Origin of the sequence: Raskinella chloraquaticus (SeqCode), from assembly GCF_021731865.1 — a bacterium.
GTDB classification, from domain to species: domain Bacteria; phylum Pseudomonadota; class Alphaproteobacteria; order Rhizobiales; family UBA4765; genus Raskinella; species Raskinella chloraquaticus.
Genome location: NZ_JAKFWN010000004.1, coordinates 57,672 through 113,616 on the forward strand (window position 1 = coordinate 57,672; position 55,945 = coordinate 113,616).

General features: G+C 62.0%; 55 protein-coding genes and 2 tRNA genes (1 of these 57 running past the window's edge). 38 read left to right on the plus strand and 19 right to left on the minus strand.

What is annotated here, in order from left to right; all coding sequences use genetic code 11:
- Positions 1-21: 21 nt before the first annotated feature.
- Positions 22-567: an SH3 domain-containing protein gene (locus ACINK1_RS01875; RefSeq protein ID WP_376801768.1), complete on the plus strand. Its 546-nt coding sequence runs from the start codon at positions 22-24 to the stop codon at positions 565-567.
- Positions 568-576: 9 nt separating this feature from the next.
- Here the strand turns inward: ACINK1_RS01875 and irrA are convergent, their stop codons facing one another.
- The gene (gene irrA, locus ACINK1_RS01880) at positions 577-1,083 is read right to left on the minus strand and encodes an iron response transcriptional regulator IrrA (protein ID WP_376801767.1); all 507 of its coding nucleotides are present in this window, start codon (positions 1,081-1,083) and stop codon (positions 577-579) included.
- A gap of 194 nt (positions 1,084-1,277) precedes the next feature.
- On the opposite strand from irrA, the gene fabA reads away from it, so the two are divergent.
- The 13 genes from fabA (at position 1,278) to ACINK1_RS01945 (ending at position 15,630) form a co-directional block, all read left to right on the plus strand.
- Positions 1,278-1,802 (plus strand): 3-hydroxyacyl-[acyl-carrier-protein] dehydratase FabA, encoded by a 525-nt coding sequence (fabA, locus tag ACINK1_RS01885; protein ID WP_376801766.1) that lies wholly within the window; start codon positions 1,278-1,280, stop codon positions 1,800-1,802.
- A gap of 46 nt (positions 1,803-1,848) precedes the next feature.
- On the plus strand, positions 1,849-3,072 hold the full coding sequence (gene fabB, locus ACINK1_RS01890; protein WP_376801765.1) for a beta-ketoacyl-ACP synthase I: 1,224 nt from the start codon (positions 1,849-1,851) through the stop codon (positions 3,070-3,072).
- A 151-nt stretch (positions 3,073-3,223) separates the two neighbouring features.
- The gene (fabI, locus tag ACINK1_RS01895) at positions 3,224-4,042 is read left to right on the plus strand and encodes an enoyl-ACP reductase FabI (protein WP_376801764.1); all 819 of its coding nucleotides are present in this window, start codon (positions 3,224-3,226) and stop codon (positions 4,040-4,042) included.
- Positions 4,039-5,367 carry a folylpolyglutamate synthase/dihydrofolate synthase family protein gene (locus ACINK1_RS01900; protein WP_376801762.1) on the plus strand — a complete coding sequence of 443 codons (1,329 nt, stop codon included), beginning with the start codon at positions 4,039-4,041 and terminating at the stop codon, positions 5,365-5,367. The genes fabI and ACINK1_RS01900 overlap by 4 nt, the downstream gene beginning before the upstream one ends.
- 237 nt (positions 5,368-5,604) lie before the next feature.
- Positions 5,605-6,963, plus strand: a complete 1,359-nt coding sequence (locus ACINK1_RS01905) for an ABC transporter substrate-binding protein (protein WP_376803770.1) — start codon at positions 5,605-5,607, stop codon at positions 6,961-6,963.
- A gap of 72 nt (positions 6,964-7,035) precedes the next feature.
- A complete protein-coding gene (locus ACINK1_RS01910; protein WP_376801814.1) occupies positions 7,036-7,920 on the plus strand; it encodes a carbohydrate ABC transporter permease in 885 nt (294 codons plus the stop codon).
- Positions 7,921-7,958: 38 nt separating this feature from the next.
- The gene (locus tag ACINK1_RS01915) at positions 7,959-8,768 is read left to right on the plus strand and encodes a carbohydrate ABC transporter permease (protein ID WP_376801813.1); all 810 of its coding nucleotides are present in this window, start codon (positions 7,959-7,961) and stop codon (positions 8,766-8,768) included.
- A 222-nt stretch (positions 8,769-8,990) separates the two neighbouring features.
- On the plus strand, positions 8,991-10,283 hold the full coding sequence (urtA, locus tag ACINK1_RS01920) for an urea ABC transporter substrate-binding protein (RefSeq protein WP_376801760.1): 1,293 nt from the start codon (positions 8,991-8,993) through the stop codon (positions 10,281-10,283).
- Between the two features lie 137 nt (positions 10,284-10,420).
- Positions 10,421-12,037: an urea ABC transporter permease subunit UrtB gene (gene urtB, locus ACINK1_RS01925; protein WP_376801758.1), complete on the plus strand. Its 1,617-nt coding sequence runs from the start codon at positions 10,421-10,423 to the stop codon at positions 12,035-12,037.
- A complete protein-coding gene (gene urtC, locus ACINK1_RS01930) occupies positions 12,037-13,191 on the plus strand; it encodes an urea ABC transporter permease subunit UrtC (RefSeq protein ID WP_376801756.1) in 1,155 nt (384 codons plus the stop codon). The genes urtB and urtC overlap by 1 nt, the downstream gene beginning before the upstream one ends.
- On the plus strand, positions 13,188-13,940 hold the full coding sequence (gene urtD / locus ACINK1_RS01935; protein WP_376801755.1) for an urea ABC transporter ATP-binding protein UrtD: 753 nt from the start codon (positions 13,188-13,190) through the stop codon (positions 13,938-13,940). The genes urtC and urtD overlap by 4 nt, the downstream gene beginning before the upstream one ends.
- A gap of 2 nt (positions 13,941-13,942) precedes the next feature.
- The gene (urtE, locus tag ACINK1_RS01940) at positions 13,943-14,638 is read left to right on the plus strand and encodes an urea ABC transporter ATP-binding subunit UrtE (protein ID WP_376801754.1); all 696 of its coding nucleotides are present in this window, start codon (positions 13,943-13,945) and stop codon (positions 14,636-14,638) included.
- A 71-nt stretch (positions 14,639-14,709) separates the two neighbouring features.
- Positions 14,710-15,630 carry a polyprenyl synthetase family protein gene (locus ACINK1_RS01945; protein ID WP_376801753.1) on the plus strand — a complete coding sequence of 307 codons (921 nt, stop codon included), beginning with the start codon at positions 14,710-14,712 and terminating at the stop codon, positions 15,628-15,630.
- 46 nt (positions 15,631-15,676) lie between these two features.
- On the opposite strand, the gene ACINK1_RS01950 is transcribed toward ACINK1_RS01945, so the two are convergent.
- From ACINK1_RS01950 to tsaD, 6 genes are all read right to left on the minus strand, one after another.
- Positions 15,677-16,909 (minus strand): CaiB/BaiF CoA-transferase family protein, encoded by a 1,233-nt coding sequence (locus ACINK1_RS01950; protein WP_376801752.1) that lies wholly within the window; start codon positions 16,907-16,909, stop codon positions 15,677-15,679.
- Between the two features lie 65 nt (positions 16,910-16,974).
- Positions 16,975-17,397 (minus strand): DUF1761 domain-containing protein, encoded by a 423-nt coding sequence (locus ACINK1_RS01955; RefSeq protein WP_376801751.1) that lies wholly within the window; start codon positions 17,395-17,397, stop codon positions 16,975-16,977.
- Positions 17,398-17,428: 31 nt separating this feature from the next.
- On the minus strand, positions 17,429-18,136 hold the full coding sequence (locus ACINK1_RS01960; RefSeq protein WP_376801750.1) for a methyltransferase: 708 nt from the start codon (positions 18,134-18,136) through the stop codon (positions 17,429-17,431).
- The gene (locus ACINK1_RS01965; protein WP_376801749.1) at positions 18,100-18,519 is read right to left on the minus strand and encodes an EVE domain-containing protein; all 420 of its coding nucleotides are present in this window, start codon (positions 18,517-18,519) and stop codon (positions 18,100-18,102) included. The genes ACINK1_RS01960 and ACINK1_RS01965 overlap by 37 nt, the downstream gene beginning before the upstream one ends.
- 9 nt (positions 18,520-18,528) lie before the next feature.
- Positions 18,529-19,536 carry an NAD(P)H-dependent glycerol-3-phosphate dehydrogenase gene (locus ACINK1_RS01970; RefSeq protein ID WP_376801748.1) on the minus strand — a complete coding sequence of 336 codons (1,008 nt, stop codon included), beginning with the start codon at positions 19,534-19,536 and terminating at the stop codon, positions 18,529-18,531.
- Positions 19,533-20,597 carry a tRNA (adenosine(37)-N6)-threonylcarbamoyltransferase complex transferase subunit TsaD gene (gene tsaD, locus ACINK1_RS01975; RefSeq protein ID WP_376801812.1) on the minus strand — a complete coding sequence of 355 codons (1,065 nt, stop codon included), beginning with the start codon at positions 20,595-20,597 and terminating at the stop codon, positions 19,533-19,535. The genes ACINK1_RS01970 and tsaD overlap by 4 nt, the downstream gene beginning before the upstream one ends.
- 79 nt (positions 20,598-20,676) lie before the next feature.
- Between tsaD and hemC the strand changes: the two genes are divergently transcribed.
- The 10 genes from hemC to ACINK1_RS02025 all read left to right on the plus strand — a co-directional run bounded on the left by hemC (position 20,677) and on the right by ACINK1_RS02025 (position 33,926).
- On the plus strand, positions 20,677-21,603 hold the full coding sequence (hemC, locus tag ACINK1_RS01980; RefSeq protein ID WP_395759958.1) for a hydroxymethylbilane synthase: 927 nt from the start codon (positions 20,677-20,679) through the stop codon (positions 21,601-21,603).
- 26 nt (positions 21,604-21,629) lie between these two features.
- Entirely contained in the window at positions 21,630-22,355 is a 726-nt protein-coding gene (locus ACINK1_RS01985) for a uroporphyrinogen-III synthase (protein WP_395759959.1), read from the plus strand.
- A 206-nt stretch (positions 22,356-22,561) separates the two neighbouring features.
- Entirely contained in the window at positions 22,562-23,524 is a 963-nt protein-coding gene (locus ACINK1_RS01990) for a COG4223 family protein (protein ID WP_395759960.1), read from the plus strand.
- Between the two features lie 6 nt (positions 23,525-23,530).
- Entirely contained in the window at positions 23,531-25,048 is a 1,518-nt protein-coding gene (locus tag ACINK1_RS01995) for a heme biosynthesis protein HemY (RefSeq protein ID WP_395759961.1), read from the plus strand.
- An 82-nt stretch (positions 25,049-25,130) separates the two neighbouring features.
- Positions 25,131-25,206: transfer RNA gene (locus ACINK1_RS02000), tRNA-Thr, on the plus strand.
- 113 nt (positions 25,207-25,319) lie between these two features.
- Positions 25,320-27,011 carry an FAD-dependent monooxygenase gene (locus tag ACINK1_RS02005; RefSeq protein WP_376801740.1) on the plus strand — a complete coding sequence of 564 codons (1,692 nt, stop codon included), beginning with the start codon at positions 25,320-25,322 and terminating at the stop codon, positions 27,009-27,011.
- Positions 27,008-27,214: a hypothetical protein gene (locus tag ACINK1_RS02010; RefSeq protein WP_376801739.1), complete on the plus strand. Its 207-nt coding sequence runs from the start codon at positions 27,008-27,010 to the stop codon at positions 27,212-27,214. Before ACINK1_RS02005 ends, ACINK1_RS02010 begins: the two co-directional genes overlap by 4 nt.
- Before the next feature lie 86 nt (positions 27,215-27,300).
- The gene (locus tag ACINK1_RS02015; protein ID WP_376801738.1) at positions 27,301-30,624 is read left to right on the plus strand and encodes a DUF2126 domain-containing protein; all 3,324 of its coding nucleotides are present in this window, start codon (positions 27,301-27,303) and stop codon (positions 30,622-30,624) included.
- Positions 30,625-30,627: 3 nt separating this feature from the next.
- Positions 30,628-33,030 carry a circularly permuted type 2 ATP-grasp protein gene (locus ACINK1_RS02020; RefSeq protein ID WP_376801737.1) on the plus strand — a complete coding sequence of 801 codons (2,403 nt, stop codon included), beginning with the start codon at positions 30,628-30,630 and terminating at the stop codon, positions 33,028-33,030.
- A gap of 8 nt (positions 33,031-33,038) precedes the next feature.
- Positions 33,039-33,926: a transglutaminase family protein gene (locus ACINK1_RS02025; protein WP_376801736.1), complete on the plus strand. Its 888-nt coding sequence runs from the start codon at positions 33,039-33,041 to the stop codon at positions 33,924-33,926.
- Positions 33,927-33,991: 65 nt separating this feature from the next.
- Here ACINK1_RS02025 and ACINK1_RS02030 read toward each other — a convergent pair.
- A tRNA-Gly gene (locus ACINK1_RS02030) sits at positions 33,992-34,066 on the minus strand.
- Positions 34,067-34,158: 92 nt separating this feature from the next.
- Positions 34,159-35,868 (minus strand): EAL domain-containing protein, encoded by a 1,710-nt coding sequence (locus ACINK1_RS02035; RefSeq protein WP_376801735.1) that lies wholly within the window; start codon positions 35,866-35,868, stop codon positions 34,159-34,161.
- A 268-nt stretch (positions 35,869-36,136) separates the two neighbouring features.
- Here ACINK1_RS02035 and ACINK1_RS02040 point away from each other — a divergent pair, with 268 nt between their 5' ends.
- Positions 36,137-36,397: a hypothetical protein gene (locus tag ACINK1_RS02040; RefSeq protein WP_376801734.1), complete on the plus strand. Its 261-nt coding sequence runs from the start codon at positions 36,137-36,139 to the stop codon at positions 36,395-36,397.
- Here the strand turns inward: ACINK1_RS02040 and ACINK1_RS02045 are convergent, their stop codons facing one another.
- Entirely contained in the window at positions 36,398-37,984 is a 1,587-nt protein-coding gene (locus tag ACINK1_RS02045) for a gamma-glutamyltransferase family protein (RefSeq protein WP_376801733.1), read from the minus strand.
- 109 nt (positions 37,985-38,093) lie between these two features.
- Here ACINK1_RS02045 and ACINK1_RS02050 point away from each other — a divergent pair, with 109 nt between their 5' ends.
- Positions 38,094-38,531: a heme-binding protein gene (locus ACINK1_RS02050; RefSeq protein ID WP_376801732.1), complete on the plus strand. Its 438-nt coding sequence runs from the start codon at positions 38,094-38,096 to the stop codon at positions 38,529-38,531.
- 6 nt (positions 38,532-38,537) lie between these two features.
- Here the strand turns inward: ACINK1_RS02050 and rpmF are convergent, their stop codons facing one another.
- Together rpmF and ACINK1_RS02060 are read right to left on the minus strand one after the other, a co-directional pair.
- Entirely contained in the window at positions 38,538-38,723 is a 186-nt protein-coding gene (gene rpmF, locus ACINK1_RS02055) for a 50S ribosomal protein L32 (protein WP_376801731.1), read from the minus strand.
- Positions 38,724-38,833: 110 nt separating this feature from the next.
- Positions 38,834-39,427 (minus strand): 2-hydroxychromene-2-carboxylate isomerase, encoded by a 594-nt coding sequence (locus ACINK1_RS02060; protein ID WP_376801730.1) that lies wholly within the window; start codon positions 39,425-39,427, stop codon positions 38,834-38,836.
- A gap of 179 nt (positions 39,428-39,606) precedes the next feature.
- On the opposite strand from ACINK1_RS02060, the gene ACINK1_RS02065 reads away from it, so the two are divergent.
- The 3 genes from ACINK1_RS02065 to typA all read left to right on the plus strand — a co-directional run bounded on the left by ACINK1_RS02065 (position 39,607) and on the right by typA (position 44,176).
- Positions 39,607-40,836 (plus strand): argininosuccinate synthase, encoded by a 1,230-nt coding sequence (locus ACINK1_RS02065; protein WP_376801729.1) that lies wholly within the window; start codon positions 39,607-39,609, stop codon positions 40,834-40,836.
- An 85-nt stretch (positions 40,837-40,921) separates the two neighbouring features.
- Entirely contained in the window at positions 40,922-42,238 is a 1,317-nt protein-coding gene (locus ACINK1_RS02070) for a TAXI family TRAP transporter solute-binding subunit (RefSeq protein ID WP_376801728.1), read from the plus strand.
- Positions 42,239-42,343: 105 nt separating this feature from the next.
- Positions 42,344-44,176 carry a translational GTPase TypA gene (gene typA / locus ACINK1_RS02075; protein WP_376801727.1) on the plus strand — a complete coding sequence of 611 codons (1,833 nt, stop codon included), beginning with the start codon at positions 42,344-42,346 and terminating at the stop codon, positions 44,174-44,176.
- A gap of 4 nt (positions 44,177-44,180) precedes the next feature.
- Here typA and ACINK1_RS02080 read toward each other — a convergent pair whose 3' ends face one another.
- Entirely contained in the window at positions 44,181-44,711 is a 531-nt protein-coding gene (locus tag ACINK1_RS02080; RefSeq protein WP_376801726.1) for a L,D-transpeptidase, read from the minus strand.
- Between the two features lie 144 nt (positions 44,712-44,855).
- Between ACINK1_RS02080 and ACINK1_RS02085 the strand changes: the two genes are divergently transcribed.
- From ACINK1_RS02085 to ppa, 3 genes are all read left to right on the plus strand, one after another.
- A complete protein-coding gene (locus ACINK1_RS02085) occupies positions 44,856-45,389 on the plus strand; it encodes a GNAT family N-acetyltransferase (protein WP_376801725.1) in 534 nt (177 codons plus the stop codon).
- Between the two features lie 132 nt (positions 45,390-45,521).
- On the plus strand, positions 45,522-45,794 hold the full coding sequence (locus ACINK1_RS02090) for a hypothetical protein (protein ID WP_376801724.1): 273 nt from the start codon (positions 45,522-45,524) through the stop codon (positions 45,792-45,794).
- Positions 45,795-45,990: 196 nt separating this feature from the next.
- On the plus strand, positions 45,991-46,530 hold the full coding sequence (gene ppa / locus ACINK1_RS02095) for an inorganic diphosphatase (protein WP_376801723.1): 540 nt from the start codon (positions 45,991-45,993) through the stop codon (positions 46,528-46,530).
- Between the two features lie 113 nt (positions 46,531-46,643).
- On the opposite strand, the gene phaR is transcribed toward ppa, so the two are convergent.
- Both phaR and ACINK1_RS02105 read right to left on the minus strand, forming a co-directional pair.
- On the minus strand, positions 46,644-47,213 hold the full coding sequence (phaR, locus tag ACINK1_RS02100; RefSeq protein ID WP_376801722.1) for a polyhydroxyalkanoate synthesis repressor PhaR: 570 nt from the start codon (positions 47,211-47,213) through the stop codon (positions 46,644-46,646).
- 34 nt (positions 47,214-47,247) lie between these two features.
- Entirely contained in the window at positions 47,248-47,397 is a 150-nt protein-coding gene (locus ACINK1_RS02105; protein WP_376801721.1) for a hypothetical protein, read from the minus strand.
- 42 nt (positions 47,398-47,439) lie between these two features.
- Here ACINK1_RS02105 and ACINK1_RS02110 point away from each other — a divergent pair, with 42 nt between their 5' ends.
- From ACINK1_RS02110 to ACINK1_RS02130, 5 genes are all read left to right on the plus strand, one after another.
- Entirely contained in the window at positions 47,440-48,888 is a 1,449-nt protein-coding gene (locus ACINK1_RS02110; RefSeq protein ID WP_376801720.1) for a DUF1800 domain-containing protein, read from the plus strand.
- 5 nt (positions 48,889-48,893) lie between these two features.
- Complete coding sequence (locus ACINK1_RS02115; protein ID WP_376801719.1) at positions 48,894-50,135, plus strand: DUF1501 domain-containing protein; 1,242 nt, start codon at positions 48,894-48,896, stop codon at positions 50,133-50,135.
- Positions 50,136-50,268: 133 nt separating this feature from the next.
- The gene (locus tag ACINK1_RS02120) at positions 50,269-51,441 is read left to right on the plus strand and encodes an acetyl-CoA C-acetyltransferase (RefSeq protein WP_376801718.1); all 1,173 of its coding nucleotides are present in this window, start codon (positions 50,269-50,271) and stop codon (positions 51,439-51,441) included.
- A gap of 60 nt (positions 51,442-51,501) precedes the next feature.
- Entirely contained in the window at positions 51,502-52,227 is a 726-nt protein-coding gene (phbB, locus tag ACINK1_RS02125) for an acetoacetyl-CoA reductase (RefSeq protein ID WP_376801717.1), read from the plus strand.
- Between the two features lie 10 nt (positions 52,228-52,237).
- Complete coding sequence (locus tag ACINK1_RS02130; RefSeq protein ID WP_376803073.1) at positions 52,238-53,119, plus strand: DMT family transporter; 882 nt, start codon at positions 52,238-52,240, stop codon at positions 53,117-53,119.
- Here ACINK1_RS02130 and ACINK1_RS02135 read toward each other — a convergent pair.
- From ACINK1_RS02135 to gloB, 3 genes are read right to left on the minus strand one after another with little or no spacing between them, the layout of a single operon-like run.
- On the minus strand, positions 53,101-53,844 hold the full coding sequence (locus ACINK1_RS02135; protein ID WP_376801715.1) for an N-acetyltransferase: 744 nt from the start codon (positions 53,842-53,844) through the stop codon (positions 53,101-53,103). The two genes, ACINK1_RS02130 and ACINK1_RS02135, sit on opposite strands and share 19 nt — an antisense overlap.
- Positions 53,837-54,271, minus strand: a complete 435-nt coding sequence (locus ACINK1_RS02140) for a cupin domain-containing protein (protein WP_376801714.1) — start codon at positions 54,269-54,271, stop codon at positions 53,837-53,839. The genes ACINK1_RS02135 and ACINK1_RS02140 overlap by 8 nt, the downstream gene beginning before the upstream one ends.
- 28 nt (positions 54,272-54,299) lie before the next feature.
- Positions 54,300-55,067: a hydroxyacylglutathione hydrolase gene (gene gloB / locus ACINK1_RS02145; RefSeq protein ID WP_376801712.1), complete on the minus strand. Its 768-nt coding sequence runs from the start codon at positions 55,065-55,067 to the stop codon at positions 54,300-54,302.
- 142 nt (positions 55,068-55,209) lie between these two features.
- Between gloB and ACINK1_RS02150 the strand changes: the two genes are divergently transcribed.
- Positions 55,210-55,584, plus strand: coding sequence for a hypothetical protein (locus ACINK1_RS02150; protein WP_376801711.1), 375 nt, complete (start codon positions 55,210-55,212; stop codon positions 55,582-55,584).
- Positions 55,585-55,654: 70 nt separating this feature from the next.
- Here the strand turns inward: ACINK1_RS02150 and ACINK1_RS02155 are convergent, their stop codons facing one another.
- Positions 55,655-55,945 carry the 3' end of a hypothetical protein gene (locus ACINK1_RS02155; protein WP_376801710.1) on the minus strand. Its footprint extends 819 nt past the window's final position, so the window shows 291 of its 1,110 coding nt (coding positions 820-1,110); the start codon falls outside the window, past its right edge; the stop codon is at positions 55,655-55,657.

Genomic DNA, 55,945 nt, shown 5'->3' on the forward strand with positions numbered 1-55,945 from the left:
GACCCGGATCAGCGGAAAGCAATGCCGTTTAAAACATCGATTTTCATCCCTCGTTTGCGCTCGATCCTGCTCGCGATCCTGGTGGTGATCGCGGGGGTCGTGACCGTGCCGGCTCTTGCCCAGCAATCGGTTGGCGCGTCATCGAAATTGCCGGTGCCACGATTTGTGTCGTTGCGCACCGACAAGGTCGAAGTCCAGCGCGGACCGAGCAAGGAACATCCCTTGGTCTGGACATTCACGCGCGCCGGCCTGCCGGTTGAAATCACTGCGGAATTCGACAATTGGCGACGTATCCGTGATGCTGATGGATCGGAAGGCTGGGTTTCGCAAGGGCGGCTGTCGAAACGGCGCACGGGGCTGGTGGCGCCGTGGGAAAAGGCGAAGACCATCGATCTGATGACGCGCCCGGGCGCAGGCGAGGTCAAGGCGCGCGTCGAATCAGGCGTCCTCGTATCCCTCAAGACTTGTGATGGCGTCTGGTGCCGCATCACGGTCAATGACGTCGACGGATACATGAAACAGGAGACGCTGTGGGGAGTTTATCCTGGCGAAAAACTTCCGGAATGACGTCAAACGTCAGCTACGCGCACCGGTGCGCCGCCGGATTTTGCGCAAGCGCACCACCACATCGACCCGGACGATCTCCATCCCCTCCGGCGGCTCCGGCAATGCCGTGATGGCAATGCTGTCCTGGGGGACATCGAGTACGCCGCCACCTTCGATGATGAAATGATGGTGATCAGCCGTATTGGTATCAAAATAGGCCCGCGCGCCATCAACCGACAATTCGCGGAGCAATCCCGCTTCGGTAAACTGGTTCAGCGTATTGTAAACCGTTGCCAGCGATACAGGGATATGCGCATTGCGAGCCTGCGCATGAAGAATTTCAGCCGATACATGGCGGTCTCCTTGCGCAAACAGCAATCTGGCAAGCGACAGACGTTGCTGGGTTGGACGCAATCCGGCGCTGCGCAGGCGGCCCGAAATATCCTGGACGCTGGGGTCGGGGCGCCATGAACGGACGTTGCGCGATGTCTCGCAACCCGCGTGAGCCATACCGTCATTGGAGCCGTCTGCCGTCATTTCCGTCCTCATAAGGCTGGAATCTTAATTTAGTGGTGATGGGCCGCGATAGCAACCGCCTGCGACGGTGTCAGCACGCGCGCGATGAAAGCGGCGGCTGGCCGCCAGGAAATACCACGTCGTCAATCCGCTTTCAGCAGCCAACCCCTTATGTTAACACACGCAGCAACAAGCACCGCTGGAAAGGCCGCTCGATGAGCGAACGTAAGACGAGTTTTGCCTATGACGACCTCATCGCCTGCGGGCGCGGGGAATTGTTCGGCGAAGGCAATGCCCAGCTGCCCTTGCCGCCGATGTTGATGTTTGACCGTATAACCGACGTCTCCGAAACCGGTGGCGCCAATGCCAAGGGCATGATCCGCGCCGAGCTCGATATCCATCCCGATTTGTGGTTTTTTCCCTGTCATTTCAAGGGCGATCCGGTGATGCCAGGCTGCCTTGGACTGGATGCCCTGTGGCAGCTGACAGGCTTCTTTCTCGGCTGGCTCGGGGCTGCCGGACGCGGTCGCGCGCTGGGGCTGGGAGAACTCAAATTTTCCGGCCAGGTGCTTCCGACCATGACGCTTGTGGAATACGGTGTTGAGTTCAAGCGTGTCATGCGCTCGAAGCTGGTCCTCGGTATAGCCGATGGCTGGCTCAAGGCCGATGGCCAGATCATTTATCGGGCAAGCGACATGAAGGTGGGCCTGTTCCGCGACGAAGCCGCCCAGCCGGTCTGAGCGGCGGACACGCATTCGGATTTATTGCGGTAGAGAGAGGGAAGTCATGCGGCGCGTCGTCGTCACCGGGATGGGTATCGTCTCTTCCATCGGCAATTCCACCCAGGAAGTGCTGGCAAGCCTGCGCGAGGCCAAATCGGGCATCGCATTCGATGCCGAGCAGGCGAAGATGGGATTTCGCAGCCAGGTGAGCGGCCGCCCGACACTGAATGCCGAGGAAATGGTGGACCGTCGCGCCATGCGCTTTCATGGCGGCGGCACGGCGTGGAACCATGTGGCCATGGATCAGGCCATCCGTGATGCCGGGCTTGAGACAAGCGATATCAGCCATGAGCGCACCGGCATCATCATGGGCTCAGGCGGCCCCTCGACCCATGCGCTTGTTGAGGCTGTCGACACCGCGCGTGCCAAGGGGGTGAAGCGCATCGGTCCCTTCGCCGTGCCCAAGGCGATGTCATCCACCGCATCAGCGACGCTGGCGACCTGGTTCAAGATCAAGGGTGTGAATTATTCCATCTCGTCAGCCTGCGCGACCTCCAATCACTGCATCGGCAACGCGGCCGAAATGATCCAGTACGGCAAGCAGGACGTGATGTTTGCCGGCGGCTGCGAGGAGCTTGACTGGTCGCTCTCCGCGCTTTTCGATGCCATGGGCGCCATGTCGTCGAAATATAATGATCGCGCCTCGACCGCCAGCCGCGCCTACGACGTCAACCGTGACGGCTTTGTGATCGCGGGCGGCGCCGGCGTCGTCGTGCTGGAAGAGCTTGAACACGCCAGGGCGCGCGGCGCCCGCATCTATGGCGAGATCGCCGGCTATGGCACGACATCCGATGGCTATGACATGGTGGCACCTTCAGGCGAGGGCGCGGTGCGCTGCATGCGCCAGGCGCTTGCCGGTTTTGGCGGCAGGGTTGACTATATCAACCCGCACGGCACCTCGACGCCGGTGGGCGATCTGAAGGAAATCGAAGCCATCCGCGAAGTGTTTGGCTCTGGAGACAAATCGCCACCAATCTCGGCCACCAAATCGCTGACCGGCCATTCGCTGGGGGCGACCGGTGTGCAGGAGGCGATCTATTCGCTCCTCATGCTCAACAATGATTTCATCTGCGAGAGCGCCCATATCGACGAGCTTGATCCGGCGGTGGCCGACATGCCGATCGTCAGAAAGCGGATCGACAATGCCGGCCTTGGTGTCGTCATGTCGAACAGCTTCGGCTTTGGCGGCACCAATGCCACGCTGCTGTTGAAGCGGTTGGAGGCGTGAGAACGCTTCCAGGTGATGGGGTGCGATGATGTGCATGCTTTAGGAATGGGTGCTTGGCTGGAGCGATCCGGTCGATTTCGAAATTGTTCCGGTGACGGCACCTGCCGAAACCACCCGGGCTGCGGGCCGGCTGAGTGAAGGGCAGCTATCTATGACATCGCCTCTTCTGCACAATAAGCGCGGCCTGATCATGGGCGTTGCCAATAACCATTCGATCGCCTGGGGTATCGCAAAGGCCTGCGCGGCGCAGGGTGCCGAGCTTGCCTTCACCTATCAGGGCGAGGCGCTGGGAAAACGCGTTGTACCGCTCGCCGGAAGCGTCGGCTCCGATCTCGTCTTGCCCTGCGATGTCGAGAATATCGCCTCTGTTGATTCCATGTTTTCAACGCTGCGCCAACGCTGGGACAAGATCGATTTTCTCGTTCACGCCATCGCCTTTTCCGACAAGAACGAACTTAAAGGCCGCTACGCCGATACCACGCGCGATAATTTCATCCGCACCCTCGTCATCTCCTGCTTTTCATTCACCGAGATCGCCCGGCGCGCCGAGGCGATGATGGCACCGGGCGGCGCCATGCTGACGCTTACCTATGGCGGCGCCACGCGGGTATCGCCCAATTATAACGTCATGGGCGTGGCCAAGGCAGCCCTTGAGGCGTCCGTGCGCTATCTGGCAGCGGATTTCGGCCCACGCGGTATTCGCGTCAACGCGCTGTCGGCAGGGCCCGTGCGCACGCTCGCCGGCGCCGGCATAGCTGACGCCCGCTTCATGTATAATTTCCAGGGCCGCCATGCCCCGCTGCGCCGCCCCGTGACGCTGGACGAAGTCGGCGGCGCCGGGCTTTATCTCCTCTCGCCGCTTGCCGGCGGCGTCACCGGCGAAATCCACTTTGTCGATTCAGGCTACAACATCGTTTCCATGCCCCGCCCCGACGAATTGAAGGCCGGCATGGATGAAGATGCGGGATGAGCAACCACACCGCGCCTGAACGCTCCGGCGGCTCGCTGGACGCCGTCTTGCAAAGCCTGCTGGGTCTTCACCCGAAATCAATCGACCTGTCGCTGGAGCGCATTGATCGCCTGCTCGTAAAGCTCGGCTCGCCCCATGAGCGCGTGGCGCCCACCATCCATATCGCCGGCACCAACGGCAAGGGCTCGACCAGCGCCTTCTGCCGCGCCATTCTCGAAGCCGCAGGGCAGACGGTTCATGTCTATACCTCGCCCCATCTCTGCCGCTTCAACGAGCGCATCCGCCTTGCCGGCGCACTGGTGAGCGATGAGGCTCTCATCGCCGCTCTTGCCCGTTGCGAAGAGGTGAATGCAGGGGCGCCCATCACCTTCTTCGAGATTACGACGGCGGCGGCCTTTCTCCTCTTCTCGCAAACGCCCGCCGATGCGCTGATCCTCGAGGTCGGCCTTGGTGGCCGGCTTGACACCACCAACGTCATCACCTCGCCGGCCGTGAGCGTGATCACCCCCATCGGCCTTGATCATCAAGCCTATCTTGGCGACACGCTGGCGCTGATTGCCGCTGAGAAGGCCGGCATCCTCAAACGCGGCCGCCCTGCCATCATCGCCCAGCAGGAGGATGAGGCGCTTGCCGTCATCGAACGGGCAGCCGCGCGGCTTTCCGCCCCCTTGCGCATATCGGGCCAGCAGTGGACCTCGGCGGAGGAGAGCGGGCGCCTCGTGCTCCATCACGAAGATGGCCTTCTCGACCTGCCGGCGCCGCGCCTTGTCGGTCGCCATCAGTTCGAGAACGCTGGCGCCGCCCTGATGGCGGTGCGGGCATTCATGCCCACTATCGCACACACGGCGCTCGAACAAGGATTGGCCGGTGTCGACTGGCCGGCGCGCCTGCAACGCCTGAGCGCCGGACCCTTGCTGGCGCATCTGCCGGAGGGGGCGGAGCTGTGGCTTGATGGCGGTCACAATCCCCATGCCGGGCGGGCGCTGGCAACCGCTCTTGCCGATCTTGAGGAGCGGGTGCCAAAGCCGCTTCTGCTCATTTGCGGCATGCTGTCGACGAAGGATGCGGCGGGATTTTTCGTGCCCTTTTCGGGGCTTGCCCGCAAGGTACTGACGCTGACCATTCCTGATGAGGCGCTGGCGATGTCCGCTCATGATCTCGCCGCCGCCGCCCGCTTGGCCGGCCTTGATGCCAGCCCCTGCGACACGCTCGACCAGGCGCTTCAGGCCACAGCCGGCAGTGCAGACGGACCACGTATCCTCGTCTGCGGCTCGCTCTATCTGGCCGGAAAAGTTCTGACGCGTAACGCCATGGCGCCCCGCTAGTCCGAAAACGCGGGTCAATACATGTCAAAAGGGCGGAATCGGCCAGGCCGGGTTGATGCCCTGCGCGCAACCGCCCCATCACAAGGGCGCAACATCAATTGGTGCGCCCAAGGCTTGGTTGACTCCTCCCTTCCGCAAGGCGAACATCCGCTCAGGAACTGTCCGGGGCGCCATCACTCAAGGCGCAACCACAAGGACAGACGACGAGGGGAGGATACAGCATTGTCATCACATCGCATGATTGCACTTGGACTAGCATCCATCCTGTCGCTGGCGCCGGCACTGGCGCAAGCCCAGGAAACCATCACCGTTTGGTTCACCAAAGGGTTTTATAAATCCGAGGATGACGCTCTGTTCGCAGCTGTCGACAAATTTCAGAAGAAAACCGGCATCAAGGTCGATATCTCTCTTTATTCGACCGAGGATTGCGTCACCAAATCGGTAGGCGCGGTGGAAGCGGGAACGCCGCCTGATCTTGGCTTCTGCACCACCTATGATTTCCGCACCACCGGTAAATGGGCCTATGAGGGCAGGCTCGAAGATCTCTCGGATATCGTCAATCCGATGAAATCGGCTTTCGTGCCGGACGCCCTTGCCACCACCTGGCTCTATAACGACAAGCTCAAGAAAAAATCCTATTTCGCCATGCCGATCCAGCGCCAGACCATCCATATCAATTACTGGCGCGACATGCTGACCGATGCCGGCTTCAAGGAAAGCGATATTCCGACCGACTGGAGCGGCTATTGGAATTTCTGGTGCGACAAGGTCCAGCCGGCGCTGCGCGCCAAGGGTCAGCGCATCTATGCCATCGGCCATCCGCTCGGCATCGAGGCCTCCGACACCTTCTATTCCTTCCTCATGGTCGCATCCGCCTATAACGCGCAAGTCGTGGATGAGGATGGCAAAATCGTCCTCGATCAACCCAAGAACCGCGCTGCCATGATCGAAGCGCTCACATTCTATACCTCGATCAATGCCAAATCCTGCACGCCACCCTCCTCGCTGTCGTGGAAGGATCCTGACAATAACAACGCCTTCCACACCAAGCAGACGGTGATGACGCATAACGCCACCATCTCGATTGCAGCGAAATGGCTGGATGATTCGAATAATGCGGCACTGACGCCCGAGCAGCGGGCGAACGCCAAGGAGAATTACGAGAAGAAGATCGCCACCACCAAATGGCCGAACCGCCCCGATGGCAGCGTCATCCCCAATCTCGCGGCAACCAAGACGGCCGTTGTCTTCGCTGACGCCAGGAACAAGGCGAAGGGCAAGGAATTCCTCGCCTTCCTCATGCAGGAGGAAAATCTGCGGCCCTTCGTCGAAGGCTCGCTCGGGCGCTGGTATCCGGTGACGGTTGAGAGCACCAAATCACCGTTCTGGAACGCGGGCGATCCGCATCGCGCCGTGGTCCACCGCCAGTTCTCGGAAGGAACCGTGCCGTTTCAGTTCGTCTATAATTTCCGCTTCACCCAGGTGAACGCCGAAAACGCCTGGGCACGCGCCATGCAGCGCGTCATGCAGGACAAGGTCTCGCCAGATGTCGCGGTTGACGAGATGATCAAGCGCATCAAGGAAATCGCTGGCTGATTCAATTCCGTCGGGCCGCCATCGCCGGCGGCCCGACGATCATGCGACCCTTCGAAGGGACAGCCGATGACGATCGCCGCCCTCTCCTCGCCCTCGCTTGCCCGCCCCACACCGTGGATGGCCGACACGCGCGCCATCTGGGCGCTGGCGATGGTCTTTCCCTTTATTCTGGTTTTCGCGGTCTTCGTTGTTTATCCCGTCCTTTACGGCTTTTATCTCGGTTTGAAACCACAGGCCTATATAGAGCTTTTTCGTGATCCCGTTTTCTTTACCGCCTTGAAGAACACGGCGATCTTCCTGCTTGTCGGCGTCAATCTCAAATTCCTGCTGGCGCTCGGACTGTCAGGATTTTTTGTCGTCCAGCGCCCGATGGTCAAATTTGTGCTGCTGCTGTTTCTTCTGCCATGGGCGATGCCATCGATCCCGACGATCCTCAGCCTTCGTCTCTTTCTCCATCCTGAATGGGGCATTCTCAACGCCCAGATTTTCCAGTGGACAGGGCAGGACGGGCCGCCCTGGCTGACCGACAAGCATTTTGCCTTTGCCGCCGCCATCTTCACCCATATCTGGAAATCGCTGCCGTTCTGGACGCTGATCCTCATCACCGGCAGGCTCGCCATTCCCCACGAACTCTACGAGGCGGCAGCGGTCGACGGCGCCTCGCGGCTCCAACAGTTCCGCCACATCACCTGGCCCTCGCTGGCTGGCCTCTACATCACCTCGACCTTTCTCTCGATGATCTGGACGCTGGGTGATTTCAACAGCGTCTATCTCCTCACCGGTGGCGGGCCGGCCGACCAGACGCATGTGCTGGCAACGCTCGGCGTGCGCTATCTGCGCATCGACAAGCTCGATCTCGGGATTGCCTCGATTATTGTGGCGATGCCCTTTGTCCTGCCGCTCATCATCATCATGGTGCGCCGCCTGGCGCAGAGCGATGCCGAGGCCAAATCGTGAAAGACGCAGACGGCAGATCAGTCTTTGGAGATTGGTGGCTGTGGCTTCTGGCGCTGCCGATCCTCGTGTGGACGCTGCTGCCGATCTATAATCTGCTGGTGATCGCGCTGTCGAACGAGAAGGAGTATCTGTCCGGTCGTCTGTGGCCAAGCGAGCCGACGCTGCAGAATTTCAAGATCGCTCTGACGCAGCAGCATTATTATCTGCGCGATTTCTGGCGCCAGCTTGGCAACAGCTTTTTCATTGCCGCATCAACCGGCATCATCACGCTCTTCATTGCCACATCGGCTGCCTTCGCGATTTCGCGCCTGCGCCTTGCCGGAGGGCGCTATGTCATGCTGATGGCACTCGCAACCTATCTCATTCCTGCCGCCTTCCTGGCGGTGCCGATGTACAAAGGCATGGGTAATCTGGGTCTCCTCGACACCCACCTCGCTCTGATCCTTGCCATGGTGGCGCTGGCATCGCCCTATGCCATCTGGGTGCTGAAGCAGGCGGCCGACAAGCTGCCACGCGAGCTGGACGAAGCAGCGCTCGTCGACGGAGCGACACCGCTGCAGATTTTCCGGCTGATCTTCGTTCCGCTGATGGCGCCGTCGCTTGTCGCCATCGGTGTCTACGCCCTGTTGCTGGCATGGAATGAATATCTTTATGCCTTCCTGCTGCTATCGGCGGAAAAAGACGTGCCGCTGGCTGTGGCACTCGGCCTGTTCCTCGGCGCTGACGACAGCCCGTGGAATCTGATGATGGCAACCGGCCTGATCTACGCCCTGCCGCCTGTTGCCATCTATTACCTCTTCCGCCGTTATATGGTCGCCGGGCTGACATCCGGCGCCGTGAAGAGTTGATGTCTTGTTTTCCAAGCGTGATTAAAAGATAGGCTGACAGCTTTTGTCGGCCTAAATAGTGATCACTTCCGATTGTATGCACCTGATTGGCGGCTAATTTGCCGCTGTTGGCCGTTGAACCATCCCGAATCCGCCAGCCCTGACCTTGGCACGTCCCTTGCTCGCTAGAGCCGCGCGAACCTGAAAAGGGGTTCGAGCGAGTTCCGTGAGCAGGAGATATGAATGGCATTCACTCGGCGTAGTATATTGGGGGCTGCCGCTGGCGGCGCGACGGTGTTGGCGAGCGGTATCCGCCCGGCTTCGGCACAAGCCGGCCCGGTCAAGATCGGTATTCTTCATTCGCTCTCGGGCACTCTGGCGATCTCGGAGACGACGTTGAAGGACGTCATGCTCATGCTGATCGAGGAGCAGAACAAGAAGGGCGGCGTTCTGGGCCGCAAACTTGAAGCAGTCGTGGTCGATCCGGCGTCGAACTGGCCGCTTTTTGCGGAGAAAGCCCGCGAACTGATCTCCAAGGAAAAGGTCGCTGCGACCTTCGGCTGCTGGACCTCGGTCAGCCGCAAATCGGTGCTGCCGGTGTTCAAGGAGCTGAATTCGGTCCTCTTCTATCCGGTCCAGTATGAAGGCGAGGAGAGCGAGCGCAACGTCTTCTACACGGGCGCTGCCCCAAACCAGCAGGCGATCCCCGCGGTAGATTACCTGATGTCGAAGGATGGTGGCGAAGCCAAGCGCTGGGTGCTGGCTGGTACCGACTACGTTTATCCGCGCACCACCAACAAGATTCTCGAGGCCTATCTGCTGGCCAAGGGTGTCGCCAAAGACGACATCATGATCAACTACACGCCTTTTGGTCATTCCGACTGGCAGACGATTGTCGCGGATATCAAGAAATTCGGCTCAGCCGGAAAGAAGACTGCCGTGGTCTCGACCATCAATGGCGATGCCAACGTCCCCTTCTACAAGGAACTGGCGAATGCCGGCGTCAAGGCAACCGATATCCCGGTTGTCGCCTTCTCGGTCGGCGAGGAAGAGCTTGCCGGCATCGACACCACCAACCTCGTTGGCCACCTCGCCGCGTGGAATTACTTCCAGTCGATCAAATCGCCGATCAACGATGCCTTCATCAAGCAGTGGAAGGAGTTCACCAAGAACCCCAAACGCGTCACCAATGATCCGATGGAAGCCCATTTCATCGGCTTCAATATGTGGGTGAAGGCGGTTGAAAAGGTGAAGTCATTCGATGCCGACAAGGTCATCGACGCGCTGCCCGGTATCGAGGCGCCGAACCTGACAGGCGGCATTTCCAGGATGTTGCCAAACCACCACATCACCAAGCCTGTCTTCATCGGCGAAGTGCGCAAGGACGGCCAGTTCGATATCGTCTGGCAGACGAAGGACCTGGTGGCGGGCGATGCCTGGTCGAAGCATCTCGACGGGTCGAAGGATCTGATCGGCGATTGGGTCGACAAGAAGTGCGGCAACTTCAACGTCAAGACCAGCAAGTGCGGAGCCTGATCTGACAACGGACGGGCGGGCCAGGGACGCCATGTGGCAACTTCCTGCCTTTCTGCCAATCTGACGATGATGAATAAAGACGGGCGGCGCCTCAGCGGGCTCGCCCGTTTTCCCTGATGTGTCTTCAAAGGTTGTCAATGCCGGTACCGGCTTTCCTGCGTGTGTTATGGGCGGCTCTGTGGCTCGCGCTGTCGTCTGGCCTTGCCGTGGCGCAGGCGCCTGGCGCAAGGGATATCGAGACCGCGCTCGACAAACTTGCCGCCGACAGCTTCGGCGACACCGAGGCAGCGATTGCGCTGATCGCCCGCTCCGGTGTGGCGGCGGGGGTCGCTATCCTTGAGGCCTTGGGTGATCGTCGTCTGTTTTTCGTCGCCGGTGACACAGCCGTTTTTTACAAGGACGCCGCCGGAAGGAGTTTCAACGCGCGCAGCGGCGTGGCGACCGATATTCCAGCCTCCGCCTCGTCGGTGCGTCTCAATAATCGTCTGCGCGGCCAGGTCCAGGCGGCGCTGGGCTCGATGACATTGCTCTCGCCCGACCCTGCGCAACGCCTGAAGGCTGCCGAAACGGTCGTCAAATCACGCGATGCCTCTGCCTTGCCCACCATCGACGCAGCACTGGCACAGGAAAAAGATGACGGCATCCGCCGCGCCCTTGAGGATGCGAGAGCGGTTCTGACCCTGTCGTCGACTGCCGCCCCGGAACCCCAGCGCATCGCCGCCGCGCAACGCCTTGCGGCTAACAGCGACAATGAAAGCCTGTCATTGCTCAGGCAGATGGCAGGAGAGGCACGTGGCGGCCTCAAGGACACGCTTGATCGCGGAATAGCGGCCATAGAAGGCCGTCAGAAATTACAACTTGCAGCCCAGACCGTATGGTTTGGCATTTCGCTCGGCTCGGTTCTGTTGTTGGCCGCCATCGGCCTTGCCATCACCTTCGGCGTCATGGGCGTCATCAACATGGCCCATGGCGAAATGGTCATGCTCGGCGCCTATGTCACGTTTCTCGTGCAGGAAGGCTTCCGGGCAAAAGCGCCACATCTGATCGACTGGTCACTGCCGCTGGCCATTCCGCTTGCCTTTCTGGCAACCGCATTGGTTGGCATCGCCATCGAGCGCGGCGTCATCCGTTTCCTTTACGGGCGCCCGCTCGAAACATTGCTGGCGACCTTCGGCATCAGTCTTATCCTGCAGCAGGCCATCCGCAGCTGGTTTGGCCCAACGAACCTGTCGGTCGCAAGCCCGTCCTTCATGACCGGCGCGTTCAATGTCATGGGGCTGCAGGTCACCTATGGGCGCTTGTGGATCGTCGTGTTCACCCTTGTCATCTTCGCGCTGCTGCTCGTCATCCTCAAGGCAACACCCCTTGGCCTGCAGATGCGGGCCGTCACCCAGAACCGGCGGATGGCAAGCGCCATGGGCATCCGCACCCGCTTCGTCGACATGATGACATTCGGCCTTGGCTCCGGCATTGCCGGAATGGCCGGGGTGGCGCTCAGCCAGATCGACAATGTGAGTCCCAATCTCGGGCAAAGCTACATCATCGACAGCTTCATGGTGGTGGTGTTTGGCGGGGTGGGCAATCTGTGGGGAACGCTGTTTGCGGCCTTCACGCTTGGCATCGCCAACAAGGGGCTTGAACCTTTTGCCGGCGCCGTGCTGGCCAAGATCGCCATCCTGGTCCTGCTTATTCTTTTCATCCAGAAACGCCCGCGCGGTCTCTTCGCGCTCAAGGGCAGGGCTGTCGATCAATGATGGCGACGTCGACTGGCCCACGCCTTATCGCCTTTGTGGAAAAGCGGGGCGCCATCTTTCTTGCCGCGCTGATGGCGCTGATCGCGATCGTGCCGGTCTGCCATCTGGCGCTGGCGCCCGATTCACCCTTCCATATCTCGATTGGCACCGTGGTGCTGATCGGCAAATATCTGTGCTACGCCATTCTCGCCATCGCCCTTGATCTCGTCTGGGGGTATTGCGGCATCCTGTCGCTTGGCCATGGCGCCTTCTTCGCGCTTGGCGGCTATGCGATGGGCATGTATCTGATGCGCCAGATCGGCACGCGCGGCGTCTATGGCCACCCGGTGCTGCCTGATTTCATGGTCTTCCTCAACTGGAAGGAACTGCCGATACCGTGGTGGGGTTTCCAGTCATTCCCCTACGCGGTCGCAATGGCGGTTCTGGTGCCCGGCGCCATCGCCTTCGTCTTTGGCTGGCTTGCCTTCCGCAGCCGGGTCACGGGCGTCTATCTGTCGATCATTACCCAGGCCGTCACCTACGCGCTGCTGCTTGCATTCTTTCGCAACGATATGGGGTTTGGCGGCAATAATGGCCTGACCGATTTCAAGGATATCCTTGGCTTCTCGGTGCAGTCACCGGGCACGCGCATCGCTCTTTTCATCATCAGCGGCCTGACGCTGATGGCAAGCTTTCTGGCGGCACGCGCCATGGCAGCCTCAAGCTTCGGCAAGGTGCTGGTGGCCATCCGCGATGGTGAAACCCGCACCCGCTTCCTTGGCTACCGGGTCGAGCATTACAAACTCGTCGTCTTCACCTTCTCGGCCATGATGGCTGGGATCGCCGGCGCACTCTATGTGCCGCAGGTTGGCATCATCAATCCGTCCGAATTTGCCCCCACCAATTCCATCGAGGCTGTCATCTGGGTGGCCGTCGGCGGGCGTGGAACGCTGGTGGGCGCGGCCATCGGCGCGATCGTCGTCAACTATCTCAAGACCATCTTCACCACCGGCTGGCTTGCCGCCTACTGGCTGTTTGCGCTCGGCGGTCTGTTCGTTCTCGTCACGCTTGCCATGCCACGTGGCATTCTGGGCGCGTGGGAGGACGCACAGGGCCGCTTCTTCAAGGCCAGGCCGAAGCCTGCCGCCACCAATCGCCCGGGGCCCGCGCCATGAGCAGCCTCACCCAGTCTATCCTCTATCTTGACGGCGTCAGCGTATCGTTTGACGGCTTCAAGGCATTGCGCTCGCTGGCGCTGACGCTGGAGCCGGGCGAGATGCGCGCCATCATCGGCCCCAACGGCGCCGGCAAGACAACGATGATGGATGTGATTACCGGCAAGACACGGCCCGATGAAGGCGATGTGCTGTTTGACCATGGCAAGGTCGATCTGACGCGCTTTGACGAGGCAGCGATTGCCGGTCTTGGCATCGGGCGAAAATTCCAGAAGCCGACCGTGTTTGAGAGCCATACGGTGGCCGATAATGTACTGCTGGCGCTGAAGGGCGAGCGCGGCCCTTTCTCCGCCCTCTTTGGTGCGCGCAACCGCATCAGACGGGAGCGCGTCGACGAGGTGTTGACCCGCGTACGCCTCCTCAACGAGCGTGACCGACGGGCGGGTGATCTGTCGCACGGACAGAAGCAATGGCTGGAGATCGCCATGCTGCTGGCCCAGGACCCCAAGGTGCTGCTGGTCGATGAGCCGGTCGCTGGCATGACGGATGCCGAGACCGAGGCGACGGCTGAGCTGCTGCGCGACATCAATCGCGACCATTCGGTCATCGTCGTCGAACACGACATGGCGTTCGTGCGCGCGCTTGCCTGCCGCGTCACCTGCCTGCATGAAGGCGCGGTTCTGGCCGAAGGGTCGATTGATGCGGTGGCGGGCAATGAGCGCGTCATCGAAGTCTATCTGGGGCGCTAGGGATGCTGAACGTCAATGGCGTTGATCTTCACTATGGTGCGGCGCAGGCGCTGCGCGGGGTATCGATTGCCGCGGCGGTCGGCGAAGTCACCTGCGTGCTCGGGCGCAACGGCGTTGGCAAAACCTCGCTGATGCGCGCCATCATCGGCCATCAGCCGATATCGGCGGGAAGCATTGTTTTTGCCGGCAGGCCGCTCGCCGGGCTGGCGGCGGAGGACCGCGCCCGGCTTGGTATTGCCTACGTGCCGCAGGGGCGCGAAATCTTTCCTCTGCTGACGGTGAAGGAAAATCTTGAAACCGGATTTGCGCCCCTCAGGCGGGGTGAACGCGACATCCAGGATGAAATCTACGATCTTTTCCCGGTGCTGAAATCCATGCTCGGTCGGCGCGGTGGCGATCTCTCCGGCGGTCAGCAGCAGCAATTGGCGATTGCCCGGGCGCTGGTAACGCGCCCCAAATTACTGGTGCTTGATGAGCCGACGGAGGGCATCCAGCCCTCCATAATCAAGGATATCGGGCGCACCATCACCTATCTGCGCCAGCGTGGCGGCATGGCGATCCTGCTGGTCGAGCAATATTTCGATTTTGCCCGCGCGCTCGCTGATCGCTGGTACGTTATGGATCGCGGCGAGGTGACGCTTGACGGCACGCGCGCCACCATGGACGAGAATGACATCCGCCGCCGCATGTCCGTCTAGACATCGCTCCCCGCTCGGATGCTGGGCGGCGCGCCTTGCCAGTCGCGTATGGCTGGGCTAGTCAGCCGGCCATGAGCACACCCGCCGCCTTTCTTGATCGCCTTAATGCCACCGCCCGCTTGTCCGAGGACGGGCTGGCGCGCCGTATGACCCAATGGCCTGATGTGCCCGCACGCCTGAAGGACGCGGTGTCGCATGGCAGTCTCGGCGGGGGTAAAAGGCTGCGCCCCTTTCTGGTGGTCGAGACGGCGGCTCTGTTTGGCGTGACTGCTGAACGAGCCCTGCCGGCAGCACTCGCGCTTGAATGCATCCATTGTTACTCGCTGGTGCATGATGACCTGCCGGCAATGGATGATGATGCGCTGCGGCGCGGCCGCCCGACAGTCCATATCGCCTATGATGAGGCAACCGCCATCCTGGCCGGTGATGCTCTGCTGACTTTTGCCTTCGAGATCCTTGCCGGCGAGGAAACCGATACCGACCCTGCGGTACGCTGCGCGCTGGTGGCAGCTCTTGCCCGCACCTCCGGCGCAGCGGGCATGGTCGGCGGGCAATTGCTCGATCTGGCAGCCGAAGGCCGCTATGCCGATGATGGAAAGCCCCTGGCGCTGCCATTGGACGATATTCTGCACCTGCAAGCGATGAAAACCGGCGCGCTCTTCCGTTTTGCGGTCGAGGCAGGCGGGCGGCTCGGGCGAGCGAGCGCGAGCGAGCTTGCCGCGCTTGACGCCTATGCGCGGCTGTTTGGCCAGGCTTTCCAGGTCGCCGACGACCTCCTCGACGCTGAAGGGGATGCCGCGACCGTGGGCAAGGCAACGGGCAAGGATGCGGGAGCCGGCAAGGCAACACTGGTCGGTATTCTGGGCATTGCAGGCGCCAGAGCACGGCTCGACGATCTGGTATCGCGCGCCAAGACGGCACTCGATCCTTTCGGTACGCGGGCCGACATCCTGCGGGCAGGCGTTGATTTCGTCGCGGCACGCCAGAGCTAGCGTTTAGGCAGCCGATTATCCCTGATCGCTTGGGGGGCGCTGGCGCTCAGCCAAACGCGCCATCGGCTGCCAGCCGATCGATATCATCGGCCGTCAGACCGGCTTCGCTCAGCACTTCCCGCGTATGGGCGCCAAGCACAGGCTGCTCGCGATGCCAGGCGGCGGGCGTGCGCGAATAGGTCACGGGGTGGCGCACATCCTGAATGCCGCCGGCAACGCTGTGCCGGCGCTTCTCGAAAAGGCCGACGGTCTTGAGATGCGGATCGTCGGTCAATTCCTCGAAGCGGCGCACATGCATGCAGGGAATATTCTTTGCAGCGCAAGCCTCGAACCATTCCTGTGAGGTTTTCTGCAACGTCATCTCCTCCATCATGGCGTAGAGGACATCGATATTCTTGATGCGCTTCTGATAGGTGGCGAAGCGCTCATCGGCCAGAAACTCACCCTCCCGCCCGACCAGCGCAAAAAAATCGCGCCAGTTGCGATCCGAATAGGGCGAGATGGCGATCCACCCATCGCTGGTGCGATAGGGGCGGCGATGGGGCGTGTGAATGCGCACATAGCCATATTTGCCCAATGGCGGATCGAAGCTGTGGCCGTAGAGATTCTCCGACAGGTTGAAATAGGTCATGCATTCCAGCATCGGCACTTCGATGGACTGGCCCTCGCCGGTGCGCAGCTTGTGAATGACGCCGGCAAGCGCAGCCTGCGCCAGATACATGCCAACCGTTTTGTCGGCGATCAGGGTCGGCAGATAGCGCGGCGGCGTGCCCTCATAGGTGCGTGGCATCATGTCCGCACCACCCGAGCCTGCCTGAATGAGTTCGTCATAGGCGGGAAAGTCGCCATAGGGCCCCGCCGAGCCATAGCCCGGCGCATTCACGTAAACGATATCGGGTTTGATGGCCTTGACCTGCTCATAGGAGAGATTGAGCCTCGCCAGTGCCGAGGCCGGCCGGTTGGCAAGAAAAACATCAGCCGTCTTGAGAAGCGCTGCCAGCGCCACATGCCCGGCGGAGCTTTTCAGATCAAGCGCCACCGACCGCTTGTTGCGGTTGAGCATCATGAACATCGGCGCGAGCCCCGAGGCTGGCCCTGCCGGCGTGTCTCCCGCCCAGCGCATGATGTCGCCACCGACCGCCGGCCCTCCGGGCGCCTCGACTTTCACGATGTCGGCGCCAAGTTCCCCCAGCGTCTGGGCAGCAAAGGCGCCAAGGACAACCGCCGTCAGATCAACGATGCGAATGCCCTTGAGCGGGCCGGTGGGCGGCGGTGTCATGGAGGACCTCCAGGCAAGACGAGGCGGCAATGCATCAAATCAAGAAGAAAATCCGCTCATAGGATTCAGGCTCCGAACCCACCGATGATGGCGCCCATCACCAGCATGACCCCCAGCCAGTGCAGGCTGTCAATGAGCGAGAGGCTCCAGGGTTTGCGCTGATAGGAATTGGTGATGATGGTGGTGGTGAGGATGAAGCCCGCCCATAGGATGGTGCCGGAGATCAGGCCGTTGCGCAATGTCACCTGGCCCGGTCCGAGATGGCCGATGGCGCCGGCCAGCACGAAGGCCATGACGAGCTCGCCGATAAAGGACAGAATAAAAGGAAGTGGGCTTGGGCCCTTGCCTTGTGGCGCGATCATGTCCTTGCTCAAGCCGGCCGCTGCCATCCATGGCCGGCTCAGTGCCATGTAATAGGCGGCGCCAAACACCCAGGCTGCCACAGCGGCAACAAGTATCGCCACATAAGAAATGCCCGCAAATGCCATTGTTCCATCTCCAGGTGGAATGCCTGCGTCTCTATAGGCGATTTGGCAGGGGCCGCCAAACCGTACAGCGCTTGATGTCGGCATCCTCAAGCTCGCGGGTGACCGGCACGTCGTAGCGGGCAAGCTCCTCCAGCGCCTCAACCGGCAGATAGGAGCGGCCCGGATCGCCAATGAGGACGGTTTTTCCTTCGCCTTGCAGGCGCTGCAGCCAGACCAGCAGCCGGCTCGCCACATCACGCTCGTAGAAGAGGTCGCCGACCAGGACGATGTCGGCGCCAATCGTCTGGCCAATGACATCATCACCTGATGGTAAGACGGCAACTCCGTTTGCCTCGGCGTTGAGCGTGATCGCACATGCCGCGAATTCATCAATGTCGTTGGCAATTACCCGGCTGGCACCGGCTTTCATGGCGGCAATTGCCACCAGCCCCGACCCTGACGCAATATCAATGACGCTATGCCCGGCGACGATATGCGGGTGATCGAGAATATAACGGGCCAGCCCTTGCCCGCCAGCCCAAGCAAAGGCCCAGAAGGGCGGCGGCAGGCCGAGGCGCTCCAGCTCCTCTTCCGTCTTTTCCCACAGCGCAATCGATTCCTCGGCCAGACGAAGCCTGATTTCCGGCACCAGAGGCGGAGTGAGAAGGGTGGTGTTGGCGAGAATAAAGGCCTGTTTGTCATGCCGCCCGTGGTCGGACAATGTCAGGACACACCGCCCATGTTGCACACAAGCGCCCATTCATCGTCGCTGACTGGCTGCACCGACAGGCGCATCGAGGTCACAAGCGACATCTTCGCAAGCCGCGGCTCAGCCTTGACGGCTGCGAGCCTCACCGGTGTTGCCAGCGCCTTGACGGCACGCAGATCAACGACCACCCAAGGCTCTCCGGGTTCAGCGGCTGGATCAGGGTAGGCCTCACGGATGATCTCGACGATGCCGACCACCTCCTTGCCCTCATTGGAATGGTAGAAAAAAGCCTGCTCGCCCTTTTTCATTGCCATAAGATGAAGTTTGGCCAGATGATTGCGCACGCCGTCCCAGAGGGTGCCTTTGGCGCCCGCTTTCACCTGATCGTCCCACGACCATTTGAAGGGTTCGGATTTGACGAGCCAATAAGCCATGAGTGATCCTTAGGTCTCCGCCCGCAGCGGGCGGCGCATGAGGCCATCAATCGCTGCCTCCACCGAGAGTATCCCCGCGAGGATCGCAGCGACGGCGCCGGCAATCGGCATATCAATTTCGTGGCGCGAGGCAAGGGCGCTGATGGCGCCGGCGGTGGCGATGCCCTCCACTGTGCCCAGACGGGCGCGTATGGTCTCGACAGCCTCGCCACGGCCCAACGCCAGGCCAAAGCGCAGATTGCGCGATTGCTCGCTCATGGTGGTGAGCACCAGATCGCCAAGCCCCGACAGGCCCGACAAGGTTTCGGATCGCCCGCCAAAGGGCAGGCCACAGCGGCACATTTCCGCAAAAGCCCGGGCAATGAGGGCTGCCCGCGCGCTGTCGCCCAGGCCACGCCCCGCAACGATGCCGCTTGCAATGGCATAGACGTTTTTAAGCGCACCCCCGATCTCGACGCCGCGCAGATCGCTGGTCCAGTAGGGGCGGAACGATGGCGAGCCAAGAGCCTGCGACAAGGCTTCGCCCCAGCTCTCATCCTCGATCGCCAGGGTGACGGCGGTGGGGAGGCTGCGAGCGACATCGGCGGCAAAACTAGGGCCTGAGAGCGCCCCCATGCGCACATGCGCTAGCTGCTCGCCCATGATCTGCGACAAGAACGCGCCCCGCCCCGCCACGATGCCCTTGCAGCACAACAGCAGCAGGCGCAGCCCTGCGAGGTGCGGTGAGAGATTGCTGATAATATCTTCGGCCAATTGTGCCGGCACCACGAGAAGAACCACTTCCAGACCGGCCAGGGCTGCAGGATCCGCGGTGGGTGTGATATTTGCCGGCAGGTCGATATCGGGCAGATGACGGGCATTGCGGCGGCTGATGGCCATATCGCTCATCGCCGCGCTGTCGCGTCCCCACAACACAACATCACGGCCGGCGCGCGCGGCGGCCAGCGCCAGCGCCGTTCCCCAGGCACCCGCGCCGATGACGCCGATCGTGTGCGTGGCAGGTACAGTGTTACTCATGCCTTGGCTCCTGCCCAGGGCGCACTCTCGGCCTCAGGATCAAGCGGCCAGCGGGCCCGGGTGGGGGAGGCGAGCCCGTCCTGTTGTCCTATCGTCAGACGTTCAGCGCCGGCCCATGCAATCATCGCGCCATTGTCGGTGCACAGCGCCGGCGGCGGCACAATCAGCCGCAGCCCGTTTTCGTTGGCAAGCTCGGTCAGCCGCCCGGCAATGGCGCGGTTGGCGGCAACGCCTCCGGCGACCGCCAATACCTCGGGAAGGCGGTTTTGCCGGCGCAAGGTGTCGATGGCCTGGTTCAACCGGTCGCTGAGAACATCGAGAATGGCCGCCTGGAAGCTCGCGCAGAGATCAGCGATATCGCCCCTGTCGAGCGGTGCATGGCGTTCGGCTTCGATTCTCACAGCGGTTTTGAGCCCTGAGAACGAAAAATAAGGCTCCGCACGACCAAGCATCGGGCGTGGAAGGGTGAAACGCGCCGGTTGACCGCGCAAAGCGGCGTGCTCGACGGCCGGACCACCGGGAGCCGGCAGACCCAGAAGCTTGGCGGTCTTGTCGAACGCCTCTCCCAGCGCATCATCAATGGTGGTGGCAAGGCGACGATAGGCGCCAACACCCTCGACCAGAAGAATTTGCGTATGGCCGCCCGATACCAGCAGCAGCAGATAGGGAAATGCGAGACCATCGGTGAGGCGCGGGGTCAGAGCATGGCCTTCAAGATGATTGATGGCGAGAAAAGGCTTGCCCAGCACGCTGGCAAGCGCTTTGCCGCTCATCGCGCCGACCAGCAAGCCGCCAATGAGACCCGGCCCGGCGGTGGCAGCGACAGCGTCCAGCGCGCTCAGCCTGCGCCCGCAAGCAACGCAGGCCTCCTTAATCAGCCCGTCAAGGGCCTCGACATGAGCCCGCGCGGCTATTTCAGGAACGACGCCGCCATAAGGCTGATGCAGCGCATGCTGACTCAAAACGATATTGGCAAGGATAATGCCGCTGCCATCGCTCTGGCGCGCGACAATGGCTGCCGCCGTTTCATCACAACTCGTTTCAAGTCCCAGAACCAGCATTAAACTCATCCAAGGGTGGCGCCCGCCCGGAGGCTGGTGCATATGCAGATGACCCCATTGGCTATCATCGGTAGGGACCGTGACGCAAACATCGCTCATCCGCATTGGCACGAGAGGCAGTCCGCTGGCGCTGGCGCAGGCGCGTGAAACACGGCAGCGGCTGATGGCGGCCCATGGTCTGGACGATGACAAGATCGACATTGTTGTCATCACCACCAGCGGCGACCGCATTCAGGACCGGGCGTTGGCAGAAGCCGGCGGCAAGGGTCTTTTCACCAAGGAGATCGAGGATGCGCTCCTTGACGGGACGATCGATCTTGCGGTCCATTCGGCCAAGGACATGCCAACCGCTTTGCCGCCCGGCCTTGTTCTCAGCGCCTATCTTCCGCGCGAAGATGTGCGCGACGCGCTTATCTGTGCCCCTGAGCATGATCTCACCACCCTGTCGCCGGGCGCACGAATCGGGACGGCATCGCTGCGCCGGCAGGCCCTCATCAGGCGCCAGCGGCCCGACATCGTGCCGGTGTTGCTGCGCGGCAATGTCGAGACAAGGCTGCGCAAGCTCGCCGCCGGCATGTGCGAGGCGACCCTCCTGGCGCTCGCAGGTCTTCGCCGCCTTGGCTACGCAGGGGCAGCCACCCATATCCTTGATGTTGATCATTTTCCCCCGGCGGTAGGCCAGGGGGCAATTGCCATTGAGACACGGGAGAGCGACACCCGCATGCGCGATTTGCTCGCCGCCATCGACGATCGCCCGACCCATCAGGCGCTGCTCGCCGAGCGGGCCTTTCTGGCCGTCCTCGAAGGCTCCTGCCGGGCGCCGATTGCCGGTCATGCGAGGATTGCTGACGGACGCCTGCTTTTTCACGGGCTGGTGTTGAGCGCGGACGGAGGCAAATGGGCAGAATGGCGCGATAGCGGTCCGGTGGACAACGCGGCTGCCCTTGGCGCTGCGGCCGGGCATGACATTCGCGCCCGCGCGCCGGCTGGTGTGTTGGGCGTGTGAGCATGCGCTTTCTCCTCACCCGGCCGATGGCTATGGCTGCGGAGACCGCCGAGAAGCTGCAGGCGCTTGGCCATGAAGCGCTACCAGCGCCGATGCTCGATATCGTGGCGCGGCCCGTCGGCGATCTGCCCGCCGACACCTTCGACGCGATCATCCTGACCAGCCGCAACGCCCTCGAGGTGCTGGCACAGAGCGAAACTCTTGCGCGCTACCGCCTCACGCCCCTGCTGGTGGTTGGTGAACGATCGGCCCGGCGCGCATTGGAGCTTGGTCTGCCAAAGCCCGTAGAGATTGCAAACGACGTCGCCGGGCTGATAGCGGCAATCGCCGGCGATTATCGCGGCAAACGCCTTCTTTACCTGCGCGGCGCTGATATCACGCAGGATCTGGCCGGCATCCTGGGCCGGGAAGGGCTGCGGATCGAGGAGCAGATCGTCTACGAGGCAGTGGCCCGGACGATCATGGCACCAGCTATGCGGCAGGCGCTGAACAATGAAAAAATCGACGGCGTGCTCTTTTATTCGACGCGGACCGCCGAAATCTTTGTCCGGCTGATCGAACAGGAAGATCAAAAGAGCTTGTGTCGCCCCATGATCGCCTATTGTCTTTCGTCACACATTTCAACGAAACTGCCGCTAGACATGTTCGGCGGCTTGCGCATCGCGCCACACGCCAGTGAAGCCGCCTTGCTGGCGCTGTTGCCACAGGCACACCTGTCGTCCAATGGCGAGACAAAAGGGGAAAAGCGATGAGCGATGAGCACAACAAGCCCCCAAAGGCCACAGGACGGTCATCCCGCACGCGCGCGGCGCCGGTGATCGACGGCGAGGCCACGGCCATATCCGACCCGAAGCCTGCAGATCATCCCGCACCGCAGCCAGCGCTTGAGGTGAGCACAGGAGACAACCCGTCGACCGATGCATCACCAGCGACAGGCGATGCAACGGTGGGGACTGGCATGGCTGCGGCCTCTCTCTCCCTGGTCAGGCCCGTCATCGCCGGTGCGGTTGCGGGCGCATTGGCGGCAATGATTGTCGGGATGGCCGGTCTGTGGCTGCTGGTGAACGGCACGTCAAATACCGCTAGCGATGAAGTAGCCGCAGCCGTGACAACCCTCGAAAATCGGCTTCGCGCCGTCGAGGCGCGGCCAGCGCCTGCGCCAGATGGCAGCGGAACAACCAGACTCGCCGACGATCTGGCGGCTCTCAGGCAGAATGTCAGCGCCATCGAAGCGCGCCTTGCCGGCGCGCCGGCAACGGCCAATGCGAGCCTTAACGATCTTGCGAGCCTGCGCCACAGCCTGGCCGGGCTGGAACAGAAAATTGCCGCAGCCGACAACAGCCAGCTTGCAGCCGAAATCGCGACGCTGCGCCGTGATCTCACTGCTAGATCCACAAATGGTGGCGGGGAGCCGGCGGCCCTGCTTTTGGTTGCGACTGACCTCCTCAAGGCGGCGGTGGATCGCGGGCAGACCTATGTGAGTGAGCTTGAGGCGGCACGCGGACTGGGCCTTTCAGCTGAGGTCGTTGACAAGCTGTCACCAGCCGCGGCCAGCGGCGTGCCAACGCCGCGCCAGCTCGCCGATCTGCTCAGCGAGCGCGTGACGCTGATGCTCGACAGCCTTCAGCGCAAACCTGATGGCGTGGTCGACCAGCTCCAGCAATCTTTCGCCAAACTGGTGCGTGTGCGCCCGGTGGGCGACGTGGCGGGTGTTGACCCCGGCCAGCGCCTGGCGCGCCTCGAGGTGCGGCTGCAGCGTGGCGACGTCGCTGGCGCCGCCGAGGAAATGTCAGCTCTGCCCGCACCCATGCAGGCCGCAGCGGGACCGCTCGCGGAGGGGCTGCGCCAGCGGGTGATGGCCGATACGCTGCTTGCCAGGGCGATTGCCGATCTGGTCAAATCCCTGCCGAGACGGGGGTGATCGATCATGGTGAGGCTCATCATTGCTGCCGCTTGCCTCTGCGGGCTCGCCTTCGCTGTCGCCTGGCTGGTTGATCATCCCGGTGTCATTGCTGTGACCTGGTTTGGCTATCTCATCGAGACCTCGACAGCCGTCGCGGTCGTGGCGCTCGTGAGCGTTATCGCCATCACAGCGTTGGTCTGGCGCCTGCTCATGCTCTTTTTGCGCTCGCCGCGGCATTTGCGCCAACGCCTGCACACGCGCGTCCAGGATAAGGGCCTGGCGGCGCTCTCCCGCGGTCTTGTAGCGGTGGGAGCGGGCGATGCGGCAGCCGCGCAGAAAGCGGCACGCGAGGCCGACCGCCTCGTTGGCGTGAAGCCGCTGGCGCTTCTCCTGCGCTCCCAGGCCGCCCAGCTCGCGGGTGATCGCGAGGCGGCCAAGGCAAGCTTCCGCGCCATGCTTGACAGCAACGAGACGATGGCACTCGGCCTGCGTGGACTTTACGTCGAGGCACGGCGCGAGGGTGACCATGTGCGGGCCCGCAACCATGCCGAAAAAGCGCTGGCCCACAAATCGCATTTGCCATGGGCAGCCCACGCCACCCTTGCCTATCAGGCGGGCAGCCATGATTGGGACGGGGCGATGGCAACGCTCAGCCGGCAGGCAGATCAGCGCATCTTGAGCCGCGACAAGGCGAGGCGTCTGAAAGCCGTCGTCCTGACGGGCAAGGCAATCGACATGGCCGCCCACGACCGCACCCAGGCGCGCGCCCTTGCCCTCGAGGCGCATCACGCCGCGCCTGATCTGGTGCCGGCTGCCGTCCTGGCGGCTGATCTTCTGGCGGAGGCCGGTGAAGTCGCCCGCGCCTCAAGGATCATCGAAACCGCCTGGCGCCTTGGTCCGCACCCGGAACTGGCGGACGCCTATGCCCATGCGCGAATCGGTGATTCGGCGCAGGATCGCGTCAAACGCGCCAGAACCCTGCTGAAGCTGGCGCCCGACGACCGCGAAAGCATTTTCGCCATGGCAACCGCTCATATGGAGGCCCGCGATTTTGCCGCAGCGCTCGTCGCCCTGCAGTCAATCCCCGGCCAGCCGACGCGGCGCCATTGTCTGTTCTTTGCCCGCCTGGCCGAGGCCGAGGGCAAGGAGGGCGAAGGGCGTGAATGGCTGCAGCGGGCAGCCATTGCGCCGGCTGATCCGGCATGGACGGCGGATGGTATCGTCTCCGACCGCTGGCTGCCGGTGTCGCCTGTCTCGGGCGATCTCGATGCCTTTGTGTGGCAGGCGCCGGCGATGTCGGCCGAGACAGACCAGCCGGTGATTGTCCTGCCTCACGTGCCCGCAGCGCCACCGGAAGCTTTGCCGCCTCCCGTGATGCGCCCCCCCGATCCGAAACCACAGGCATTTGTGTCCCCGGCCGGGCTCACACCCGCCGCCGCTGCGCCGCAGCCGGTACCAAAGCCAACCTTTATCCCCGATGACCCCGGCCCGCCTGATGCGACTGACAAGGCTGGCTCGCAGCGCAGCCGGCCGGCCTATTAGGGAGGCGATCGCGGCGAAGCCTTCTTGCCAAAAACCACGGCTGCGCCTATGAGAACCGCGCGGCGGGGCCTTGCTCCGCGATGCCGCTTTAGCTCAGTTGGTAGAGCACATCATTCGTAATGATGGGGTCAGGTGTTCGAGTCACCTAAGCGGCACCATTTTCCAAACCATGACAGGGCATTGGCTGGTATCCTCGCTACCAACGCAGTTGCACATGCCGCATCGCCAGTCGTAACCTTCCCCCGGGCCTTCACAGCGTCAGGGAGAGAGCATGCGGCCGGCCGGGCGTTCAACCTACGACTCGCTTTATTTCGATTATCCGCTCTTCGCAGCAAAACGCGCACCGGAAATCGACGGCATTGCCCGGCGCCGTCAGGTGGTGATCGTCGGCGCGGGGCCGATCGGCATGACGGCGGCGCTGACACTGGCGCGCTACGGCGTCGCCTCGGTTCTCCTGGACAATAAGGAGACGTTCAACGACGGCTCACGCGCCACCTGTATCGCGCGGGCGAGCATGCATATTTTCGAGCGTCTCGGCGTGGTGAAACCCTTCATCGACAAGGCGCTCGGCTGGCGATTCGGACGCAGCTATTACAAGGGGCGGCAATTCTTCCGCCTCGACATGCCGCATCCGGCGCACGAAAAATATCTGCCGATGTATAATCTCCAGCAGCAATATGTCGAAAAATTTCTCCATGACGCCATCACCGCCTCCCCGCTCATCGATATGCGCTGGCTGAGCGAATGCACTGGCATTGCAAGCGAATCTGGCGGCGTGCGCCTCGAGATTGCCTCCCCCGAGGGTGCCTATCAGCTCGACGCTGACTATGTGCTGGCCGCTGACGGCGCGCGTTCAACGCTGCGCTCCCAGCTCGGCCTGCGCCTCAAGGGCGAGAATTATGAAGGCCGCTACGTCATTGCCGACGTGCAGATGGACCATGATTTCCCGACTGAACGGCGGGCGCTGTTCGAGCCTGAAAGCAATCCCGGCGGGACCGTACTGATCCACCGCCAGCCCGACAATATCTGGCGTGTCGACTACCAATTGCGTGACAACGAACGTGCCGAGGAGGCGATCAGCGAGGAGAACATCCGCACCCGCGTGGCGGCGATCCTTGAGGAGATCGGCCATACCGGCCCGTGGGCGCTTGAATGGTGGAGCATCTATTCAGCCAACACGCTGCTGCTTGATGACTATCGCCAAGGGCGCGTGTTCTTCATTGGCGACAGCGCCCATATCGTGCCGATCTTCGGCGTGCGCGGGCTCAATAATGGCCTGGCGGACGCGCATAATCTCGGGTGGAAGCTGGCGTTGGTGGCGCGCGGCGAGGCTGATGAAGGATTGCTCGACAGCTATTCGCCGGAGCGGCGCGGGGCGACGCTCGACGTTTTTGCCAACGCCACCAAAAGCACACGCTTCATGACACCGCCAACACGCGGCTGGCGGCTGGCGCGCGACGCTGCGCTGTCGCTCAGCCTTGATCACGAATTTCCGCGCGCCCTCGCCAATCCCCGGCAGATGCAGCCCTATACCTATGGGGCAAGCGAGCTCACGCCCTATCCGGGGCGAGACCGCGCCTTCGCCGGCGGACCTGTGTGCGGTGCAGCCGCTCCCAATCCTCGCCTCGCTGACGGGACCCATCTGCTGGATCATGCGGGCGATGGGATGACGCTCATGATCTTTCGACAAAGGGGCCTCAGCAGCGAGGAAGCAGCGCTTATCGGCGCGCTCGCAGCACTCGACCGTCGGCTCACGGCCCTCATCATTGGCGGCGCGGGCGCTGATGCGCCAGCAATCGCCATTGCCGACGCTGATGGCGCTCTGTCTGCAAGCTTCTCCGCGTGTGATGGCGCGATCTATCTTCTGCGCCCTGATCTCCATGTCGCCGGGCGCTGGGCCAACCTCAGCAGCGATGAAATCCTGACCACCGCCGGCCGCTGTCTTGGAGTTGCGCTGTCATGACCACCATGCCGTTTGACGAGATGGAAGCGGCCTACGAGCTTCTGGCGACAGCGATTGACCGCGCGGGGCCTGACGCCGAGGCGCTGTTTTTGACCCGGCTGGCGCTGCTGCTGGCCCATGACACCGGCGAACTGTCACGTTTTCAAAACGCGGTTGAGGCAGCATTGGCTGGCATTACGGAAGGTGGTGCCGCTAAACCGTAGAGCGGTTCGTCGCCGCATCAGCATAGTGCAACGCCATAAAACATGTACACTGCCAGCCATTCCGCGGGCGTCAATATCGGGGTTTCATGTCGATCAAGGCCAGTATCTATCATCTCACCCATTACCGGTATGATCGCCCGGTCACACTTGGTCCCCAGCTCATCCGGCTCCGCCCGGCCCCGCACAGCCGCACGCGAGTGATCTCGCATAGTCTGAAAGTCACACCGGCCAACCACTTCGTCAACCATCAGCAGGACCCTTACGGCAATTGGATGGCGCGCTTCGTCTTCCCCGAGCCAGTCCGGGAATTGAAGATCGAAGTCGATCTGGTGGCCGACATGACGGTCTACAACCCGTTCGATTTCTTCGTCGAGGAAAGCGCTGAATTCTGGCCCTTCGCCTACCCGGAGGATATCGGCCCTGATCTTGATATTTACCGCCGCGCCGAGGCGGCAGGGCCGCTCCTTTCCGCTTTTCTCGCCACCATCCCGCGCGAGCGGCTGCGCACCGTCGATTTTATCGTCGGCCTCAATGCCCGCATCGCCCGTGAGATTGGGTACGTCATCCGCATGGAGCCAGGTGTCCAGTCGGGCGAAGAAACACTGGCACGCCGCCAGGCGTCGTGCCGTGATTCAAGCTGGCTGCTGGTGCAGGTCATGCGCCATCTCGGCCTCGCTGCGCGGTTTGTGTCCGGCTATCTCATCCAGCTGAAGCCTGATCTCGTGGCCATTGACGGCCCGCCCGGCACAAGCGTTGATTTCACCGATCTCCATGCCTGGGTGGAGGTCTATCTTCCCGGCGCCGGTTGGATCGGCCTTGATCCCACCTCCGGTTTGCTGACGGGCGAAAGCCACATACCGCTCGCGGCCACGCCGCATTATCGCAACGCCGCGCCGATTGCCGGCCTCGCCAGCGCGGCTGACGTCGAATTCGCGTTCGATATGCAGGTGCGCCGGGTGGCGGAGCATCCACGTATCACCAAGCCGTTTTCGGATGAGGCATGGGCAGCGCTTGATGCGCTGGGGCAAAAAGTCGACGCCGCGCTGGACGATGGCGATGTGCGCTTGACGATGGGAGGCGAGCCGACCTTCGTCTCCATCGATGATTTTGAAAGTGCGGAATGGAACGCTGACGCTGTCGGCCCGCACAAGCGGGCGCTTGCCGATACGCTGATCAGGCGGCTGCGCGAGAAATTCGCACCAGGTGGCTTTCTGCATTATGGTCAGGGCAAGTGGTATCCTGGCGAAACCCTGCCGCGCTGGACGTTTTCGCTTTACTGGCGGCGCGATGGCAAGCCGATCTGGCACGATGAAGGTTTGATCGCCCGCGAAGCCGCGCCGACCCTCGTCGCGCCGAGCGATGCCCAGGCAGTCCTCACCGCCATGGCTGAGGCGTTAGGCGTCAGCAACGACACGATCGTTCCTGCCTATGAGGATCCCGCCCAATGGCTCCTCAAGGAGAGTAATCTTCCCGAAAACGTCACACCGGAAAACTCCAGACTCGAGGATGCGGAAGAACGCCACCGCATGGCCCGCGTCTTCGCCCATGGCCTGACCAAACCGACCGGCTATGTGCTGCCGATCCAGCGCTGGCAGGCCAGGGATGCGCGCCCCCGCTGGCGCTCGGAGCGTTGGTCACTGCGGCGCGCGCATCTGTTTCTGGTGCCAGGCGACAGCCCGGCAGGGTATCGTCTGCCGTTGGGCGCGTTGCCTTATGTACCACCAGCCGAATACCCGTATGTCTATCCCGCCGATCCATCGCAGGAGTTCGGTGCGCTGCCGGAATTTGCGCCGCGCGCGGCTGCACCCCGCGAGCAGGCAGCGGCCCATTTCACCGCAGCCAGCGCCACACAAGAGCGCATCGAACAATCCTTCGAGGCGGTCGATGGCAAGGTGCGCACCGCCATCTGTGTCGAGCCGCGCGATGGCCGCTTGTGCATTTTCATGCCGCCGGTCGAGCAGGTAGAGGATTATCTCGAACTGGTGAGCGCCGCCGAGGCCGCAGCCCGCGCGCTCGGGCTGCCGGTCCATATCGAGGGTTACGCGCCACCTGCCGATCCGCGGCTCAACGTCGTCAGGGTCGCTCCCGATCCCGGCGTCATCGAGGTCAATATCCACCCGGCATCGAATTGGGGCGAATGCGTCGCCACCACGCAAGCCGTTTATGAAGAGGCCCGGCAATGCCGTCTGGGTGCTGACAAATTCATGATCGATGGCCGCCACACCGGGACGGGCGGCGGCAATCACGTGGTGCTGGGCGGGGCGAAAGTCGGCGACAGCCCGTTTTTGCGCCGGCCCGACCTGTTGCGCAGCTTCATCCTGCACTGGCAGCGCCATCCCAGCCTCTCCTATCTGTTCTCGGGCCTCTTCATCGGCCCGACCAGCCAGGCGCCGCGTATCGATGAAGCGCGCCATGACGGGCTCTACGAACTTGAGATTGCGCTCGCGCAAATTCCCCGGCCGGGCGAAGGTGTGGCGCCCAGACCATGGCTGCTTGACCGGTTGCTGCGCAATCTGCTGGTCGACGTGACCGGGAATACGCACCGGGCCGAAATCTGCATCGACAAGCTGTTCTCGCCCGATGGACCAACCGGGCGTCTCGGGCTCGTTGAATTTCGCGGCTTCGAAATGCCGCCTGACCCGCGCATGAGCCTGGCGCAACAGGTTCTTCTGCGCGCCCTTGTCGCGCGCTTCTGGGCGCAGCCTGTTGGCGGCACGCTCACCCGCTGGGGCACGGTTCTCCACGACAGATTCATGCTGCCGCACTATATCTGGCAGGATTTTCTCGACGTGCTGGCCGATCTTCGCCACCATGGCTTCGAGTTGCGCCCCGAATGGTACGAGGCGCAGGCGGAGTTTCGCTTTCCCCTGTGCGGGGAGATCGACATCGAGGGGGTGAGGCTCGAATTGCGGCAGGCACTGGAACCCTGGCATGTTCTCGGCGAAACGGGCGCCATCGGCGGCACGGTGCGCTATACGGATAGTTCCGTCGAGCGCCTGCAGGTCAAGCTGACAACCGCTGATCCAGCCCGCTACAGCGTGTCATGCAACCGGCGCCATGTGCCGCTGACGGCAAGCGGAACCGGCGGAATGGCGGTCGCCGGTGTACGCTTCAAGGCCTGGCAGCCAGCGCAGGCCATGCACCCGCAGGTGCCGGTACATGCACCCCTGACATTTGACGTGTTTGACCGATGGAGCGGGCGCGCGCTCGGTGGCTGCGTCTATCATGTCGCTCATCCCGGCGGGCGCAGCTATGAGACATTTCCGGTCAATAACAACGAAGCGGAAGCCCGAAGGCTGGCGCGTTTTATCCCCTTCGGCCATTCGCCGGGGCCTTATGAGCCGGTGGCAGCCGATATCCACCCGGAATTCCCGATGACGCTTGATCTGCGTCGCCAGCCGGGCGTTTAAACGATGCCGTTCGGGCCGGCCAGACGGTCAGCGCTGCTCTCGCCGTTGCTGAGCCGATATCAGGGCCAGCCCGGGGTGGCTGACGAATTGCTGGATGCCCATGGCAACATCCGCCCCGTGTGGCGCGGCTTCATTGATTATCTGGCGACGATACCACAAAGCCGGCTTCCTCATATGCTGGCACGAGGCGATCAATATCTCCACAATGCGGGAGTGTATTTTCGCCAGTATGATGGGCAGGGGTCGGCTGAGCGCGACTGGCCGTTGAGCCATATGCCGATCCTTATCGACGATCATGAATGGCAGACTATTTCCGCCGGGCTCATCCAGCGCGCTGATCTTCTCGAAGCGGTCGTGAGTGATATTTATGGCAAAAATCGCCTTGCCGCATCAGGCCATCTGCCGGCCTCGCTCATCGCTGCCAGCAAGGAATGGCTGCGCCCGATGGTGGGCGTGCAACCGCGCGGCGGCCATTTTCTTCATTTTGTCGCGTTCGAGATCGGGCGCGGCCCCGATGGCTCGTGGTGGGTACTGGGTGACCGCACACAGGCGCCATCGGGCGCCGGTTTTGCATTGGAGAACCGCGTCGCGACAGCCAAGGTATTCGCCGATTTCTATACCGGTACCAGCATCCACCGTCTTGCCGGTTTCTTTCGTCGTTTCCGCGACACGCTGAATGGCATGCGCCGCAACGACACACATCGCGCATCCATCCTCACCCCCGGCCCGATGAATGAGAGCTATTTCGAACACGCCTACATCGCCCGTTATCTCGGCTTCGGCCTGCTTGAAGGCGAAGATCTGGCGGTGGAAGAGGGGCAACTGAAAGTCAGAACCGTATCCGGCCTGGTCCCGGTCGAGGTGTTGTGGCGTCGACTTGACAGTAATTTCGCCGATCCGCTCGAGCTTGACGAAACATCACAACTGGGCACGGCGGGGATGGTTCATGCGGCGCGGCAGGGCAATGTGACGCTGGTCAACGCGCTGGGCTCAGGCATCCTGGAATCGCGCGCCTTTCTCGCCTTCATGCCGCGGCTCAGTGAACATCTTCTTGGGCAGAAGCTCGCCTTGCCAAACATCGCCACCTGGTGGTGCGGCCATCCTGCGGAAGCCGAGCATGTGCGCCGCCACGCCGCCCATATGATGATCGGCGAAGCGCTGTCGACCCGTCTGCCGTTCGAAATCGATGAACATGGTGCACCGGGCAACCTGCTCCAGCAGCCACACGACGGCTTGCTCGAGCGCATGATTGATGAGGATGGCGCGCGCTTTGTCGGTCAGGAAGTCGTGACGCTGTCGACAACGCCGGCGCTGGTCGATGGCGTGCTGGTTCCGCGACCCATGAGTTTGCGGGTCTTTCTCGCCCGCACAAGCGAGGGCTGGCAAGTGATGCCGGGCGGTTATGCGCGCGTTGGCAAAAGCGAGGATCCGACCGCGATTGCCATGCGCCGCGGCGGGTCGGTTGCCGACGTCTGGGTGGTGAGTGATCGGCCGGTATCGACCGAGACGATGATGGCGCCGCCGCCTGGTCCCTTCACCCGCGCTCTGCCCGGCACGCTGCCCAGCCGGGCGGCTGACAATCTCTTCTGGCTCGGGCGCTATATCGAACGGGTCGAGGGCGATATCCGTTTGCTGCGCGCCTATCATCTGCGCCTCGCCGAGGGGACAGCTGAAACCAATCCGCTGCTGGAATTGCTGCACGATGCGCTGGAGGCCCGCGACCTTGATGTGACCTCACCGGTCCCCGCCGGTCTGCTGCAGACATTGCGCCACGCGCTCAACAGCGCCAGCAAGATACGTGAGCGCTTCTCGGTCGATGGCTGGATGGCACTGCAGGATGTCGAAAAGACAGCCCTGCGCTTCCAGCAAAGCGTGATGGCGGGAGATGACGCGGCCGCCGCGATGCGGGTTCTTCTGCGCAAGATTTCAGGATTTTCCGGCCTCGTTCACGAGAACATGTATCGCTTCGTCGGCTGGCGTTTCCTCAGTATCGGCCGGGCGCTGGAGCGCGCGACGTTTATCGCTGCCGGCCTCACGGCCTTCGTTGAAGGCGCCGGACTTGACGGCGCGCTCGAACTGGCGATTGAAATCGGCGACAGCGCGATGACACATCGGCGGCAATATTCAGTGGCCATGACCCGCAACACCGTGGTTGATCTCATCGCCCTTGATCCGCTCAATCCGCGCTCGATCCTTTTCAGCGTGAAGGAAATGCACGAACATATCAGCTATCTGCCGGGCGCTGATGTCTATGGCCATATGTCGCCGCTGGCCCGCGCTGTCCTGCGCGCACAGTCCGAAATCGCCATTCTGACACCTGAAACATTCGATGGCGCCGCTCTCGATCTTCTCTCGCAGCGCCTCGGCGAGATGTCGGATATCCTGACTTTGGCCTATTTCCAGTAGAGATCCTCATGCTCTACGATATCTCCCTGCGCATCTCGTATTCCTTCGGCGAGTTTACGGCGAGCGGCAGCCAGATCCTGCGTGTTCTGCCGCGTGAACTGCCGGGCATCCAAAGAGTGATCGCCTCCCATCTCGATTTCCAGCCGCGTGCGACGGCACGCGTGGACGGGATCGACTTCTTCGGCAATGCCACCGTCAATGCGAGCTACCGCTACGTGCAGCACGAACTATGCTTCACCGTTCATGCGCGGGTGCGGCGCAGCGACGCCGGGGCGCAGCCCGACATGCCGACGCGCCTGGGCGCGCTGGCCGACGAGATTGCCAGCTATCGCGGCCTGGATGCCTATTCGCCGCATCATTTTATCGGGCAATCGCAGCGCATCCGCCGCGACAATGCCATCGCCGCCTATGCTCACGCCATCAGTCGCCGCGACCTGCCGGTCTTGGAAAATGTCATCGCCATCTCGAACGCGCTTCATCGCGATATCGCTTTTGATCCCGAGGCAACCGACGTCAAGACGCCGGCAGGCGTCGCCTTCGCCCATCGCAAAGGTGTTTGCCAGGATTTCACGCACATCATGATCACCGCCCTGCGCGCGATGGGTATTCCAGCCGGCTATGTCAGCGGCTTCCTGCGGACCATCCCGCCCGAGGGCCAGCCGCGTCTGGAAGGGGCGGATGCCATGCATGCCTGGGTGATGGCGTGGTGCGGAACTGAAGCAGGATGGATCGAAATTGACCCGACCAACGGCATCACGGTTGGCAGCGACCATATCGTGGTCGCGATCGGTCGCGATTATAATGATGTGGCGCCGGTCAGCGGCATCCTCAAGACCGCCGGCAGCCAGAAAACCGAGCAGGCCGTCGATGTCATCGCTGTCACTGAGCGGACGTGAGACCATCACGCAGAAGACGGGTCACGTATGGGCGCCAAATTACCAAATGATAACCGCAAAAAATCTGGAGCGGGCGAAGGGATTCGAACCCTCGACCCCAACCTTGGCAAGGTTGTGCTCTACCCCTGAGCTACACCCGCGCTCCGTGTTTCCCGATCGTGTCGAGAAACGGCGAGGCCCGGTTGATGCCGCAGAACGGGCGCGATTGCAAGAGGCTTCTTGGCAATCGCGCTCAGGCGCATCTGGCCAGAGGCGTTTCGAGAAGCCTGTCAGACTGGATCGCTTCGCCGAAAAAATGACCCTGCATGTAGTTGATACCCCATGATTCAAGAAGCAGGGCATCTGCCTCGCAGCCGACCCATTCGGCGACGGTGCGGATACCAAGCTCGCGCGCGAGATTGATCATGGTGCGCACAAAAATCTGATTTTCGGGCGAATTTGCCAGATTGCTGATGTAGGAGCCGTCAATCTTGACGCTATCAACCTTCATTTCGCGCAGATAGCGAAACGATGTATGGCCGGCGCCGAAATCATCGATGGCAACACGGCAACCCAGCGATTTGATTTGTTCAAGGAAGCGCACACTCTCCTGTATATCCTGGATGGCGGCGCTTTCAGTCATTTCAACCACCAGCCGGTTGGCCATATCCTCCCGGCTGACCAGGCGCGAGGCAAGGATGGAAAGCCATTCACGGTCAGACGTTGTCTGTGCCGAGATGTTGACGCTGATGCGGGTGTCGGGGCGGCTGGCGAGGAGATCAAGCCCAAGCTCAAGGACGCGATGATCGAGAAGCCCGCACAGACCCAGCCGTTCGGCGACCGGCACCAGAAGACCGGGCGGCAGCGTGTCACCATCCTCGCCTTCCACGCGCATCAGCGCTTCGTAGGAATAGGGCAGACGGCTGCCGGCGTGAACAATAGGCTGACAGGCAAGCGCTATACGCCGCTCGTTCAACGCCTTGATGAGGCCTTCGCCCACCCGCCCGTCGGCCCGGCGCGACTGTGAGCGCGAGGCTTGCGGATCAAAGGGAATGAACAGGCCGCGTTTCTTCGCTTTGGCTTCCGACAGCGCTTCATGCGCTTCGGCCAGAAGATCCCGGCTGGACGCAATGGTGCGGGGGCCGACAACCCCGCCAACCGACAGGCTGACGGTAACGGGACCGGCCGACGTCGTGACCAGTTGCGCGCGCGTCACATCGATGAAACGCTGCGCGGCAATCGCCATCTCGCTGGCGTCGCATTGGCGCAGCAAAATCGCGAATTTATTGCCGGTGAAGCGGCCGATGCTGTCGCGCCCGCGCAGATTGCTGGAGAGCCGCGCCGTCACCGCCTTCAGCGCCTCATCGCCGATGCTGAAACCAAGACCCGCATTGATGGTGGACAGATTGTCAACCGAGGCCAGAAGAAGCGCAAAATGGCGTTTCTCGCGACGGCTGACGATCATTTCCTGATCAATCAATGACAAAAGCCGGTTCTGATTGAGCGTGCCTGTCAAAGGATCAATTTCGCTGAGAATGCGCAAAGCCTCCTCAGCCTCATGGCGCTCATCAATGGCGCGCACGACGCCCATTACGCGGGCGGGCTTGCCATCAGCACCCGCAAACCATCGACCGGTTTCTTCCACCCAGCCAGTGCTTGGTGACGTCCGTTTGAGGCGATATTGCATGGTAAACACCGCCCCCTCCGGCCCGGGGCGCGCGGTGTCATTCATGATCATGTCATGGCGCGAGGAAGCATTATCCGCAATCAGGCCAGCAAGGGTGCGCCCGCTCGCAGGCACGGCATCGCCGACTGCCGCAAAGAAGGACGGCGCATTGGCGCTCCACTCCAGGCGATCAGAGGAAATATCCCAGCAATAGGCGGCCTCGCCTGCGGCGTTGAGGCTGGCGGCAAGGTCAAGCCCGACGCAATCCGTGCCCTCTGACATTGTTGGCTGGTTCATCCCGGCGTCCCGTACCCCGTTTCCACTGCAGCCGTCATCATGTCGTGAAGCGGTTACGAAACCACAAAGCCCGCCCACGAAAGCGATGGCTGAACACCATAATCGGGTCATGCGTTTCCACGACCCGGCAGGAAGGTTAATGGCACATTGATTGCAAATCGTGATGGGACCGGATGATCAGTCCCGTTTTGCTACAGGTTTGCTGATGATAACTGCGCTAAACCCTTCGCGATCTGTCCCGCAATCCACTCATGTGGAGCACGGCAGGGTGTCAACCCGGGGAGAAACGACCGAAAGCGGGCACGCCTTGATCGCTGTCGAACCCCCGATCGCCATCTCGTCCTGCCGCCCGGCCCACCGCCATGGCGTGAGCGCGCTGGTGGCACAACTTCTGGCTACCCGCGATCAACTGCCACAAACTCGCGACAAGCGCCGTGTCGAGCCGGCACAGGCTGTTGCATTCTATCAGGCGGTCGGCACATTCCTGTCAGCCCCGCCGACGCAGCCAGGGCTCGATATTCGCGCCTGATCAATAGCCAAGCGCCATGCCATCCTTGCGCGGGTCCGATCCGCCAATCAGGATACCGCGGGTCCGGTCGACACGGATCACCTGCCCGCCGCCGATGGGGCCAAGCGGCATCTTGATGTCATGACCACGCTGCGCGAGCCCTTCCAGTGCCTCAGCCGGCAGTGAGCGCTCGGCGGTTGTCGACGGGCCGTCAAAGAAAGCACGCGGCTGATCAAGCGCTTCCTGCGGATCCATGCCGTAATCGAACATATTGGTCAGGATATGGGCATGGCCGCAGGCCTGGTAGGCGCCACCCATGACGCCGAAGCTCGCTTCGACCTCGCCATTCTTCATCACCATACCGGGGATGATGGTGTGCATCGGACGCTTTGATGGGGCGATGGCATTGGGGTGGCCGTCAATGACGCGGAAGGATGAGCCGCGGTTTTGCAGCACAAGGCCGGTTTTCTTGGTCGCCCTGCCGACCCCGAAATTGGAAAAAATCGAGCAGATGAACGAAATCGCCATCCCGTCCTGATCGATGATCGACAGATAGACGGTATGGTTTTCGGGGCGCGGTGGTGGAAACGCCTTGGGTGAAAGCCGGTGATCGCGCGATATAAGACCGGCGAGCTTTTTGCCATAGGCCTTGGATGTCAGCGCCTTGACGCTGCGGCTCATCGCCGCCGATTCGCCGATTTCCTGATCGCGCATCGCATAGCCAAGACGCGTTGCCTCGAGCAGCAGATGGTAACGCTCGGCCGACAGGGGGCCAAAGGCCCGATGGTCAAACTGTTCCAGAATATTGAGAATGACCAGCGCCGTCAGCCCCTGACCATTGGGCGGAATTTCAGCAACATCATAGCCCTCATAGGGAGCGGTGATCGGTTTCACCACCTCACCCTTATGGGCTGCGAAATCATCCATGGTCATCAGGCTGCCATGCGCCTGAATGGTCTTGACGATATCCTCGCCGATCTCGCCCTCATACATGGCGCGTGCGCCCTGCTTGGCCAAAAGCCGATAGGTTTTGCCAAGCGCCTTGTTGACGAATATCTGGCCCGCCTGCGGCGTACGCCCGCCCGGCAGATAATGCTTGGCAAAGCCGGCATCGCCGCCAGGTGGCACATGAGTGCGCCAGTCCTGGGCAACGCGCGGCGCCACCGCATGGCCGTTCTCGGCAATCTCGATGGCGCGCTGCAGGGCGCGGTCAAGGCCAAAGCGCCCATGGCGTTTCAGCAACGTCTCCCACGCCTCGACCGCGCCAGGGACAGTAACGGCATGAATGTCGTGCTCAGGGATCCCCGGACCATAGCCGCGCTCCTTGAACCAGTCGAGCTTTGCCGCCTTCGCCGAACGGCCCGAGCCATTATAACCCTCAAGCGGTTTTCCCGGTTTTGAGACAATAAAAAAACAATCCCCCGCCGGGCTCACCATGTGCGGCTCAAGCACACATAAAAGCGCCACCGCCGCCACCGCCGCATCGGCTGCGGTTCCACCCTCGCGTAAAGTACGTATCGCCGTCTCGCTCGCCAGCGGATGGGAGGTCGCGACCATGGCGCGCGTGGCATAGACGGGCGAGCGCCCGGGAAATTGAAAATCGCGCATGGTTCCCCCGATAATTGTTACTTGTGGCTCAGGCCTGTTCTTTTTCTTGCATATCCGCCGGCGCTCGCCTAGCGCAGGTTGAACACGTCCACAGAACCGGGAACTGCCGATGGCCATGCTTACGCTCAACAAGGCGCAGAAGATTATCAAGCTCTCTTTAAACGAAAGCGCGCGTCTGCAGCTCAAACCCTTATGTGTGGTGGTGCTGGACGAGCGTGGCGCGCTCAAAGCGGCGGCGGCGGCCGATGGCACATCGCTGATGCGCTTTGAGATCGCGTTCGGCAAAGCCTACGGCGCGCTTGGCCTTGGCATGGGCAGCCGGGCGATCCAAAAGATGGCGCTGGAGCGTCCGTATTTCGTTTCAGCCTATGGCGCGGTAACCGACGGGCGCATGGTGCCGGTGGCGGGCGGCGTGCTGATCCGCAGCGCCAAGGGCGCGATCATCGGAGCGGTCGGCATATCGGGCGACACGTCGGATGCCGATGAGGCTTGCGCGCTGGCTGGCATCGCCGGGGTCGGATTGACCGGCGATGGCGGAGCGGCGTGAGCCGCCTCAGACGTCGGATTTCGCCTTCAGTACCTGGCGGCCACGATACATGCCGGTCTTGAGGTCGATGTGGTGCGGGCGGCGCATCTCGCCTGAATCCTTGTCCTCGACATAGGTCGGCTGGGCAAGCTTGTCATGCGAGCGACGCATGTTGCGCCGCGACGGCGAGGTTTTTCTCTTGGGAACGGCCACGGCTCAAACTCCGAAAAAAAAGCGCGCCCGCTGAGGGCGCCGCAAAGGAACGCGGCCTATAGCCGAAAAGGAGGGCGATGGGAAGGGGCGACTATGCGTTGCGACAATTCTCAAGCCCACGGCCTGTCGGACCAGCGCAGCGCCTCTTCCAGCCGGTCATTGCCCCAGAAGATTTCGCCGTCGACGACGAAGCTCGGCGCGCCAAAAAGGCCCAGATGGGTGGCAAGATCGGTCTGCGAGCGCAGACGGCTTTTCACCGCATCCGCGCGTGCCGCATCAAGGATCTGCGTGGGGTTGAGGTTCATCGCCGACAAAATGGCGCGCAGCACCTCCAGATCGGCGATGTTGGCACCTTCGCAGAATTCGGCGGCAAAGACGCGCCGGGAGAAATCGCCGATCCACCCGCCCTCCTCGCCGGCAAGGGCAATGCGGGCAGCCATCAGCGAATTGGCCGGAAAAGGCTGCGGCTTCACCAGCTTGAGGCCAAGCTCCGCCGACCAGCGCTCCATGTCCCGCCACATATACTTGCCCTTGGAGGGGAAAAGATTGAAGGGTGACGTCGACCAGCCCTGACCGGCGAAGATGGGGCCAAGCAGGAAAGGACGCCAGCGCACCGTCGTGCCGGCTGCCTTGGCAAGGGCATCGATGCGCTGGGCGGCTATATGCGAGTAGGTCGAGGCAAAATCGTACCAGAATTCGATCATCGCCCACTCCGGAACTGCGCTATTGCGGTCACGCACTGTGCAGTGCGTCGCGTTCTTCTGCAATGCGTCGTCGGTAAAAAATGGGGAGCGTGGCCGCGTGCCCGGCGGTGACGGGGTTGTCATCAGCGCCGCTTAGCCGATAGAAGGCGGCGGTTTCTCTCACAAATGGTAACATCGTCATGACGCAGCCACCGGTCAAGAAGGTCGTTCTCGCCTATTCAGGGGGGCTCGATACCTCTGTCATCCTCAAATGGCTGCAGACGCATTATCAGGCTGAAGTGGTCACCTTCACCGCTGATCTTGGTCAGGGCGAGGAGCTGGAGCCGGCACGGCGCAAGGCGGAATTGCTCGGTATCAGACCGCAGAACATCTATATCGAGGATGTGCGCGAGGAATTCGTGCGCGATTTCGTCAATCCGATGTTCCGCATGAACGCGCTTTACGAGGGCCAGTATCTTCTCGGCACCTCGATTGCGCGCCCGCTGATTGCCAAGAAACTCATCGAGATCGCCGAGAAGGTGGGCGCCGACGCGATCGCCCATGGCGCCACCGGCAAGGGCAATGATCAGGTACGTTTTGAACTCACCGCCTACGCGCTCAACCCGTCGATCCGCGTGATCGCACCATGGCGCGAATGGGACCTGTTGTCGCGTACCAAGCTGCTGGCATTTGCCGAAGCCAACCAGATTCCGATTGCCAAGGACAAGCGTGGCGAAGCGCCGTTCTCGGTCGACGCCAATCTTCTCCACTCCTCATCCGAAGGGAAGGTGCTGGAAGATCCAGCGATTGAAGCGCCTGAACTGGTTTATATGCGAACCATTGCGCCTGAGGACGCCCCCGACAAGGCAACCATCATCAGCATCGATTTCGAGAAGGGCGATGCAATTGCCATCGACGGCGTGGCCCTGTCACCTGCCATGGCGCTCACCCGTCTCAACGAATTGGGCAAAGCCAACGGCATTGGCCGTCTCGATCTGGTTGAAAATCGCTTTGTCGGCATGAAATCACGCGGCATCTACGAAACGCCGGGCGGCACCATCCTGCATGTGGCGCATCGCGGCATCGAATCGCTCACCCTGGACCGCGAGGCGATGCACCTGAAGGAATCGCTCATGCCGCGCTACGCGGAGCTGGTTTATAACGGCTTCTGGTTCGCCCCCGAGCGCGAGATGATCCAGGCCATGGCCGACAAAAGTCAGGAAATGGTCACCGGGCGGGTACGCCTCAAGCTCTACAAGGGCAATGTGACGGTGATCGGGCGCGAAAGCCCCTATTCGCTCTATGATCAGGAATTGGTCACCTTCGAGGAGGGCGCGGTGGCCTATGATCATCACGATGCCGCCGGCTTCATCAAGCTGAACGCCCTGCGGCTGCGCACGCTCGCACAGCGGGCGAAGAGAAAGCCGTGACGCGGGCGGTCCGTTCGGCCATATTTGCAGCCCATTGACGACGATAGAGAGCGCGCGTCAGGTGATGCGGGATCAGGGCGGTTAAATGCGGCGTCAGACAATATGGACGATGGTGGCAGCCGTGCTCGGCCTCGTCGCTGTCGTCGCCATCGGTTATTATGCTTTGTCGCTGCCAACCACGCTCCGGGTAGCCGTTGGGCCGGTCGGCTCGGAAAACCATCGCCTCATCGCGGTGCTGGCGCATCTTCTGGCGCGCGAGAAAGCCAATGTCCGCCTCAAGATCATCACCACTGAAGGCTCGGCAACCAGCGCCGCCGCCCTTGAGAGCAATGGTGCGGACCTCGCGGTACTGCGCTCTGACATCACCGCACCCGACGACGCGCTGGGAGTGGTCGATCTGCGCCGCGAGCAGGTCGTGCTGCTTGCCAGACCAAAAAGCGGCGTGACGACGATGGCGGAGTTGCGGGGCAAGGATATCGGTGTGGTGTCAGCTGCAGCCCTCAATGTCAGCCTGATACAGAAGCTTCTTGCCTATTACGGCGCCGCCGCTCTGGACGTGCAGCTGCGTCCGCTTGAAATGGCGGATGCTGCCCGCGAATTGGCAAACGGCCATATCGCGGCGATCATGACGGTTGGCATTCCCACCAGCCGCTTGATGGGACGGCTGGATGCCCGTGTCACCGCGGAACTGGGCCAGCCTCCCCTCTATCTGCCGATCAGCGAAGCCCCGGCGATTGCCCAGCGCAGCCCGTCCCTGCTGGCCGACGAGCTGGTGCGTGGGGTGTTTGGTGGCGCGCCACCCCATCCGCCTGAATCAATACCAACCATCGCGGTGACACACCGCCTGGTTGCTAACAAGAACGTCGGTGAGGCGGTGATCGCCTCGCTCATCCAGCAGATTTTTGCACTGCGCGTCGCCATCGCTGGCGAAGAACCGAGCGCGGCACGGATTTCCGCTCCCGACGCTGACCGCGCCGGCGAATTGGCGCTTCATCCCGGCGCTTCGTCCTATTACGAAGGCAATGTGCGCGGCTTTTTTGATCGCTATGGTGATCTTTTCTACATAGGGATCATGGCATTATCGATCTGCGGGTCCGGTCTTGCCGCTCTTGCCAGCCATGCCAATGCCAGGCGTCCGGAGCCTTATCGCGACGCCATCGCTACTCTGTTGCAGACCTTGCTGCAGGCGCGCCAGGCGATGAGCATCGACGAGCTTGACGCAGCCGATCAACGCGCCAGTGAGGTATTCGCCGTGGCGTTGAAGCATATTTCCGAGCGCGATTTCGACCAGCAGCAGGTGACGACCTTTGCTCTCACGCTTGACCAGGTGCGCCATGCCATCGCTGATCGCCGCCGCCGGATCGGCGAGGGAATGGTGAAAAACGCGATGGCCGCCGAATAGGCCGGTTAACGGCATTCGATAATTTAATCTCGCCACCGCCGCAAACCCTCGATATAAGGGCGCCGCGCCCCATGGCGCACCTCCCTCGAAAGTATCGGTGCCCGAATGCAGCTGCGCAACATCGCCATTATTGCCCACGTCGATCACGGCAAGACGACACTCGTCGACAAACTCCTGCAGCAATCGGGCGCTTTCCGTGACAACCAGCGGGTGGTCGAGCGCGTCATGGATTCAAACGATCTCGAGCGCGAGCGCGGTATCACTATCCTGGCCAAAGCCACCTCGGTGGTATGGAAGGACACGCGCATCAACATCGTCGATACGCCCGGCCACGCCGATTTCGGCGGTGAGGTTGAGCGCATTCTCAACATGGTAGACGGCGTCATCGTGCTCGTGGACGCTGCCGAAGGACCGATGCCGCAGACCAAATTCGTCGTTGGCAAGGCCCTCAAGGTCGGGCTTCGCCCCATCGTTGCGGTCAACAAGGTCGACCGCCCGGATGCCCGCGCCCAGGAAGTGATCAATGAAGTCTTTGATCTTTTCGCCGCACTTGACGCCAATGACGATCAGCTTGATTTTCCTATCCTTTACGGCTCAGGGCGCGATGGCTGGATGGCAGCAAAGCCCGAAGGCCCGTCCGATCAGGGCCTTGCCCCGCTCTTTGATCTGGTGCTGGAGCATGTGCCGGTCGCGCGCACCGAGCCGGGGCCGTTCCGCATGATCGGCACCATTCTGGAAGCCAACCCGTTCCTCGGGCGCATGGTGACGGGCCGTATCATTTCCGGATCCGTCAAGCCCAACCAGTCGATCAAGATCCTGCATCATGACGGCAAACTCCTCGAGCAGGGGCGCGTCAGCAAGATCCTCGCCTTCCGCGGCATCGAGCGCCAGCCCATCGAGGAAGGGGTCGCAGGAGATATCGTGGCGATTGCCGGCCTGCAGAAAGGCTCGGTCGCCGACACCTTCTGCGCCACCGAAGTGAATGAGGCGATCCCCGCCCAGCCGATCGATCCTCCGACGGTGACGGTATCCTTCATCGTCAATGATTCGCCCCTTGCCGGCACCGAGGGCGACAAGGTGACGAGCCGTGTCATCCGCGACCGCCTGTTCAAGGAGGCGGAAGGCAATGTGACGCTGAAGATCGAGGAATCGGAAGACAAGGACAGCTTCTTCGTCTCAGGCCGTGGCGAATTGCAGCTTGCCATCCTCATCGAGACGATGCGTCGCGAAGGCTTCGAGATCGCAGTCTCCCGCCCGCGCGTTGTGCTTAAAAAAGACGAGACGAGCGGCGAGGTTCTGGAACCCATTGAAGAGGTCGTCATCGACGTGGACGAGGAGCATTCCGGCGTCGTGGTGCAGAAGCTCTCGGAGCGGCGCGGCGAGATGGCGGAGATGCGCCCGTCTGGCGGCAATCGCCTGCGTCTGGTTTTCCATGCGCCCACCCGCGGCCTCATCGGCTACCAGTCGGAACTGATGACCGATACGCGCGGCACCGCCATCATGAACCGCCTGTTCCACGCCTACCAGCCCTTCAAGGGCGAGTTGCCGGGGCGGCGCAATGGCGTGCTGATCTCGAATGAAGCGGGTGAAGCGGTCGCCTATGCGATGTGGAATCTGGAAGATCGCGGGCCGATGATGATCGAGCCGGGCGTCAAGGTCTATCGCGGCATGATCGTTGGCGAGCATACGCGCGACAACGATCTGGAAGTGAATGTTCTGAAGGGCAAGAAACTCACCAACGTGCGTGCGTCGGGCAAGGACGAGGCGGTGCGCCTCACGCCACCCATCCGCATGACGCTGGAAAAGGCGCTGGCGTGGATCCAGGACGACGAACTGCTTGAGGTGACGCCGACCAACATCCGCCTGCGCAAGCGCTATCTTGATCCGACAGAGCGCAAACGCTTCGAGAAAAGCGGTACCATCGCCATGGCGAATTGAGGGTCTAGTTCACCACATAAACCGGCGTGCCGACGCTGACCCGTTGGAACAGGTCCTCGACATCTGGGTTGAACATGCGGATGCAGCCATAGGAGGCTTCCCGGCCGATGGATTGCGGCGCATTGGTGCCGTGGATGGCATATTCAGCGCGCCCGAGGACGAGGGCGCGGGTTCCCAGCGGATTTTTTGGCCCGGGCGGCACCAGTGCCGGCAGGTTGGGACTGTCCGCGCGCACGACCGCCGGCGGCTGCCAGACGGGAAACGGCACCTTGCGCTCGACCACGGTTGAGCCAACCCATTGCTTGGCCTGCCGGCCGATGGCGATCGGATAGCGGATCGCGCGCCCGCCACCCAGCGTGAAATAGAGCGCGCGTTCATGGTTGCGGATGACGATGGCGCCGGCAGGTGCGCTGGCAAAGGCAACCAGATCGCGGGCAGATGCCGGCTGCGCGATCAGGGTGAGCGAGCCCGACACCATAAAAATTGCGCCGAGGCGCGCCATGATGCGGTGCAACCGATGATCGTGGGAACGCATGACAAATCCCGCCAAGGATTGAGGAATAATGGGAATTTATATGAAAGCCTCGTTCGCAGCGAGGATTCCTGCGCCTTAGGGTTAAATGTCAATGAGCTTCATAGGCTGTTTACTTTATCGCCATCCTGCTTAGACTTCTCCCTCATGAAGGTCCTGAGCGTTGACATCCGTACCGCTGACAGGCTTGACGCCGCTGACATCGCTGCGGTGCATGATGCGGCGTGGCGATTGGCCTATGCCGGAATTTTGCCAGGCATTGCGCTGGAAAAGGCCGTGCAGCGGCGCGGACCGGAATGGTGGGCGCGGACGATCGAGAAATCGGGTTCAGGGCTGATGGTGCTCACCGTCGGCGATGATATTGTTGGCTACGTCAGTTTCGGGGCGGCGCGGACCGGGCGACGTTTCGGCGCCGATGGCGAAATCTACGAAATCTATCTCAAACCTGAATATCAAGGCATCGGATTTGGCAGCCGCCTGTTCCGTGCCGCGCTGGGGCGCCTTGCCAGCTATGGCTGCGACAAGGTGGTGGTGTGGGCGCTGGCGGCCAACACAACTGCGCTCTCATTTTATCGCCATCATGGCGGCTCGGCGGCAGCCATCGGCGAGGAACGCTTCGGCGAGGCGCGGCTGCGCAAGCTTGCCTTCCTCTTTGCCATGCAGCACGCCAGCAAAGACTGAGGGAACCAAACGCCTGGTGATGGCGTTTCCTCTCCATAGGCTCGCATGCCTGGATATGCGCCCTTCCGGCGTGGGAAGCGTTTTGCGTCACAAGACGCTGTCCTGTCCAAGCTCAGCAACCCGAGGTGGACCATGAAAAAATTGTTGATGATCGGCGGCTTTGTCGCCGCGCTGATGCTCGCACCGGCAACCGGATTTGCCAATGAACGTCTGACGGACGGGCTTCTTGGCGCCGGCGCCGGCGCACTGGTCGGCGGTCCGGTGGGTGCCATTGTCGGCGCCGGCGTTGGATATACGTCCGGGCCCCATATCGCCAACCATCTCGGCGCGCCGCGCCGCCATCGCTATCACCGCCACACCCGTCATAACAAGCACCATGCCACGCATCGCCGCCACTACCGTTGAGACTTTGACAGGCGATCATCACTGCGTTGAAACTGCCGGGGCGGCGTGAGAGCGTCGCCTCGCTGCGTTTGGACGCACCCGGCGGCCATCGCCCGGGTGCAAATACCTTGCGCAATATCCGTATTATTGGGTTGACGTCGCCCGCAGCTGGCGTCATCGACTGAAAGGGCCCGTTCACCCAGCCCAGAGATCCAGCATGCGTATTGAAGCGATATCGATTGGCCGCGACCCGCCGCGCGAAGTGAATGTCATCGTTGAGGTGCCGGTCGGCGGCGAGCCGATCAAGTACGAAATGGACAAGGACGCCGGCACGCTGGTCGTCGACCGGTTTCTCTACACCTCCATGAGGTATCCCGGGAATTACGGCTTCATCCCCCATACCCTGTCCGATGATGGCGATCCGATCGATGTGCTGATTGCCAATCAGCGCGGCATCTTTCCCGGCGCCGTGATAGCCGTGCGCCCGGTTGGCGTGCTGATGATGGAGGACGAGGCGGGGGGCGATGAAAAAATCATCGCCGTTCCAGTGCCGCGCCTGACGAGGCGGTATGAATCAGTCCATGAATATACCGATCTTCCCGACATCACCCTGTCGCAGATCGCCCATTTCTTTGAGCATTACAAAGATCTGGAGCCCAGAAAATGGGTCAAGGTGAAGGGCTGGGGCAGCGCGGCGGACGCGCAGAGAATGATCGTCGAGGCCATTGATCGGGCGACAGCAAGTAAAAAAACCTGAACGCTGCCGCGGCCTTTCAGAACGCTTTCAGGCGAGGGGGATCGCACTTCCGCCTAAACGCAACCAGCGCCCGGGCCGTTTCAGCGATAATGCTGTCGCCGATATTTCTCTTATCAGCGCTTCTTTGACAGCATATCGAGCTGCTGCTTCATCTCGGCCATCTGGCGGCGCATGGTCTCGAGTTCGCTTTCATTTTTGTCCGGTTTGTCGCTGCCCGCCGGCGGCGCTTTTCCCGGATTGGCGAACGGCAGGAACATGCGGAACGCCTGTTCGAACATCGCCAGATTATGCCGGACCTGCCCTTCGTAAACCTCGAAGGGCGCGCCGAAGGTTTTCGCCATCTGGTCGCGGAACCGTTCCTGCTCGCGTGAAAAGCTGTGCAGGGATACTTCCAAAAAGCCCGGTACGAGGTTCTGCAGGCTGTCGCCGTAATACGGGATCAACTGGCGCAGGAAGGCGACGGGCAGCAAATTCTGGCCCTTGCTTTCTTGCTCGAAAATGATCTGCGTCAGCACGGAGCGCGTGATGTCTTCGCCCGTCTTGGCGTCATTGACGACAAAAACCGTACCCGCCTTGACCATCTCGGCCAGGTCTTCAAGCGTCACATAGGTCGAACTGTCGGTGTTGTAGAGCCGACGATTGGCGTATTTCTTGACGATGACCGGATTTTCCGTGTCCGACATGCTGTGGGCCACCCTTCTGGCGCGCAAACCGCGCTTATCGGGCCACGATAGGGCGGTTTTCACCTTGCTGCCAAGCAGATTTCACGATGGCGGAATGCGCAGCTTTGCGGATCGCGCGCTTGTCTTCGTCGGTTTTTGCGCGTTTCGGCGTTTCCTTCACAGGATCGACAGAATCATCCGCCATCGGCAAGCTAAGCTGGAGGCTTGGCTCTGAGGAACAACACGCATGGCAGCGCCGGACGCATTACGGCAGGGTTTTGTCGCGCTGACACGGTTTGGTTATGGCTCGCGCGGCGATGGCGATATTGCGGCAGCCGCCGCCGACCCGCGTGGCTTCGTCAAGGCTGAACTGAACCAGCCAGGTGTCAGTCTGCTGGATGGCGCCCCACTGAAAGCAAGCCCGCTTCTGATCCAGGCGCTGTTTGATGCTCAGGAGCGCGTCAAGCAGGAGCGCAAAACGACAAAAGACAATGCGTCCGAACCACCGCTGGTGACGAACGGCGCGCCGCCTGACAATGCCAAGCCTCGCGATGGCGTGAAGCCAGCGTCCGCAAAGCCGCCCAGTCTCGAGCAGCAGGCCTTCCGCGCCGACGCTTATGCCCGTCTGCAACGCGCCATTTCCGCCCGATGCGGGATCAGCGAAAGGCTGGTTGCGTTCTGGTCAAATCATTTCTGCGTCTCGGCACGCAAAAGCCAGTTTGTGCGCATCACCGCCGGCGCCTTCGAACGCGAAGCCATTCGCCCGCATGTCCTCGGGCGCTTCGCCGACATGCTGCGGGCTGTCGAACAGCATCCGGCCATGCTGCACTATCTTGATAACCAGCAATCGGTCGGCCCGACGTCAAAGGCCGGCCTTAACCGGAAGCTCGGGCTCAATGAAAATCTCGGGCGCGAAATACTTGAGCTGCATACGCTGGGGGTCGGCGCTGGATATACCCAAGGCGATGTGACGGCGCTGGCGCGGATCATCACCGGCTGGACCTATGTCGGGCGCGAGGGACGGCTCGGCGAGCCGGGTCGTTTCATCTTCAATACGAATGCCCATGAACCTGGCGAGGTAACGCTGCTCGGTAAAATCTACCGTGATGGCGGCAGCGAGCAGGGCGAGGCTGCCCTTGCCGATCTTGCCCGCCACCCGGCGACCGCCCGCCACATCGCCACCAAGCTGATTCAGCATTTTGTTGCTGATATTCCCCCACCGGCACTGGTGCAGCGGCTCTCCAAACGGTTTCTCGAAAGCGGTGGTGATCTGCGGGCGGTGACGCTGGCACTGATCGAGGCGGATGAAGCGTGGGCAGCACGGCTCGACAAGATGCGCAACCCTTATGAGTTTCTGATCGCCGCCGCGCGCCTGACGGGGCGCATGCCGGAGAATGCCGATGCGACGCTCAATGCGCTCAGCCTGCTTGGCATGCCGCTATGGCAGCCGCCGGGCCCCAATGGCTGGCCGGACACAGTCAGCGCCTGGGCGTCTGCCGAAGGCATGAAGCAGCGTCTTGACGTGGCAGCCCTCATCGCCAACCGGATGCGCGACGTCGCCAATCCGCTTGACGTTCTGGACCGGGCGATCGGCGCGGCGGCTTCTATCGAAACGCGCCAGGCGGTAAGCCGTGCAGAAAGCCGCCAGCAGGGCCTGGCGCTCCTGCTCATGTCGCCTGAAATGCAACGGAGATAGGGACGATGCGGGATTTTTGCGAACAGCCTGGCCTGTCGCGGCGGCGTGTGCTCGCGGGCAGCGGAGCGCTCTTTGCCTGGGCACATATGCCAAGGCTCGCCTTTGCCGCCGATGGCCGCGATCCGCGGCTGGTTGTGATCATCCTGCGCGGCGCGCTTGATGGGCTGGCTGCGGTCGGCCCGGTGGGCGATCCAAACTACGCCAGGCTCCATGGCGATCTCGCGCTGGCGGCAACGGGCAGCCATGGCGGATTGCCGCTCGACAGTTTTTTCGTCCTTCATCCCGCCATGAGCCATTTCGCCCGCTATTTTCGCGCCGGACAGGCCGCGATCATACATGCGGTGGCCACCAATTATCGCGACCGTTCCCATTTCGACGGCCAGGACGTGCTGGAATCCGGTCTGCCGGGGGTGGGCTCGCTCGCTTCGGGCTGGCTCAATCGGGCGCTACAGGCGCTGCCTCAGGGCGACAAGATCGCCCGGGCGCGGGCGCTGGGCATTGGCGTTGCAACGCCGCTTATCCTGCGCGGGGCCGCCCCTGTCCTCGGCTGGGCACCACAGGGTGTCCCCGGTGCAGCGGATGATCTGACCGCCCGCGTGCTTGATCTCTATCAGCATCGCGACAAAACCCTTTTCTCGGCCCTCAGCCGCGGTATCGATACCGACAGGCTGGCGCAGCGTGGTGGCCTGACCGCAGAGGCGGCCAAGCCCAGAGGCGGGCCTAATTCCATTCCCGGCATGCGTCAGGCAGCCGAGGGTGCAGCCCGCCTTATGGCCAGCGATGAGGGGCCGCGAATTGCAGCACTGGCTTTTGATGGCTGGGATACGCATGCCAATGAGGGCGGGCCGACCGGGCGGTTGGCGCAATTGCTGAGCGGTCTTGATGGCGCCTTTGCGGCTTTCGAAACGGGGCTCGGAGCGCGCTGGAAGAACACGGCGATTGTCGCTGTCACCGAGTTCGGGCGGACCGCGCGCATCAACGGCACCATCGGCACCGATCACGGGACCGGTACAATGGCCTTCCTCGCTGGTGGCGCCATCAGGGGCGGGCGGGTGATCGCCGACTGGCCGGGGCTGAGTGAGGCTGATCTTTATCAAAACCGCGATCTTAAACCGACAACGGACCTCAGAAGCGTCTTCAAAGGTCTGCTTGCCGACCAGTTCGGCCTCAGCGCCAAGGTATTGGGAGACAGGATTTTCCCCGATAGCGCCGGCGTCAGGCCGATGCAGGGGCTGATCGGCGCATAACTACCTACATAAGAGTTGTGTGCGGCAAATTGACTTCGAGCGGTGGACGCGGGCATTGTTGTCGAGACACCGGACGCCACGCCGGAGCTAACCAGCCTCAGCGCGTGGGCCAACCAAAAAACGGGAGATTCACATGAACGACGTCGTCATCGTCAGCGCCGCCCGCACGCCGGTCGGCTCCTTCAACGGCGCGCTTGCGAGCGTTCCGGCCCATGAACTCGGCAAGACGGCCATCATGGCAGCGCTCGCTCGCGCCAGGGTCGAGGGCGGCGAGGTCGATGATGTTATCCTCGGCCAGGTGCTGACCGCCGCTCAAGGCCAGAACCCGGCGCGTCAGGCGGCGATGATTGCCGGTATTCCTGCCAAGGCAACGGCGCTCTCGATCAATCAGGTATGCGGCTCGGGCCTGCGCGCGGTGGCGCTTGGCATGCAGGCGATTGCCAATGGCGATTCGCAGATTGTCGTGGCCGGCGGCCAGGAATCGATGTCGCTCTCCACCCACGCCGCCCATCTGCGCGCCGGCCACAAGATGGGCGATTACGGCTTCATCGACACCATGATCCGCGACGGGCTGTGGGACGCCTTCCATGGCTACCATATGGGCGTCACGGCCGAAAACGTCGCCGAGAAATGGCAGATCACCCGCGAGGAGCAGGATATCTTCGCCACCGCCTCCCAGAACAAGGCGGAGGCGGCGCAAAAGGCCGGAAAATTCGTTGATGAGATCGCGCCTGTCATCATCAAGACGCGCAAGGGCGACGTCACCGTCGACAAGGATGAATATATCCGCCACGGCGCCACCATGGATGCGGCGCGGGCATTGAAGGCCGTCTTCAAGAAGGATGGCACGGTAACTGCCGGCAATGCCTCGGGTATCAATGACGGAGCGGCCGCGCTCGTGCTGATGTCGGCTGACATGGCGGCAAAGCGCGGCCTCACCCCGCTTGGCCGCATCGCCTCATGGGCAACAGTCGGGGTCGAGCCCTCGCTGATGGGATCGGGCCCGATCCCGGCTTCACGCAAGGCGCTGGAAAAAGCGGGCTGGAAGGCAGGCGATCTCGACCTCATCGAAGCAAATGAGGCGTTCGCAGCGCAAGCCGCCGCCGTCAACAAGGATCTCGGCTGGGACACCTCAATCGTCAACGTCAATGGCGGCGCGATTGCCATCGGCCACCCCATCGGCGCCTCCGGCGCACGCATTCTCACCACGCTCCTGCATGAAATGGGGCGGCGCAACGCCAAGAAAGGTCTGGCAACGCTGTGCATCGGTGGCGGCATGGGGATTGCGCTCACCATCGCGCGCTGAGGCAGCAGACAAGTTTAAGTCAAGAAAAATTACGCCAAGAAGAAGATCAGGGAGGATTCTATGGCACGTGTAGCGCTCGTGACCGGCGGCAGCCGGGGCATCGGAGGAGCGATTTCAAAAGCCTTGCAGGCGGCAGGCTATAAGGTCGCAGCCAATTATGCCGGCAATGATGAGGCAGCGGCCGCCTTCAACAAGGCAACCGGCATTCCTGTGTTCAAATGGGATGTGGGCGATTTCGACGCCTGTGCGGCCGGTGTCGCCAGGGTCGAGGCAGAGGTCGGGCCGATCGATGTCCTCGTCAACAATGCCGGCATCACGCGTGATGGTTTCCTCCATCGCATGACCAAGGATCAGTGGCAGGCGGTGATCCGCACCAATCTTGATTCGCTCTTCAACATGACACGACCGGTCATCGAGGGCATGCGCGCGCGCAGCTTCGGCCGTGTCATCGTCATCTCTTCGATCAACGGCCAGAAGGGCCAGATGGGCCAGACCAATTATTCGGCGGCGAAGGCTGGCGATATCGGTTTCGTGCGGGCGCTGGCGCAGGAAGGCGCAGTCAAGAACATCACCGCCAACGCCATCTGCCCCGGCTATATCGGGACCGAAATGGTGATGGCGATCGATCCGGAAGTGCTCAAGACCAAGATCGTGCCGCAGATCCCCGTCGGTCGTCTGGGGACACCGGAGGAAATCGCCCGTTGTGTCGTCTTCCTTGCCGCCGATGAAGCAGGTTTCATCACCGGCTCCACCATCAGCGCCAATGGCGGACAATTCTTCGGCTGATACAACTGCGATGACAATTATCTCGACAAGGGCTGCCACCTCATGCGGTGTGGCGGCCCTTGGCATGTGGGGGATGCTGGCGACGTTGACGAGCCTGGCCAGCGATATTCCGCCTCTCCAGCTCACCGCAATGACACTTGGCATCGGCGGCTTCATCGGCGTCTTGTCATGGCTGGTGCGGCCTGGCGCCTGGAAGGCGCTTGGCGCGCCACGCCGCGCCTGGGCGCTCGGGATTTTCGGCCTGTTTGGCTATCACCTCGCCTATTTCACGGCGCTGAAGCTGGCGCCTGCGGCGGATGCCAGCCTGATTGCCTATCTGTGGCCGTTGCTGATCGTTCTGATGTCGTCATTCCTGCCGGGCGAGCATCTGCGGACCGTTCATGTCATCGGCGCAGGGCTCGGTTTTCTCGGTGCCGGCATGCTGGTGAGCGGCGGTGGTGGCTTTTCGCCCGATGGCGCCTACGCGACGGGCTATGCGGCAGCCCTCGCCTGTGCCGTTATCTGGTCGAGCTATTCGGTGCTGTCGCGCCTGCTGGGTGCGGTGTCGAGTGACAGCATTGCTGGCTTCTGTCTCGTCTCGGCCTTGCTGGCGATGATCGCCCATCTCGGTTTCGAGACGACGGTGTGGCCCGGCGATATCACGGGCTGGCTGGCGATCCTGCTGCTTGGTCTCTTTCCGACGGGCCTTGCCTTCTATGCCTGGGATGTCGGGATGAAGCATGGCGACATCCAGCTTCTGGGCGTGTTGTCGTATGGGACGCCGGTGATCTCGACGCTGCTGCTCGCCCTCTTCGGGCGCGCGACACTGACACCAACCGTACTGGTTGCGATGGGGCTGGTGACGCTGGGCGCGGTGATCGCGGCGCGCAAATCTCAGGGTGCCACTGCGTAACAATAATCATAGAGACGGGTAAAGCCGAGGCTGCGGTAAAGCCTGATTGCTGGCGTGTTGTCAGCCTGCACTTGCAGGATCGCTTCCTTTGCACCGTGCGCCGCGCCCCAGGCAAGCAGCGAGCTGACGAGCCGTTTGCCAAGGCCGCGTCCACGCGCTGCGCCAAGGGTTGCAATTTCATGCAGCGAGACGGTTTCCCGCTCGACCACCGCCATGCCAAGCGCGCGGTTTTCGCCCTCTTCAACCAGCTTGGCGAAGGAAGCGCGCGGCACAAGCGCCGCATGCATGTTGGCCAGCGTCTCCATGCCGGCGGCATCAAAGCGTGGATTAGCCTGCTGATAGGCGTTGCGCCAGTCCGCAGTCGAAACAGACGACATGATAACGGCAGGATCGATGACCGGACGGGTCACATCGCAGCCGAAAACATGACTTTCCTTTTCGATCCGCCAGCCTTTGGCGATTACAGCCTCTCTTGTCCCCGGCGGGCACAGCGGCGTCAGGCGCAGCATCATCGGCAGATGGCGGGCGGCATAGGCGGGAGCGGCTGCCGCCAGAATATCATCAAGCGGGCGCCCGCCCGGACAAAGCGCGTTCAGCGAATTCGACCGCCCCGTCACACCATTGGCAAAGCGTGCCAGCCAGCCATCGACATAAAGGGTGGCAAGCGCAGGCCAGGAGTTGAAGGTGATCTCTTCACAATGACGGATGCGGGTAAGCTCAGGCATCGGGCGGTCTCCAGTCGGGCGGGGCAAGGTCAAAGCCTGAAAACTCAAAGCCCGGCGCCACCTGGCAGCCGACCAAGGTCCATTCACCCATGCTCGCAGCCGCCTGCCAGACGGCAACCGGCACGACCATTTGCGGGACTTCGCCACCAGCGATGTCCGCGCCAAGTATGACGGTACGGGCAGGTTTGCCATCATCTGCCAGAGACAGGCGAAGCGGCGCGCCCGCATACCAGTGCCAGACCTCAACCGCGTCGATCCGATGCCAGGCTGATTGTTCGCCATGCTTCAGCAGATAATAGATGAGCGTCGAGCGCGCCCGCCCGTCGACGCCCGCGCCATCGCGAAAAGTCTCGCGATACCAGCCACCCTCGGGGTGGGGCCGAAGCCCGAGCCGGTTGATGATCATATCGGCAGGCGGCCTATGCATGGCAATCAGCTGTCACATCGAGCCAGGCTCAGAAACGGTCCTTGCGGGCGCGGATTTCCGCAAACACCCTGTCCGGCGCCTCGCCCGTCATGCCGAGATGAGCGGCAATCGCGGGATGGTCGGCGCGCAGGAAGGGATTGGTGGCGATCTCCTCGCTCAGACTGGAGGGAACCGTTGGCAGGGACGATGCGCGCTGCGCGAAAACCTTCGCCGCACGCGCCTGGAGCGCCGGATTGTCAGGTTCGATGGTGAGGGCGAAGCGGGCATTGGATTCAGTATATTCATGGCCGCAATAGACCTGGGTGTGCGGCGATAGCGCGCGCAGTTTCTGCAGTGACGTCCACATCGCCTGCGGCGTGTCTTCCAGCAAACGCCCGCATCCCAGCGCAAACAAGGTGTCGCCCGCAAACATGATATTCTCATCAGGAATGTGGAAGGTGATATGTCCGCTGGTGTGGCCGGGCGTGTCGATGACGGAAACCTGACGGCCCGCGAAGTTGAAAACGTCACCGCCACTTACCGCTGTGTCGGCGCCGGGGACCTTGGCAAATTCGCGCTTGGGCGCGATAATTTTGCAATTGTAGGCCGATTTCAGAAGCAAATGGCCTGCCGTGTGGTCGCCATGATGATGGGTGGTCCAGATCACATCGAGACCCCAGCCCCGACGTTTCAGTTCAGCCGCAATCGGGCCCCCATCAGGCGTGTCGACGACACCCGTCATGCCCGATGCCGTGTCATGGAGCAGGGCGGCGTAGTTGTCGCGGCCACAGAGCAATTGCACGATCTCAAGCGTCAACTCCACCTCCCTCGAACGTTACAAAGATACAACATCGCCACGCGGGCGTTTGGTTGGCAAGTCCTTCGTGGAATTGCGACTTTCAAAGCAGTACCGGTTCAGGCTATATAGAGGCGATCACGCGCCCCCGGTGGAGAATCTCATGCGCCGTCCTCTTCTTGCTGCCCTGTCCCTCGCTCTCGCCGTCAGCCTGTCAGGTGTGGTGGCGGCGCAGGCGCAGGAAGGCGCTGTTAAAGCACGCAATGTCAAGAAACCGGCTACCAAGCCGGTAGCGATACGCGGGCGCACCCAGACGGTCGTTATTACGCCGCGTTATCTGACGGCAGGAACAATCGTGTCCTCGGATGAAGTACGTGGCTCTGTGCTCGGCGCCGATCCCCGCTTCCGCACCACGGGTCGTGATATTTCCGGTTACGATCAGGTCAATCTGCGCCGCGATCCGTACTATCTGCCCTATCCCCAGACAAGCTTTTCCTTTGATTCTCCATGGGGCGGACGCCTGCTCAGCGACCGCTGAGGCCTTTTGCAGCGGACCCGGACCAGCGTCAGGATCAAGCACTTTCGCGGCAGGCTGAGCCTGTTCCGCCTCAGGACGTCGGATTGCCGATAAAGGCACGGAATTCGTCAAGCGAATCAAAGCGCAAGGTCGACTGGTCGGTATCGATCTCAAGCGAACCATCGTCATAGGTGCGATAGGTGCGCCCGGCAAACTGGCCTTCACGGACGAGCTGCGGCCGGACCGGTTCTGCGGGCGGTTCCCAATTGGCAAGATCGCGCTCCAGCAATTCCGCAATGGTTGGCGCTCTCGCAGCTGGTTGGGAAGCGATACCGGGTGCGCCAGCATCGACTGTCGGCGCAGCCGGTGTCGCGTCGACCCG

Excerpts from the sequence above, each read along its gene's own strand:
- ACINK1_RS02105 (WP_376801721.1), bottom strand. The coding sequence starts at position 47,397 with ATGGCGGATGATTCTGTCGATCCTGTGAAGGAAACGCCGAAACGCGCA.
- urtD (WP_376801755.1), top strand. The coding sequence starts at position 13,188 with ATGAGCAGCCTCACCCAGTCTATCCTCTATCTTGACGGCGTCAGCGTA.
- fabI (WP_376801764.1), top strand. The coding sequence starts at position 3,224 with ATGACATCGCCTCTTCTGCACAATAAGCGCGGCCTGATCATGGGCGTT.
- ACINK1_RS02080 (WP_376801726.1), bottom strand. The coding sequence starts at position 44,711 with ATGCGTTCCCACGATCATCGGTTGCACCGCATCATGGCGCGCCTCGGC.
- ACINK1_RS01950 (WP_376801752.1), bottom strand. The coding sequence starts at position 16,909 with ATGACACCGCCGCCCACCGGCCCGCTCAAGGGCATTCGCATCGTTGAT.
- ACINK1_RS02140 (WP_376801714.1), bottom strand. The coding sequence starts at position 54,271 with ATGCATAGGCCGCCTGCCGATATGATCATCAACCGGCTCGGGCTTCGG.
- ACINK1_RS02015 (WP_376801738.1), top strand. The coding sequence starts at position 27,301 with ATGTCGATCAAGGCCAGTATCTATCATCTCACCCATTACCGGTATGAT.
- ACINK1_RS01875 (WP_376801768.1), top strand. The coding sequence starts at position 22 with ATGCCGTTTAAAACATCGATTTTCATCCCTCGTTTGCGCTCGATCCTG.
- ACINK1_RS01960 (WP_376801750.1), bottom strand. The coding sequence starts at position 18,136 with ATGGGCGCTTGTGTGCAACATGGGCGGTGTGTCCTGACATTGTCCGAC.
- urtE (WP_376801754.1), top strand. The coding sequence starts at position 13,943 with ATGCTGAACGTCAATGGCGTTGATCTTCACTATGGTGCGGCGCAGGCG.
- ACINK1_RS01900 (WP_376801762.1), top strand. The coding sequence starts at position 4,039 with ATGAGCAACCACACCGCGCCTGAACGCTCCGGCGGCTCGCTGGACGCC.
- phaR (WP_376801722.1), bottom strand. The coding sequence starts at position 47,213 with ATGTCGGACACGGAAAATCCGGTCATCGTCAAGAAATACGCCAATCGT.
- ACINK1_RS02035 (WP_376801735.1), bottom strand. The coding sequence starts at position 35,868 with ATGAACCAGCCAACAATGTCAGAGGGCACGGATTGCGTCGGGCTTGAC.
- ACINK1_RS02065 (WP_376801729.1), top strand. The coding sequence starts at position 39,607 with ATGACGCAGCCACCGGTCAAGAAGGTCGTTCTCGCCTATTCAGGGGGG.
- ACINK1_RS02085 (WP_376801725.1), top strand. The coding sequence starts at position 44,856 with ATGAAGGTCCTGAGCGTTGACATCCGTACCGCTGACAGGCTTGACGCC.
- ACINK1_RS01990 (WP_395759960.1), top strand. The coding sequence starts at position 22,562 with ATGGCTGCGGCCTCTCTCTCCCTGGTCAGGCCCGTCATCGCCGGTGCG.
- ACINK1_RS02005 (WP_376801740.1), top strand. The coding sequence starts at position 25,320 with ATGCGGCCGGCCGGGCGTTCAACCTACGACTCGCTTTATTTCGATTAT.
- ACINK1_RS02120 (WP_376801718.1), top strand. The coding sequence starts at position 50,269 with ATGAACGACGTCGTCATCGTCAGCGCCGCCCGCACGCCGGTCGGCTCC.
- ACINK1_RS02010 (WP_376801739.1), top strand. The coding sequence starts at position 27,008 with ATGACCACCATGCCGTTTGACGAGATGGAAGCGGCCTACGAGCTTCTG.
- ACINK1_RS02150 (WP_376801711.1), top strand. The coding sequence starts at position 55,210 with ATGCGCCGTCCTCTTCTTGCTGCCCTGTCCCTCGCTCTCGCCGTCAGC.
- tsaD (WP_376801812.1), bottom strand. The coding sequence starts at position 20,597 with ATGCTGGTTCTGGGACTTGAAACGAGTTGTGATGAAACGGCGGCAGCC.
- ACINK1_RS02045 (WP_376801733.1), bottom strand. The coding sequence starts at position 37,984 with ATGCGCGATTTTCAATTTCCCGGGCGCTCGCCCGTCTATGCCACGCGC.
- ACINK1_RS01965 (WP_376801749.1), bottom strand. The coding sequence starts at position 18,519 with ATGGCTTATTGGCTCGTCAAATCCGAACCCTTCAAATGGTCGTGGGAC.
- ACINK1_RS02060 (WP_376801730.1), bottom strand. The coding sequence starts at position 39,427 with ATGATCGAATTCTGGTACGATTTTGCCTCGACCTACTCGCATATAGCC.
- fabB (WP_376801765.1), top strand. The coding sequence starts at position 1,849 with ATGCGGCGCGTCGTCGTCACCGGGATGGGTATCGTCTCTTCCATCGGC.
- ppa (WP_376801723.1), top strand. The coding sequence starts at position 45,991 with ATGCGTATTGAAGCGATATCGATTGGCCGCGACCCGCCGCGCGAAGTG.
- urtB (WP_376801758.1), top strand. The coding sequence starts at position 10,421 with ATGCCGGTACCGGCTTTCCTGCGTGTGTTATGGGCGGCTCTGTGGCTC.
- typA (WP_376801727.1), top strand. The coding sequence starts at position 42,344 with ATGCAGCTGCGCAACATCGCCATTATTGCCCACGTCGATCACGGCAAG.
- phbB (WP_376801717.1), top strand. The coding sequence starts at position 51,502 with ATGGCACGTGTAGCGCTCGTGACCGGCGGCAGCCGGGGCATCGGAGGA.
- ACINK1_RS01985 (WP_395759959.1), top strand. The coding sequence starts at position 21,630 with ATGGCTATGGCTGCGGAGACCGCCGAGAAGCTGCAGGCGCTTGGCCAT.
- ACINK1_RS02020 (WP_376801737.1), top strand. The coding sequence starts at position 30,628 with ATGCCGTTCGGGCCGGCCAGACGGTCAGCGCTGCTCTCGCCGTTGCTG.
- ACINK1_RS01995 (WP_395759961.1), top strand. The coding sequence starts at position 23,531 with ATGGTGAGGCTCATCATTGCTGCCGCTTGCCTCTGCGGGCTCGCCTTC.
- ACINK1_RS02025 (WP_376801736.1), top strand. The coding sequence starts at position 33,039 with ATGCTCTACGATATCTCCCTGCGCATCTCGTATTCCTTCGGCGAGTTT.
- irrA (WP_376801767.1), bottom strand. The coding sequence starts at position 1,083 with ATGACGGCAGACGGCTCCAATGACGGTATGGCTCACGCGGGTTGCGAG.
- urtC (WP_376801756.1), top strand. The coding sequence starts at position 12,037 with ATGGCGACGTCGACTGGCCCACGCCTTATCGCCTTTGTGGAAAAGCGG.
- ACINK1_RS02135 (WP_376801715.1), bottom strand. The coding sequence starts at position 53,844 with ATGCCTGAGCTTACCCGCATCCGTCATTGTGAAGAGATCACCTTCAAC.
- ACINK1_RS01905 (WP_376803770.1), top strand. The coding sequence starts at position 5,605 with ATGATTGCACTTGGACTAGCATCCATCCTGTCGCTGGCGCCGGCACTG.
- ACINK1_RS02115 (WP_376801719.1), top strand. The coding sequence starts at position 48,894 with ATGCGGGATTTTTGCGAACAGCCTGGCCTGTCGCGGCGGCGTGTGCTC.
- ACINK1_RS02050 (WP_376801732.1), top strand. The coding sequence starts at position 38,094 with ATGGCCATGCTTACGCTCAACAAGGCGCAGAAGATTATCAAGCTCTCT.
- urtA (WP_376801760.1), top strand. The coding sequence starts at position 8,991 with ATGGCATTCACTCGGCGTAGTATATTGGGGGCTGCCGCTGGCGGCGCG.
- ACINK1_RS02130 (WP_376803073.1), top strand. The coding sequence starts at position 52,238 with ATGACAATTATCTCGACAAGGGCTGCCACCTCATGCGGTGTGGCGGCC.
- ACINK1_RS01955 (WP_376801751.1), bottom strand. The coding sequence starts at position 17,397 with ATGGCATTTGCGGGCATTTCTTATGTGGCGATACTTGTTGCCGCTGTG.
- ACINK1_RS01945 (WP_376801753.1), top strand. The coding sequence starts at position 14,710 with ATGAGCACACCCGCCGCCTTTCTTGATCGCCTTAATGCCACCGCCCGC.
- ACINK1_RS01970 (WP_376801748.1), bottom strand. The coding sequence starts at position 19,536 with ATGAGTAACACTGTACCTGCCACGCACACGATCGGCGTCATCGGCGCG.
- ACINK1_RS02090 (WP_376801724.1), top strand. The coding sequence starts at position 45,522 with ATGAAAAAATTGTTGATGATCGGCGGCTTTGTCGCCGCGCTGATGCTC.
- ACINK1_RS02070 (WP_376801728.1), top strand. The coding sequence starts at position 40,922 with ATGCGGCGTCAGACAATATGGACGATGGTGGCAGCCGTGCTCGGCCTC.
- fabA (WP_376801766.1), top strand. The coding sequence starts at position 1,278 with ATGAGCGAACGTAAGACGAGTTTTGCCTATGACGACCTCATCGCCTGC.
- ACINK1_RS02110 (WP_376801720.1), top strand. The coding sequence starts at position 47,440 with ATGGCAGCGCCGGACGCATTACGGCAGGGTTTTGTCGCGCTGACACGG.